Origin of the sequence: Cryobacterium sp. TMT4-10, from assembly GCF_004403275.1 — a bacterium.
GTDB lineage: Bacteria > Actinomycetota > Actinomycetes > Actinomycetales > Microbacteriaceae > Cryobacterium > Cryobacterium shii.
Map to the genome: position 1 here is coordinate 1 of NZ_SOGU01000038.1, position 45937 is coordinate 45937.

General features: G+C 69.4%; 44 protein-coding genes. 11 read left to right on the forward strand and 33 right to left on the reverse strand.

Features of this window, described 5'->3' with window-relative positions; all coding sequences use genetic code 11:
• Positions 1-42: 42 nt before the first annotated feature.
• From E3T42_RS06175 to sucC, 7 genes are all read right to left on the reverse strand, one after another.
• The gene (locus E3T42_RS06175; RefSeq protein ID WP_134402666.1) at positions 43-1122 is read right to left on the reverse strand and encodes a Glu/Leu/Phe/Val dehydrogenase dimerization domain-containing protein; all 1080 of its coding nucleotides are present in this window, start codon (positions 1120-1122) and stop codon (positions 43-45) included.
• A gap of 149 nt (positions 1123-1271) precedes the next feature.
• Positions 1272-2468 (reverse strand): mechanosensitive ion channel family protein, encoded by a 1197-nt coding sequence (locus E3T42_RS06180; protein WP_241975872.1) that lies wholly within the window; start codon positions 2466-2468, stop codon positions 1272-1274.
• Between the two features lie 220 nt (positions 2469-2688).
• On the reverse strand, positions 2689-4365 hold the full coding sequence (purH, locus tag E3T42_RS06185; protein WP_134402667.1) for a bifunctional phosphoribosylaminoimidazolecarboxamide formyltransferase/IMP cyclohydrolase: 1677 nt from the start codon (positions 4363-4365) through the stop codon (positions 2689-2691).
• On the reverse strand, positions 4362-4955 hold the full coding sequence (gene purN, locus E3T42_RS06190; RefSeq protein ID WP_134366224.1) for a phosphoribosylglycinamide formyltransferase: 594 nt from the start codon (positions 4953-4955) through the stop codon (positions 4362-4364). Before purN ends, purH begins: the two co-directional genes overlap by 4 nt.
• 92 nt (positions 4956-5047) lie before the next feature.
• Positions 5048-6397 (reverse strand): DUF6350 family protein, encoded by a 1350-nt coding sequence (locus E3T42_RS06195; RefSeq protein WP_241975873.1) that lies wholly within the window; start codon positions 6395-6397, stop codon positions 5048-5050.
• Positions 6398-6658: 261 nt separating this feature from the next.
• A complete protein-coding gene (gene sucD, locus E3T42_RS06200) occupies positions 6659-7546 on the reverse strand; it encodes a succinate--CoA ligase subunit alpha (RefSeq protein WP_134366223.1) in 888 nt (295 codons plus the stop codon).
• 13 nt (positions 7547-7559) lie between these two features.
• Positions 7560-8729 carry an ADP-forming succinate--CoA ligase subunit beta gene (gene sucC / locus E3T42_RS06205; protein WP_134366222.1) on the reverse strand — a complete coding sequence of 390 codons (1170 nt, stop codon included), beginning with the start codon at positions 8727-8729 and terminating at the stop codon, positions 7560-7562.
• 238 nt (positions 8730-8967) lie between these two features.
• Between sucC and E3T42_RS06210 the strand changes: the two genes are divergently transcribed.
• The 3 genes from E3T42_RS06210 to E3T42_RS06220 all read left to right on the forward strand — a co-directional run bounded on the left by E3T42_RS06210 (position 8968) and on the right by E3T42_RS06220 (position 10935).
• On the forward strand, positions 8968-9678 hold the full coding sequence (locus E3T42_RS06210) for a VIT family protein (RefSeq protein WP_134366221.1): 711 nt from the start codon (positions 8968-8970) through the stop codon (positions 9676-9678).
• 100 nt (positions 9679-9778) lie between these two features.
• The gene (locus E3T42_RS06215; protein WP_134366220.1) at positions 9779-10195 is read left to right on the forward strand and encodes a DUF3054 domain-containing protein; all 417 of its coding nucleotides are present in this window, start codon (positions 9779-9781) and stop codon (positions 10193-10195) included.
• 260 nt (positions 10196-10455) lie between these two features.
• Complete coding sequence (locus tag E3T42_RS06220; protein WP_134366219.1) at positions 10456-10935, forward strand: MarR family winged helix-turn-helix transcriptional regulator; 480 nt, start codon at positions 10456-10458, stop codon at positions 10933-10935.
• 4 nt (positions 10936-10939) lie between these two features.
• Here the strand turns inward: E3T42_RS06220 and E3T42_RS06225 are convergent, their stop codons facing one another.
• From E3T42_RS06225 to E3T42_RS06255, 7 genes are all read right to left on the reverse strand, one after another.
• Positions 10940-11215: a hypothetical protein gene (locus E3T42_RS06225; RefSeq protein WP_134402668.1), complete on the reverse strand. Its 276-nt coding sequence runs from the start codon at positions 11213-11215 to the stop codon at positions 10940-10942.
• A gap of 133 nt (positions 11216-11348) precedes the next feature.
• Positions 11349-12194: an FAD:protein FMN transferase gene (locus tag E3T42_RS06230; RefSeq protein WP_241975874.1), complete on the reverse strand. Its 846-nt coding sequence runs from the start codon at positions 12192-12194 to the stop codon at positions 11349-11351.
• Positions 12194-12736, reverse strand: a complete 543-nt coding sequence (locus E3T42_RS06235; RefSeq protein WP_198416004.1) for an FMN-binding protein — start codon at positions 12734-12736, stop codon at positions 12194-12196. Before E3T42_RS06235 ends, E3T42_RS06230 begins: the two co-directional genes overlap by 1 nt.
• Positions 12733-14148 (reverse strand): ferric reductase-like transmembrane domain-containing protein, encoded by a 1416-nt coding sequence (locus tag E3T42_RS06240; RefSeq protein WP_134402669.1) that lies wholly within the window; start codon positions 14146-14148, stop codon positions 12733-12735. The genes E3T42_RS06235 and E3T42_RS06240 overlap by 4 nt, the downstream gene beginning before the upstream one ends.
• 87 nt (positions 14149-14235) lie before the next feature.
• A complete protein-coding gene (locus tag E3T42_RS06245) occupies positions 14236-15333 on the reverse strand; it encodes an FUSC family protein (protein ID WP_241975875.1) in 1098 nt (365 codons plus the stop codon).
• On the reverse strand, positions 15333-17804 hold the full coding sequence (locus tag E3T42_RS06250; RefSeq protein ID WP_134402670.1) for an ATP-dependent helicase: 2472 nt from the start codon (positions 17802-17804) through the stop codon (positions 15333-15335). Before E3T42_RS06250 ends, E3T42_RS06245 begins: the two co-directional genes overlap by 1 nt.
• Before the next feature lie 66 nt (positions 17805-17870).
• Positions 17871-18890: a glycerophosphodiester phosphodiesterase family protein gene (locus E3T42_RS06255; RefSeq protein WP_134366216.1), complete on the reverse strand. Its 1020-nt coding sequence runs from the start codon at positions 18888-18890 to the stop codon at positions 17871-17873.
• Positions 18891-18928: 38 nt separating this feature from the next.
• Here E3T42_RS06255 and E3T42_RS06260 point away from each other — a divergent pair, with 38 nt between their 5' ends.
• Both E3T42_RS06260 and E3T42_RS06265 read left to right on the forward strand, forming a co-directional pair.
• Positions 18929-19513, forward strand: coding sequence for a hypothetical protein (locus E3T42_RS06260; protein ID WP_134366215.1), 585 nt, complete (start codon positions 18929-18931; stop codon positions 19511-19513).
• A 73-nt stretch (positions 19514-19586) separates the two neighbouring features.
• Positions 19587-20399 (forward strand): Bax inhibitor-1/YccA family protein, encoded by an 813-nt coding sequence (locus E3T42_RS06265; protein WP_134402671.1) that lies wholly within the window; start codon positions 19587-19589, stop codon positions 20397-20399.
• An 83-nt stretch (positions 20400-20482) separates the two neighbouring features.
• Here E3T42_RS06265 and E3T42_RS06270 read toward each other — a convergent pair whose 3' ends face one another.
• The 8 genes from E3T42_RS06270 to E3T42_RS06305 form a co-directional block, all read right to left on the reverse strand.
• Positions 20483-20791 carry a 2TM domain-containing protein gene (locus E3T42_RS06270; protein WP_134366213.1) on the reverse strand — a complete coding sequence of 103 codons (309 nt, stop codon included), beginning with the start codon at positions 20789-20791 and terminating at the stop codon, positions 20483-20485.
• 299 nt (positions 20792-21090) lie between these two features.
• Positions 21091-22680, reverse strand: a complete 1590-nt coding sequence (guaA, locus tag E3T42_RS06275; protein WP_134402672.1) for a glutamine-hydrolyzing GMP synthase — start codon at positions 22678-22680, stop codon at positions 21091-21093.
• Positions 22677-23141: a DUF3817 domain-containing protein gene (locus E3T42_RS06280; RefSeq protein ID WP_134366335.1), complete on the reverse strand. Its 465-nt coding sequence runs from the start codon at positions 23139-23141 to the stop codon at positions 22677-22679. Before E3T42_RS06280 ends, guaA begins: the two co-directional genes overlap by 4 nt.
• 9 nt (positions 23142-23150) lie before the next feature.
• Positions 23151-23924 (reverse strand): SURF1 family protein, encoded by a 774-nt coding sequence (locus E3T42_RS06285; protein ID WP_134366336.1) that lies wholly within the window; start codon positions 23922-23924, stop codon positions 23151-23153.
• The gene (locus tag E3T42_RS06290; protein WP_134366337.1) at positions 23921-25378 is read right to left on the reverse strand and encodes a cation:proton antiporter; all 1458 of its coding nucleotides are present in this window, start codon (positions 25376-25378) and stop codon (positions 23921-23923) included. The genes E3T42_RS06285 and E3T42_RS06290 overlap by 4 nt, the downstream gene beginning before the upstream one ends.
• Positions 25379-25381: 3 nt before the next feature.
• The gene (locus E3T42_RS06295) at positions 25382-25909 is read right to left on the reverse strand and encodes a cation:proton antiporter regulatory subunit (RefSeq protein ID WP_134366338.1); all 528 of its coding nucleotides are present in this window, start codon (positions 25907-25909) and stop codon (positions 25382-25384) included.
• A gap of 265 nt (positions 25910-26174) precedes the next feature.
• A complete protein-coding gene (locus E3T42_RS06300; RefSeq protein WP_166787183.1) occupies positions 26175-27905 on the reverse strand; it encodes a glycerol-3-phosphate dehydrogenase/oxidase in 1731 nt (576 codons plus the stop codon).
• A gap of 76 nt (positions 27906-27981) precedes the next feature.
• Positions 27982-29100 carry a GuaB3 family IMP dehydrogenase-related protein gene (locus E3T42_RS06305; protein ID WP_134366339.1) on the reverse strand — a complete coding sequence of 373 codons (1119 nt, stop codon included), beginning with the start codon at positions 29098-29100 and terminating at the stop codon, positions 27982-27984.
• A 98-nt stretch (positions 29101-29198) separates the two neighbouring features.
• Between E3T42_RS06305 and E3T42_RS06310 the strand changes: the two genes are divergently transcribed.
• Complete coding sequence (locus E3T42_RS06310; RefSeq protein ID WP_134366340.1) at positions 29199-30341, forward strand: MalY/PatB family protein; 1143 nt, start codon at positions 29199-29201, stop codon at positions 30339-30341.
• A gap of 116 nt (positions 30342-30457) precedes the next feature.
• Here the strand turns inward: E3T42_RS06310 and guaB are convergent, their stop codons facing one another.
• Positions 30458-31960 carry an IMP dehydrogenase gene (gene guaB, locus E3T42_RS06315; protein WP_134366341.1) on the reverse strand — a complete coding sequence of 501 codons (1503 nt, stop codon included), beginning with the start codon at positions 31958-31960 and terminating at the stop codon, positions 30458-30460.
• Positions 31961-32239: 279 nt separating this feature from the next.
• Between guaB and E3T42_RS06320 the strand changes: the two genes are divergently transcribed.
• The 4 genes from E3T42_RS06320 to E3T42_RS06335 are packed head-to-tail and all read left to right on the forward strand — an operon-like array spanning position 32240 to position 36183.
• The gene (locus E3T42_RS06320; RefSeq protein WP_134366342.1) at positions 32240-33517 is read left to right on the forward strand and encodes a branched-chain amino acid ABC transporter permease; all 1278 of its coding nucleotides are present in this window, start codon (positions 32240-32242) and stop codon (positions 33515-33517) included.
• Between the two features lie 14 nt (positions 33518-33531).
• On the forward strand, positions 33532-34512 hold the full coding sequence (locus E3T42_RS06325) for a branched-chain amino acid ABC transporter permease (RefSeq protein WP_134366354.1): 981 nt from the start codon (positions 33532-33534) through the stop codon (positions 34510-34512).
• Entirely contained in the window at positions 34502-35416 is a 915-nt protein-coding gene (locus E3T42_RS06330) for an ABC transporter ATP-binding protein (protein WP_134366343.1), read from the forward strand. Before E3T42_RS06325 ends, E3T42_RS06330 begins: the two co-directional genes overlap by 11 nt.
• On the forward strand, positions 35413-36183 hold the full coding sequence (locus E3T42_RS06335; RefSeq protein ID WP_134366344.1) for an ABC transporter ATP-binding protein: 771 nt from the start codon (positions 35413-35415) through the stop codon (positions 36181-36183). Before E3T42_RS06330 ends, E3T42_RS06335 begins: the two co-directional genes overlap by 4 nt.
• A gap of 829 nt (positions 36184-37012) precedes the next feature.
• Here E3T42_RS06335 and E3T42_RS06345 read toward each other — a convergent pair.
• From E3T42_RS06345 to groES, 3 genes are all read right to left on the reverse strand, one after another.
• Positions 37013-38308: an ABC transporter substrate-binding protein gene (locus tag E3T42_RS06345; RefSeq protein ID WP_134366345.1), complete on the reverse strand. Its 1296-nt coding sequence runs from the start codon at positions 38306-38308 to the stop codon at positions 37013-37015.
• Positions 38309-38505: 197 nt separating this feature from the next.
• Positions 38506-39462 (reverse strand): EamA family transporter RarD, encoded by a 957-nt coding sequence (rarD, locus tag E3T42_RS06350; RefSeq protein ID WP_241975876.1) that lies wholly within the window; start codon positions 39460-39462, stop codon positions 38506-38508.
• Between the two features lie 74 nt (positions 39463-39536).
• Positions 39537-39833, reverse strand: a complete 297-nt coding sequence (gene groES / locus E3T42_RS06355) for a co-chaperone GroES (protein WP_066597535.1) — start codon at positions 39831-39833, stop codon at positions 39537-39539.
• Between the two features lie 128 nt (positions 39834-39961).
• On the opposite strand from groES, the gene E3T42_RS06360 reads away from it, so the two are divergent.
• Positions 39962-41161, forward strand: a complete 1200-nt coding sequence (locus tag E3T42_RS06360) for a methyltransferase domain-containing protein (RefSeq protein WP_134366346.1) — start codon at positions 39962-39964, stop codon at positions 41159-41161.
• On the opposite strand, the gene E3T42_RS06365 is transcribed toward E3T42_RS06360, so the two are convergent.
• The 7 genes from E3T42_RS06365 to tsaE all read right to left on the reverse strand — a co-directional run bounded on the left by E3T42_RS06365 (position 41154) and on the right by tsaE (position 45849).
• Positions 41154-41567 (reverse strand): hypothetical protein, encoded by a 414-nt coding sequence (locus E3T42_RS06365; protein ID WP_134366347.1) that lies wholly within the window; start codon positions 41565-41567, stop codon positions 41154-41156. The genes E3T42_RS06360 and E3T42_RS06365 overlap by 8 nt on opposite strands.
• A gap of 85 nt (positions 41568-41652) precedes the next feature.
• Positions 41653-42291 carry a DUF4190 domain-containing protein gene (locus tag E3T42_RS06370; RefSeq protein WP_134366348.1) on the reverse strand — a complete coding sequence of 213 codons (639 nt, stop codon included), beginning with the start codon at positions 42289-42291 and terminating at the stop codon, positions 41653-41655.
• Between the two features lie 93 nt (positions 42292-42384).
• On the reverse strand, positions 42385-42780 hold the full coding sequence (locus tag E3T42_RS06375) for a DUF4190 domain-containing protein (protein ID WP_198417495.1): 396 nt from the start codon (positions 42778-42780) through the stop codon (positions 42385-42387).
• Between the two features lie 159 nt (positions 42781-42939).
• Positions 42940-44007 carry a tRNA (adenosine(37)-N6)-threonylcarbamoyltransferase complex transferase subunit TsaD gene (tsaD, locus tag E3T42_RS06380; RefSeq protein ID WP_134402674.1) on the reverse strand — a complete coding sequence of 356 codons (1068 nt, stop codon included), beginning with the start codon at positions 44005-44007 and terminating at the stop codon, positions 42940-42942.
• Positions 44004-44546 carry a ribosomal protein S18-alanine N-acetyltransferase gene (gene rimI / locus E3T42_RS06385; protein ID WP_134402675.1) on the reverse strand — a complete coding sequence of 181 codons (543 nt, stop codon included), beginning with the start codon at positions 44544-44546 and terminating at the stop codon, positions 44004-44006. The genes tsaD and rimI overlap by 4 nt, the downstream gene beginning before the upstream one ends.
• A 1-nt stretch (position 44547) precedes the next feature.
• Positions 44548-45180, reverse strand: a complete 633-nt coding sequence (gene tsaB / locus E3T42_RS06390; RefSeq protein WP_134366351.1) for a tRNA (adenosine(37)-N6)-threonylcarbamoyltransferase complex dimerization subunit type 1 TsaB — start codon at positions 45178-45180, stop codon at positions 44548-44550.
• 144 nt (positions 45181-45324) lie between these two features.
• Positions 45325-45849, reverse strand: coding sequence for a tRNA (adenosine(37)-N6)-threonylcarbamoyltransferase complex ATPase subunit type 1 TsaE (gene tsaE, locus E3T42_RS06395; protein WP_134366352.1), 525 nt, complete (start codon positions 45847-45849; stop codon positions 45325-45327).
• Between the last annotated feature and the right edge of the window lie 88 nt (positions 45850-45937).

Consider the following 45937-nt stretch of genomic DNA (forward strand, 5'->3'; position numbering starts at 1 on the left):
ACGCGGACGGCCGGCGACACGCGGGCCCGCGGCGGCTCCCAGCTACCGGGCGGCGTCGAGGCGCGCGGCCGCCAGGCGCTCGGCGGCGGCGAGGGTCGTGATGCCCAGGCCCCGGGCATCCGTGAAGATCTGCGTGACCACGTCGCCGATCGCCTCGACCCGGGCGGCGACCGCGTCGAGGTCGGCGTTCGGCTCGCTCGCCAGCGCGAGGTAGATGACCCCGCCGGCGTTGACGACGAAGTCGGGCGCCCAGAGGATGCCCCGGGCGTCGAGCTGGGCCGCCCCCTCAGGCTGGGCGAGCTGGTTGTTGGCGGCGCCGACGACCCCGAGCACGTTGAGTTCGCCGATCACGCGGGCGTTGAGCACGCCGCCCAGGCCGCAGGGCACGAACAGGTCGGCCGGAACGTGGTGTACCTCGTCCACGGGCACCCAGGTCGCGCCGAGTTCGGCGGCGAAGTCCTGCCGGGCGAGGTTGACGTCGCTGACCGTGAGCCGGGCGCCGGCGGCCGCGAGTCGGGTGGCGAGGCGTCCGCCCACCTGGCCCAGCCCGGCGATGACGAGGTGCCGGCCGGCGACCTCCCGGCTGCCAAACAGCGCCTCGAGGGTGGCGACAATGCTCGCGTACACGCCGGCCGCGGTCGCCTCGGCCGGCTCGCCGACGCCGCCGCTGGCGACCGGCAGGCCGCAGACGTGGTCGGTGCGCTCCTTGACGACGGCCATCAGCTCGGCGTTCGTGCCGACATCCTCGGCCGTCATGTAGGCGCCGTGCAGGCTCTCGATCGCGTCGCCGAGGTCGAGCATGGCGTCACGCCGCTCGGCGTCGGTGAGTTCCGTGTCCAGCGGCAGGTGGATGACGGACTTCCCGCCCCCGAGGTGCAGCCCGGCGGCCGCGTTCTTCAGCGTCATCGCGGCCGAGAGGCGCAGGGCGTCGGCGACGGCATCCGTCCAGTTCTCGTATTGCCACATGCGGGCGCCGCCAAGGGCCTGGCCCAGGCGGGTGGAGTGCACGGCCACGGTGATGACGAGGCCCGAGCGGATGCCGGTGGTGATCAGCACGCGCTCGTGCGTGAACGGGATGCCGATCAGCGCGTCCAGCGAGGGGTTGGGGTGCGTGAGAGTCATGGTGGTTCTCCTTGCTGGTCGGCCTTGTGGGCTGGCTGCGCCGGCGCGATCGTGGCGCGTCGACTGCACCAGAATAGCCGCGCCGCCCGCCCGGTGCACGCCTCCTGCGCCGCGAGCCCGGCTGCCTGCGGCCGCCCTCCGAAGCCGCCTCAGTGCTCCTCCGACGCACCCTTCTGCACGGGAATGGCCGCCGTGAACTCCGCCGCCCGCGCCTTGGCGCTCTCGTCGCCGGAGAACAGGCCGATCGGAGCGGTGACGGGGTGGGGCGATTTCGGCGCGCGGGCGACGGCCTGGTCACGCGCGGGCTCCCGCCGGAGCTCCATCCGGCCCACGGGCAGCGCCTCGGGGTTGTGCGTGTTGATCCAGTCGATCAGGTTCTCGCGCACGAGGCAGCGGAGGTCGAACAGGGTGGGGGCGTCGGCGGCGGAGACCAGCACGCGGACCCGCACGAAGCCGCCCACGGCATCCGTCACCTGGAGCACGACCACGCGGCCGTCCCAGAGTTCGGTCTGCGCGACGATGCGGTCGAGTTCCTCGCGCATCCCGGCGGGGTCCACGCGCCAGTCGAGGTCGAACTCGACCGCGCCGAGCAGCTCGCTGTTGTGGCGGGTCCAGTTCTGGAAGGGGTTCGTCGTGAAATAGGTCGACGGCAGCACCATCCGGCGGTCGTCCCAGATGTGCACGACCACGTAGGTGAGCGTGATCTCCTCGATCTTGCCCCACTCGGTCTCCACAATGACCACGTCGTCGACGCGCAGGGCGTTGTTGAAGGCCAGCTGGATGCCGGCGAACACGTTCGCGAGGGTGGACTGCGCCGCAAGGCCGGCGACGACGCTGAGCAGGCCCGCGGATGCGAACAGGCTCGCCCCCAGGGTGGCGGCGCCGGGGATGCTGAGCAGCACGGCCCCGATCGCGCAGATCACGATCACGACGACGCCGATACGGCGCAGCATCCGCAGCTGGGTGCGCACGCGCCGGGCGACGCGGTTGTCCCGCACGTCCACGCGGTACCGGGAAGCCGAGAGCTCCTCGAAGAAGTAGAGCAGCGCGCAGACCAGCCAGGCCGACGCGGCGATGAACAGGGCGCGGAAGATGAAGTCGACCAGCCGCTCGATGTCGGTCGTGGTCTGCAGGAACAGCGTGTTGACCGACCAGATCGCACCCACGAGCAGCGTCAGGCGGAACGGCACCCGCACGAGCCCGACCAACGTGCGGGCCCAGGTCTTGCGGCGGGCCGCGACCCGGAACGCGAGGGCCGTGATCCCCGTGACCACGACGGCCCCGACGATCGCGACCGCCAGGGCGATCAGGTAATCCGGTTGGATGAACCCCTCGAGATCTGACACGGCCGTCCTTCCTGCCGTGACGTCGGCTGCGGCCACGGACCCTTCAATGGTGCCAGAGTCCGCCGTGTGGCCAATTCAGGAACGAACGGATGCCGCGCGATCGACCGCCCGGGATTCCGGGCAGTCGACCGGCGGCATCCGCGGATCTCCTGAATCAGCCGCACCGGCACCAGATGAACCCGACACTCGGCGCCCACAGCCGGCGGGCAGCCCTCTCCGTTCAGTGGAAGAAGTGGCGCTCCCCGGTGAAGTACATCGAGACGCCGGCCGCCGTCGCCGCGGCGATGACTTCCTCGTCGCGCACCGAGCCGCCGGGCTGCACGACCGCGGTGACCCCGGCCTCGAGCAGCACCTGCAGGCCGTCGGCGAACGGGAAGAACGCGTCGGAGGCCGCGACCGAACCGGCCGCCCGGTCGCCGGCGCGCAGCACGGCGAGGTGGCAGGAGTCGACCCGGTTGACCTGCCCCATTCCGACGCCGACGGATGCCCCGCCGCGGGCCAGCAGGATGGCGTTCGACTTCACCGAGCGGCAGGCCTTCCAGGCGAACTCGAGGTCCGCGCGGGTGGCGGCGTCGGCCTCGTCGCCGGCGGCGAGGGTCCACGTCCCGGAGTCGAGGTTCTCGAAGGAGTCCGTCTCCTGCACGAGCAGGCCGCCGGAGATCTGGCGCAGCTCGAGCGAGGAACGCTGGTAGTCGGCGGGCAGTTCGAGCAGACGGATGTTCTTCTTGGCGCTGAGCAGTTCGAACGCGGCCGGCTCGAACCCGGGGGCCACGAGCACCTCGGTGAAGATCTGGCTGACCGTCTCGGCCATGGCGAGCGTGACCGTGCGGTTGGCGGCGATGACCCCGCCGAACGCGGAGATCGGGTCGCAGTCGTGGGCGCGCTTGTGGGCGGAGGCGATCGAGTCCGGCGTCTTCGGGCTGGCGACGGCGATGCCGCAGGGGTTGGCGTGCTTGATGATGGCCACGGCCGGTTCGGCGAAGTCGAAGGCGGCACGCACGGCGGCGTCCGCGTCGACGTAGTTGTTGTACGACATCTCCTTGCCGTGGCGCTGCACGGCCTGGGCGATGCCCTGGCCGCCGTCGCCGACGTAGAGGGCGGCGGCCTGGTGCGAGTTCTCGCCGTACCGCAGCACGGCGCTGCGGGTCGCCTCGATCAGGAGGGTGTCCGGGAACGGCATCTCCGCGTCGAGGGCGTCACCGATGACGGCGTCGAACTCCTCGAGGATCTCCTCGCCCTGGGCCGCGCTGTCGTCCTGCCACTGGTCGTAGACGTTTTCGGTGAACCAGGCGGAGACGCTGAGGTCGTAGCCCGCCGTGTGCTCGAACGCGAGCGAGGCCAGTTTCTGGCGCAGTTTCAGCGCGGTGCCGCCCGCAGCGACCGCGGCGATGATCTCGTCGTAGTTGTCGGGGTCCACCACGATGGCGACGTTCGCGTGGTTCTTCGCGGCGGCGCGCACGAGGGCCGGGCCGCCGATGTCGATCTGCTCGATCACGTCGGCCGGGGACGCCCCGGACTCCACCGTTTCCACGAACGGGTAAAGGTTCACCACGACGAGTTCGAACGCGGCGATGCCGAGGTCGGCGAGCTGCGCCTCATGCGATTCCAGGCGCAGGTCGGCGAGGATGCCGGCATGCACACCCGGGTGCAGGGTCTTCACCCGGCCGTCGAGGGATTCGGGGAATCCGGTGACGCTGGAGACATCCGTCACGTCGTGGCCGGCCGCGCGGATCGTCGCCGCGGTCGAACCGGTCGACACGATCTCGACGCCGGTCGCCGCGAGGGCGGCCGCCAGCTCCACCAGCCCGGTCTTGTCGCTCACCGAGATGAGGGCGCGCCGCACGGGCACGACATCCCGGTCGCGGTACAGGCTCTGGGCGTTGGTGGGACCGCTCATATGTGGGAATGCTCCTTGAGGTCGACGTGTCCGGTGGCGATATCGCGCACCGCCTGCACCAGCAGGCGACGCTCGACGATTTTGATTCGGTCGTGCAGGGATGCCTCGGTGTCGCCCGGCAGCACCGGCACCCGTTCCTGCGCGATGATCGGTCCGTCGTCGACTCCGGTGTCGACCACGATGAGACTGGCGCCGGTTTCGGCGACCCCGGCGGCGAGGGCGTCGCGCACGCCGTGGGCCCCGGGGAACTCGGGCAGGTACGCCGGATGCGTGTTGAGCAGGTTCGGGGACAGGGCCGCCACCACCCGAGGCGGCAGCAGGCGCATGAAGCCGCTGAGCACGACCACGTCCGGCGTCCACTGCCTGATCTGCGCGAGGAGCTCGTCGCCCCAGGCGTCCCGGGACGGATGCGAGGTGAACGGGACCGTGAAGGAGGAGATGCCGAACTCTTCACCGAGTTCCAGTCCGTCCGCGTCGCGGTCGGCGCCGATGGCCACCACCCGCGCGGGGAAGTCGGCGTCCTGGCACGCCTCGAGCAGGGAGCGAAGGTTGGATCCCCCGCCTGAGATCAACACGACCAATGACAGCACGGGACGAGCCTACCGTTTGACGGGGCCGGCCGGGGCGTGCCGGGGCGGGCCAGTTAGCGGCGGCGGCTGGGCCTGGGCCTGTGGCTGTGGAGCTAGCGGGGCGGGCGGAGGTCCCGGAGTCGACCGAGCAGACGGCCGGCGCTGGTCGCCTCGTTCACGCGGCTCGTCGAGGCACCCGTCGCGGCACCCGTCGACCGGCTGCGCACCAGCGCACGGGGCTCGGGGGTCAGCAGCCCGGCGCAGGCCGCGATCCCGACCTCCAGGGCGGCAAAAACGGCGACCAGGAGCGGATTAGGGCCGACCTCCACGAGCCGGCCGGGTCCGAGGGCGCCACCTGACCACCAGGCCAGCAGCCCGAGCAGGACGCCGGCGACGAGACCGGTGCCGAGGCCCGTGAGCAGCCGCTGGGCGAGGTGGGGCGCGGCGGCCCCGCGGTGAGGCGTGCGCTGGCGGATGATGACCGCGGCCAGGAAACCGAACACAACCGGCGCGAGCAGACCGAGGAACCCGAACGCCAGGCTGCCGTGCGGCAATGCGCCGAAGATCGGCAGCCCCGGTACGGCTCCGAGTGAGGTGCCGATCGGGGACACGCTGCTGCCCGCGCCCACGGCGATGCCGGGTCCGACCAGCCAGGAGGCCGCCCAGATCACCAGGTTCGGAATCAGGGCCAGCTGGGCCAGGGTGAGCACGATGCCGCCCAGGATGCCGGCCTGCACCGTCTCGTAGAGGCCGATGATGGTCGCGAAGTTTCCAAGGATCAACACGCACACGACGACGGATGCCACGCCGACGACCCCGGCGGCGGCGGCGGTCCCGCCCCGCAGCGCTGCCCCGGCGACCGTGCGCACCGTGTCCGGCAGGGTGGCCCGCTGGGCGGCCGGCACCCGGGTCGGCAGCAGTCCGGGCAGCGCGTCGACGAAGCGGCCGAGGACGCGGCCGGGGAGCCCAGGGTCTGCGCCGAGGAGCACCCCGGCAGCGTAGATCGCCGTGGGCAGGAGGATCCCCTGCAGCAGGGCGGGGCGGAGGGCATCCGTGCCGGCGGTGGCCGCGAGCAGGATCGTGAACAGCGCGTAGGTGAGCACGGCCGCCGTGGCACCGACCCACCGGAAGGGAGTCTCCGCGGCCCGCCGGCCGGTGCGGAGGCCGAACGACGCGGCCAGCAGCGCGAACCCGAGCAGGGCGATGGTGATCGGGAACGGGGCGTCCGCCCCGGGCAGGCCGAGGGCGGCCACGAGGGCCGGGTCGAGTTGCACGGCCAGGTCCACCCCGTTGCCGAGGAGCCAGACGTCGACGGCGGCGCGCCAGAACACGAGCCCGTCCACGGTGAGGCCGAACTGCGTGGCCCACAGCACGGTCAGCGGGACGGCCGAGATGCCCAACCCGATGGCTACGACAATGAGCGCCTCGAGTGCGGCAAGCAGGGCTGTCGTTAAGCGTTTCATCCGGTCGGAGCCTACCCTTTCCCCCGCACCGGCTTTCCAGCCCCCGCCGCGCACTCACCAATTCGACGGAGATTTTGCTCCCCACAGCCGCCTGGGCGCGGTTTCGGCCCGATTTCGGCAAAATCTCCGTCGAATTCGTCAGGGCACCGGGGCAGGAGCTGCAGCACGGGCAGGAGCAAGCGCACGAGCCGGGGAGACGAGAAAGGGCCCGCCTGGAAGGCGGGCCCGATCAACGGATTCCGGTGGGAACCGGCACCGGTGCTACAGCGCTGCGAGCACCTCTCGCAGCAGGGTGGCGGTCTCGCTCGGCGTCTTGCCGACCTTGACCCCGGCGGCCTCGAGGGCCTCCTTCTTGCCCTGGGCGGTTCCGGCTCCGTTGGAGACGATGGCGCCGGCGTGGCCCATGGTCTTGCCCTCGGGGGCGGTGAAGCCGGCGACGTAGCCGATCACCGGCTTGGTGACATGGGCCTTGATGTACTCGGCCGCCTTCTCCTCGGCGTCGCCGCCGATCTCGCCGATCATGACGATGGCGAGGGTCTCCGGGTCAGCCTCGAACGCTTCGAGCGCGTCGATGTGGGTGGTCCCGATGATCGGGTCCCCGCCGATGCCGATCGCGGTGGAGAAGCCCAGGTCGCGCAGTTCGTACATCATCTGGTAGGTCAGGGTGCCCGACTTGGAGACGAGGCCGACCGGGCCCTTGCCGGTGATGTTCGCCGGCGTGATGCCGACGAGCGCTTCGCCCGGGGTGATGATGCCGGGGCAGTTCGGACCGATGATGCGGGTCTTGTTGCCCTTGGCGACGTTGTACGCCCAGAACTCGGCGGAGTCCTGCACGGGGACGCCCTCGGTGATGATGACGAGCAGCGGGATGCCGGCGTCGATGGCTTCGATCACGGCGTCCTTGGTGAAGGCCGGCGGAACGAACGCGATGGAGACATCCGCGCCCGTCTTCTCCATGGCCTCGGCGACCGTGCCGAACACGGGCAGTTCGACGTCGCCGTGCACGACCGTGGTGCCGGCCTTGCGGGCGTTGACGCCGCCGACGACCTGGGTGCCGGCCTTGAGCATGAGGGCGGTGTGCTTGGTGCCCTCACCGCCCGTGATGCCCTGCACGATGACCTTGGAGTCCTTGTTGAGGAAGATTGACATGTTCGAAAATCCCTTACTTCGCGGCGTGGGCGAGTTCGGCGGCCTTGTCGGCGCCCTCGTCCATGGTTGCGGCCAGTGTGACGAGCGGGTGGTTGGCCTCGGCGAGGATGCGGCGGCCCTCCTCGACGTTGTTGCCGTCGAGGCGCACGACGAGCGGCTTGTTGGCGGCGCTGCCGAGTTCGGCGAGCGCGCCCACGATGCCCTTGGCGACGGCGTCACAGGCGGTGATGCCGCCGAAAACGTTGACGAAGACGGCCTTGACCTGCGGGTCGCCGAGGATGACGTCCAGTCCGGCCGCCATGACCTCAGCGGATGCTCCGCCTCCGATGTCGAGGAAGTTGGCCGGCTTGACGCCGCCGTGGTTTTCGCCCGCATAGGCGACGACGTCCAGGGTGCTCATGACGAGCCCGGCGCCGTTGCCGATGATGCCGACTTCGCCGTCGAGCTTGACGTAGTTGAGGTCGTTCTCTTTGGCCTTCGCTTCGAGCGGGTCCGCAGCGGCCGCGTCCTCGAGGAGGGCGTGCTTCGGGTGGCGGAAGCCGGCGTTCTCATCGATCGTGACCTTGCCGTCGAGCGCGATGATTTCGCCCTCTTCGGTCAGCACGAGCGGGTTGACCTCGACCAGGGTCGCGTCCTCACCCTTGAACACGGTGTAGAGCTGCACGAAGACCGGTGCGACCTTGTCGACCAGCTCGTCCGGGAACTTCGCCGCAATAGCGATCTCGCGGGCCGTGGCCAGGTCGATGCCGGCGATCGGGTCGATGGCGGTGTAGGCGAGCGCCTCGGGCTTCTCGACCGCGAGGACCTCGATCTCCACGCCACCCTCGTAGCTGGCGAGGGAGAGGTAGGAACGGTTGGTGCGGTCCAGCAGCACGGAGAAGTAGAACTCCTGTGCGATGCGCGCTCCGCCGGCAACCATGACCCGGTTGACGGTGTGGCCCTTGATGTCCAGGCCAAGGATCGCGCGACCGGCGGCCTCTGCGTCGTCGGGGGTCTTCGCGACCTTCACTCCGCCGGCTTTGCCGCGGCCGCCGACCTTCACCTGGGCCTTGACGACGACAACGCCGCCCAGCTTCTCGGCTGCAGCACGCACCTCCTCCGGAGTGTCCGCGATGATGCCCGGAAGAACCGGGACTCCATACTGTTCAAACAGGTCTCGTGCCTGATATTCGTAAAGATCCACGCTGCTCTTCCAATCCGCGTCGAAGCGTTCCTGCAAGGTCTTGAGGGGCAATGGGCACGGATGCCCGCGCCGCAAATAGCTCGACATCAAGACATACGTACCGTTTCAAACTCTAGCGTCCCACACGGGCATCGCGAACACCGCCCGGCTGGCCGCGCGGGCCGCAGACCGCGCGAAGGCTCAAAAAGCCCGCCGGTTCGTGCTGGCGCTCCGGGCATCCGACTGGTTGGATGCAGACATGACTGAACCGGAGCACGGCACCGAACCCCACTCCGCCGACCATGCCTCGCGCCTGAATTGGCTGCGGGCCGGGGTGCTCGGCGCCAACGACGGCATCGTGTCGGTGGCGGCCCTGGTGGTCGGCGTCGCGGCGGCGACCACGGATGCCGCGGCGATCCTGATCGCGGGCGTCGCCGCCCTGCTCGCCGGCGCGATCTCGATGGCCCTGGGCGAGTACGTCTCCGTGAGCAGCCAGCGCGACACCGAGCGGGCCCTGATCGCCAAGGAGACCTGGGAACTCGAGCACATGCCGGATCAGGAGCTCGCCGAGCTGGCGGGCCTGTACCAGGCGAAGGGTCTCAGCACGGATACGGCCCGGCTGGTGGCACTCGAGCTGACCTCGCACGACGCTCTGGCGGCGCACCTCGAGGTGGAACTGCACATCTCGGCCGAGGAGTTGTCCAACCCCTGGCACGCCGCGTACGCCTCCGCGATCGCGTTCACGGTCGGTGCGGTCCTGCCACTGCTGGCGGTGCTGCTGCCGCCGCCGGAATGGCGTCTGCCGGCCACCTTCCTCGCCGTCGCGGTCGCCCTGGTCATCACCGGCTGGCTGAGCGCGTACCTCGGCGGGAGCCCGAAGTCCCGCGCCATTTCCCGGGTGCTCGTCGGCGGCCTGCTCGCGCTCGGCGTCACCTGGGCGATCGGCTCCCTGATCGGCACCTCGGTCTGACCGGCACCTCGGTCTGTTCGACTCCCAGGCCGGCACCGCGGCCTGACCGACGCCCTGGCCGGCCCCGCGGCCCGATCCACGGCCGCCGTAGGCTGGAGGCATGGTAAACCAGCGAGTCCGCGCGTCCACCGTCCTTGTCTCGGCGGGCCTCGACGCCGCGCTGGTCCTGGTCTTCGTCCTGATCGGCCGGGCCAGTCACAGCGAGGGGCTGCTCGGCGCGCTCAGCACGTGGTGGCCGTTCCTCGGCGGGCTGGCCATCGGCTGGGTTGCCCTGCGCGCCTGGCGCAGCCCGCAGCGGATCGTCTGGACCGGCGTCGGTATCTGGCTGGCCGCCGTCGCCGGCGGAATGCTGCTGCGCCTGGTGAGCGGCCAGGGCGTGCAGCTGAGTTTCGTCATCGTCACGACGATCGTGCTCGGGGTGTTCCTGCTCGGCTGGCGCGGGCTCGCAGCCCTTCTGCGCCGGGCCCAGGCGCGGCGCGGCGCCCGCATCCACCCTCTCGCTCGCGCCGAACGGTGAGCAAGTCTCCTCTCCCGACGTGATCGAGGGGCCGAACTCACGGCTCGGCGAAAGGGGGCGGGCGTCCGCTCGGCGAGCAGCCCGGGGAAGGGGAGACTGACGGGTCGGGCATCCGTTCGGCGAGCAGCCCGACGACCCCTCGCCGAACCGTGAGAAGCGACCCTCTTCGAGCCCGGGAAGGGAGCGCAACTCACGGTTCGGCGAGGCCGGCAGAGCGGGCGGTTTTAGTTGAAACGTCAAGTTAGCGGTAGAATCGGGCCATGACCGAACCGCGCTGGCTGACCGACGACGAACGAGAAGCGTGGCTGCGGCTGATGGCCGTGACGATGCTGCTGCCGAACCGCCTCGAGCAGCAGTTGAAACGGGATGCCGGCCTGAGCCACTTCGAGTACTACGTGCTCGCGATGATCTCGGAGTGCGCCGACCGGTCGCTGGCACTGACCGAGCTGGCCTCCCGCACCAATTCCTCGCTGTCCCGACTCTCCCATGTGATCGCCCGGCTGGAAGCACAAGGCCTCCTGACCCGCGCCGCCTCGCCGAGGGACGGGCGCGCCTCGATCGCGACGCTGACGGATGCCGGCTGGGCCAAGGTGCTCGCCAGCGCCCCCGGCCACGTCGAAGAGGTGCGATCGGTCGTCTTCGACGCGCTCAGCGCCCGGCAGGTGTCCCAACTCAGCGACATCTGCGGCCGCATGCTGGCCACGCTCGACCCGCACCACCGGCTGCTCGGGCTCGGCTGAGCGGCTAGCGCTGGAGTTCGTCCTCGCCGGCCTCGAACGTGCGGTCCTCGATGCGGTCCTCGTCGACCGCGCGGTCCTCCGCGCGGTCCTCCTCATCGTCGAGGCCGACCGGGCGCTGGTCGGCGTCGGCCATCCACTCCGCCTCGCCTTCCTCTTCCTCCTCGGGGAGAAGGTCCTCTTCGAGGGTGCGGTCGATGTCGTCGATTTCGCGCTCCTCGTCGACTCCCTCGCTCGCGGCATCCGCTCGCCGCGGCCAGAGCCCGTCCGGGTCAGTTGCCATGGTCACCACCTCCTGGTTCGACGGCGGCCACCCCGAAGGCGCCCCCGCCCGGGCAACGGTACGCTCCCGGAACCGAAGCGACAAGGCTGCCGGCGGGGGCAGCCCGCGGGGTGCCCGGCCACCTCGGCCCGGCTCAGGCGGGGCCCGCCCGCAGCCCCGGTGTGGCGAGCAGCGAACCGTCCCTCAGCACGGCGAGCACCTCGATCTCGAAGTTCTCGGTGCTGCGGTTCAGTGCGTCCTCGCCGCCGGCGATGATGGTCGTGGCCAGCACGTCCGCGGTCACGATGTCTCGGCCGAACACGCTGACCTGGCGGTACGGGGACACCCCGCCGTCGACCGTCGTCCAAATGTGCTCCCCCCGCTCCGCACTGCCCGAGCTGGCCACGGCGCGCAGCGGCCTGGCCAGAGGCACGGAGGCGAGCAGGGCCTGCCGGTCCGCCGGGTCGACGATCGCGGCCAGCCAGTCCTGCCCCGGCGCCTGGTGACCGCTGACGAGGATGTCCCCGCCCGCGTTCAGGGACCAGTCGCCGGCACCCCGGGCGGCGAGCAGGTCGCCCGCCTCCTGGATGGCCAGGCTCTTGACCACTCCGGACAGGTCGATGGCGCCGTCCGCCCGGTGCGGGGTGAAGACCCCGTCGGTGCGGTCGCGCCAGTCCAGGGCGAGGGCGTAACAGACCCGGAGGGTGTCGCTGGCCTGGGTGAGGCGAACCTGCCCGCGGTTGACCCGGCTCAGTTCCGAGTCCGGCCGGTACAGGCTGAACTGCTCGTCCCAGCGCCGGAACACGCCCTCGACCGTGGCCCGGGTCTCCAGCGCGGGGACGCGGGGTTGCGCGCCGCCGTCGAGTGCTGCGGCGTCACCGGCGGTCGCACCCAGACGGATGCTGACGACGGTCCCCATGGTCTCGACCAGCAGCGCCGCCACACCGGAGCCGCCCGGCAGCACGGGCGACGGCGGCGTCAGAGGACTGTTCTGCCGCATCAGAACTGGGCGGCGTCGAGGGCCGCCTGCATCGATTGCAGGTAACCGGCGGTCGTGTAGGTCGCGCCGCTGACGTTCTGCACCTGGGCTGACTGCGCGGTGAGCACCTCGGACCGCAGGATCGGCGCGGCCTGGTTGCTGATTGCCACCGATCTCGGGTCGTGGTCGGTCAGGTGCAGGGCGCTCACCTCGGTGATCGTGCCGTTGTCGATGGTCACCGACACCTGCACGTTGCCGAAGCGGGTCTGCACGACCGACCCGTCGAAGGTCCCGGTGACCCCGGCGGGGGTGGCCGCGACCGGCGCGGTCGCTGCCGCCGGCGCCTGGGCCGCCTCCCCCGTTCCCGCGGTCGGCGTGGTTGCTGACGGTGTCGTTGCGGACGTCGCGGCTGGCGTCGTCGACGCGGCCGGGGTGGTCGTTGCCGTGGTCGCACTGGCCAGGGTGGCCTGCAGGGATTCCGCGGCCGGCGCGCCGACCATCCAGCCGATCGCCAACACCGAAACGGAGGCCAGGGCGGCCGAGGCCGCTGCTCGTATTCTCACCAGTCGAACCTTTCAAAATGGATTTGTCGTGTGGGCAGGCCGGCCGAGCGGGCGTCCCGCACGACCTCGTCGGTCCAGCGGCGCGGGCCGCAGATGTAGACGTCCGACTCGCGGAGCTGCGGCACCAGGGTCTTCAGGCTGACCCGGGCCGACACCGCTTTGGCAGGGAGCCACGTGTTCAGCCCGGCGGGGCGCTTGCCGGCGATGATGCGCAGTTCGGCGCCACGGGCCTGGCAGAGGGCGGCCAGTTCGTCGGCCAGGTAGCTGTCTTCGGCCGTGTGGGCGCGCAGGATGACCGTGGCGTGCCCCGGCAGGAACGTCGCCGTTTCCAGCAGCGAGCGGATCGGGGCGACGCCGATGCCGGCGGCCACGAGCACGAGCCGCGGGGAGGTCCTGGCCCGGTCGGTGAAGAGGCCGTAGGGCCCCTCGAAGCTCACCCGGGTGCCGCGGCGCAGGCCGGGCAGGGCCGCGGAGGCGTCGCCGAGGGCACGCACGGTGATCCGCAGCGAGTTGCCGGTGGGGGCGGCGGAGAGGGAGAACGGGTGCGCCTGCCACCAGAGTCCCGGCGTCCAGAAGCGCCAGATGAAGAACTGGCCGGAGCTGGCCTTGAGCCGGCGCAGCCGGCGCCCGGACAGACGGATCGAGACGACTCCGTCGCCGACCTCGTCGACGCCCTCCACCACGAGCCGGGCCCGCAGTGAACGCACGACCGGCAGGATGAACCGGAAGACCAGGATCGACCCGGCCACCCCGGTGTACAGGGCCAGCCAGTAGTACCACTGGGCCGATCCCGCGATCAACAGGCTGCCGGAGGTCAGCTGGTGCGGGAGCGCGGCCAGGACCGCGGCGTAGGAGAGCAGGTGCACGATGTGCCACACCTCGTAGGGCAGGCGGTGCCGCACGATCACGAGGGAGGTGACGACGACGAGGATCAGGAGACCGAGGCCGGCCAGGGCCAGGAGCATGTCCGGCAGCTGGGTGATCATGCTCCACGCCTCGGCGAAGATGGTGACCTTGCCGGCGAGCGAGTAGCCGGTGATCAGGAGCACGACGTGCGCGAGGATCAGGTACAGGGCGGGCTTGCCCAGCGACTGGTGCAGCGCCATGGCGCTGTCGTGGCCGAAGGCCCGGTCGATCGCGGGCAGCCGGGCGGCCAGGAGCATCATCACGAGCAGCAGGTCGGTGCCGACGAGCCCGGTCAGCACGCCGAGGGAGGTGATCGCGTCAGCGGGAGTGGAGAACCGGGCGGCCCCGCCGTCGCCGAGGAACAGTGCGATCGAGACGGCCACGGAGACGAAGCAGAGCACCTGCAAGGTGTCGGCCAGCCGCATCCGTCGCTTGTATTCGGGCCGGACGCGCGGGGTCGGGGCCACCCTGAGGGGCCGTTGGGTGACGCGGGTGTCGAAGCTCATGAGTGAAGCTTCTCGAGACAACCAATCGGGACGCTATCGACGACCTGTGAACAACCTGTGCGCTTCCGATGCGCGGGGGCGGACTGCTCAGGCGGCCGGGTGCCGCGGGCCGTGCCGGGCCACGGCCCGCGCCGCAAGCACGATCAGGATCGCGACCGCGCCGCCGAGCGCGGTCTCGACCACGCGGTCGACCAGCAGCGCCGGGACCGCGGTGGGGCCGGCCAGGTGGGCGACGGTCAGCGCCAGGGGGGTGACGAAGAGCAGGGCTGCGCCGTAGTGGCGGCCGATCAGAATCTCCGCGCCGAACTGGCCGACCGCGATCACCGCGATCAGCACCCAGACGGATGGCCCCGGCAGCAACACGAGTCCGGTCACCGCGACGCCGAGCACGGTGCCGACGATGCGGTGCACGGCGCGGGAGATCGAGTGCGCGGCCCGCGGCGGCGGAAGCACCGCCACCACGCTGACGACGGCCCAGTAGGGGTGCCCGATGCCGGCCAGCATCGCGAGGGCGCCGGCCAGGAGCACCCCGGCCGCGTTCTGGGCGATGGTGAACCACACCTGCGGGTCGCGGACGGCGGCCGGGCGCAGGAGCGGCTCGCGGGGCAGGAGCTTGAACAGGTCGGTGGAACGGTCGCCGGCCAGGCGCCGGAACCACCAGCCCGACATGGTCAGCAGCCAGGCGAAGGCCGCCGCTGCGACGCCCACGAGCAGCCGGGGAACGACCTCCGCCGCCGGCGTCAGGATCTGGGCGCAGACCAGGTAGGCGAAAACGAAGAAGATGGGCGTTCCGGGGAACAATCCGTACGTCGACGCCACCAGGATCCCCGCCGTGATCACGCCCAGCAGGCCGAGCACCAGCACGGGCAGGGCCGCCCCGGTCACGGCCATCGAGAGCCCGAGCGCGAGGCTGACGAGCATGCAGGCCGCCGCGACGCTGACCGTGCGCGCCCGGAGCCGGTACGGTTCGCTCCGACCGTACAGCGAGGTCATCGCCCCGAACGACGCATAGGCCGCCCAGTCGATCCGACCGATGGCCACCAGCACGATCAGGGGCGCCACGACGGCCATGCTGGCCCGGGAGGCCACCTCGAGGTCGAGGGCGGGGAGGGATTTCACCCGCTCGAGCAGGGACTCGGGCTTACCTTCCGGTGCGCCGGGCTCCGCGGCGCGCGGCCCCGCCACTAGATCTTCTCGATCGGCGCGATCTTGATCAGGAGCTTCTTTGCGCCCGCCGTGTCGAACTGAACGTGCGCGATCCGTTTGGTGCCCTCGCCGGTGACCTGGTTGACGCGGCCCTCGCCGAAATCGACGTGACGGATGCGGTCGCCCGCTGCCAGGGTGAGGTCACCGTTGTCGCGCACCTGGCTCGGCACCCGGTTGGCCCACTCGGTCTTCGGTTTCGGTGCTGGCGGCAGGGCCTGCGGCTCGCCGCGCTTGGCGAAGCCGCCGCCGAATCCGTCCCGCCTCGCGTTCAGCGCCCGGGGCTGGGTGCCCCCGCGGGAATTGGCCATGCCCGGGGACTGCTTCCAGTCGATCAGGGCGACCGGGATCTCCTGCAGGTAGCGACTGGGCATCGCCACGTTGATATCGCCGAACTGGGCCCGGGTCATCGCCAGGGACAGGTAGAGGCGCTGGCGGGCCCGGGTGATGCCCACGTAGAAGAGGCGCCGTTCCTCGGCGGGCCCGCCGGGCTCGTTGGCCGACATCTGGTGCGGCAGCAGCCCCTCCTCGACGCCGGTGAGGAACACGGCCTCGTATTCGAGCCCCTTGGCCGTGTGCAGGGTCATCAGCGACACCGTGCCGGAGGCGTCGTCGAGGTCGTCGGCGGCGGCCACCAGGGAGACCTGGGTGAGGAAGTCGACCAGCCCCGAGTCGGGGTTCTCTTTGTTGAAGTCCTTGGTCTGGGCGACGAGTTCCTCGATGTTCTCGGCGCGCGCCTCGTCTTGTGGGTCGCGGCTGTTCCGGAGCAGGGTGAGCAGTCCGCTGCCGTCGAGCAGGAAGGTGAGCAGCTCGGACACGTTGGCCGTGCCGGCCGGGTTCTCCGGGTCGAGCTTGCCCGCCGCTTCGTCGAGCAGGGTGGCGAGCTTCAGGATGGCCCCGGTCACCTTGGGGCCGAGGCCCAGCGACGAGGAGTCGCGCATGGCCTGCCGGAAGCTGATCTGGTTCGCCTCGGCGAAACTGGCCAGCGCCGTCTCGGTGGCCGGCCCGATCCCGCGCTTGGGGGTGTTCAGGATGCGGCGCAGGGCCAGCTCGTCGGTCGGGTTGGCGACCGCGATCAGGTACGCCAGAGCATCCTTGATCTCGGCGCGCTCATAGAACTTGGTGCCGCCGACGACGCGGTAGGGCACCGCGGAGCGCACCAGGATCTCTTCCAGCGCACGGGTCTGCGCGTTGGTGCGGTAGAACACGGCCATGTCGCGGTAGGCCATGCCGGCCTGGTGCAGCACCTCGATCTCGTCGGACACGAACTGGGCCTCGTCGTGGCCGGAGTACGCCGTGTAGCCGACGATCTTCTCGCCGTCGCCGCCCGCGCTCCACAGCCTCTTGTCTTTGCGGTCGAAGTTGTGGCCGATCACGGCGTTCGCGGCCGAGAGGATGTTCTGGGTCGAGCGGTAGTTCTGCTCCAGCAGGATCACCTTCGTGCCCGGGAAGTCGCGCTCGAACTCGCTGATGTTGCGGGTGTCCGCGCCACGGAACGCGTAAATGGACTGGTCGGAGTCGCCGACCACGGTGAGCGAGGCCCCGGGGATGCCGCCGGTGGCGTCGCGCAGGTTGCGCACGTGCACGCCCTGCGCCTCCATCTCCTCGGCCAGAGCGGGCTCGACCGGGCGTGTCAGCTCCCGCACGAGCGAGTACTGGGCGTGGTTGGTGTCCTGGTATTCGTCGACCAGGATGTGGCGAAACCGGCGCCGGTAGAGGGCCGCGATCTTCGGGAAGGCCCGGAACAGGTAGACCGTCTCCCCGATCAGGTCGTCGAAGTCGAGGGCGTTCGCGGCGCGCAGCCGGCTGGTGTACTGCCGGAAGATCTCGACGAACATGACCTCCTGCGGGTCGCTCATGTTCGCATTGCGGGCGTAGGAGTCGGCGTCGGCGAGCTCGTTCTTGAGCTTGGAGATCTTCGCGGAGGCATTGCCGGGGGTGAACCCGAGGGTGTCGGCGTCGAGGGCCTTGATGATGCGCTTGAGGGTGACCTTGCTGTCGGCCGAGTCGTAGATGCTGAAGGTGGGCGATAGGCCCGCGTTCTCGGCCTCGCGGCGCAGGATGCGCACGCAGGAGGAGTGGAAGGTGGAGATCCACATTCCGTCGGCACCCTGGCCGAGGATGACCTTGACCCGCTCGCGCATCTCGGCGGCGGCCTTGTTCGTGAAGGTGATGGCGAGGATCTGGCTCGGCCAGGCCTCGCGGGTCTCCAGCAGGCTGGCGATGCGGCGGGTGAGCACGCTGGTCTTGCCGGAGCCGGCTCCGGCGATGATCAGCAGGGCCGGGCCGCGGTACAGGACGGCTTCTCTCTGCTGACGGTTGAGCCCCTCCAGCAGGGGGCTCTCGTAGCCGCTGTCGTCGGAGCGGCCGTGACCGGCCCCGTCGAGAATGATGGGCGCCGCGGAAGGGACCTCGCGGGTGGGCGTGTGATCCGGGTCGAAGAGCGTCGTCATATCGATCACAATTCTAGGTGGTGCGTCTGACAGGGCCCCGTTCAGCCGGGGGTTCGGCCCGCGAGGTCAGTCCTCGGCCGCCAGTTCGTCGCGCACGGTGACGGCCAGGTCGGGATGGTCGGCGAAGACCCCGTCGATGCCGGTGCCCAGGATAGTGCGGAACTCGGACTGCCAGTCCCCGTAGTCGGCCCGCAGGCGTCCGCGGCGGAACGTCTTCGCGAGAAAACGGTTCTCGGGGCGCAGGGTCCAGCAGTAGATCTCCAGCCGGGCGGCGTGTGCGGCGTCGACCAGGTCGGTGGCCCCGGTGACCTGCCCGTCGGCATCCGTCTCGAGGATCAGCGATTTGGGCACGCTGATGCCGTCGATCCGCCCGCTCAGCCCGTAGAGCCCGGCGTCGGTGAGGTAGTCGGCGTACCGGGGCGCGTTCTTCAGGCCGAGCCGGGCCACCTCGTCGAACGGCTTGCCGCGCGCCTCGAGCAGGAAGATCCGCTTGCCGTAGATGCCGCGCGCGTAGATCTTGCCGAGGAGGCTGCGTTCGAAGCTCTCGATCGTGAGGCGGCCGTCGCCGGCGTTCCAGCCGGCGGTGTTCACCTCGGCCGCGAACAGCTCGTCGAGCGGGAGCCCGATCGAGTCGAAGTAGGTGGCGTGCTTGATCTCGGCGACGATCCCGATCGGCCGCCTCGCCCGCCCGGCGACCCGGTCGATGAGCTTGAACGCGTCCCGCAGGCGCAGCAGCGGGAAGCGGTCGTCGAACGTGGCACTGGCCTTGCGCACCTCGGGCAGTCGCTCCCGTGCGCGCAGGGTGCGCAGCTCGGCCCAGGTGAAGTCCTCGGTGAACCAGCCGGTGAGCTCGATGCCGTCGATTTCCTTGGTCACCCGGCGAGAATGGAATTTGGGGTGGGAGGCGACATCCGTCGTGCCGGAGATCTCGTTCTCGTGGCGCACCACGAGAACGCCATCGCGGGTGGCCACGATGTCGGGTTCGACCGCGTCCGCCCCGAGGGCAACGGCCAGTTCGTAGGCGGACCGGGTGTGCTCGGGTCGGTAACCGCTCGCCCCGCGGTGGCCGATCACAATCGGTTGCATCTTCCAACCCTACGCGGGGAACTGCCAGAATCGAGGCGATGACACCCTGGACCGTCCCCCCGACCCGCCTGTACCGGTGGGGCTCCTCGCGCGCGCGCTATTTTGCGGGCCTGACCCTGGTCGCGCTCGGGGTGGCCGCCACGAATTTCACCAGCACCTACAGCCTTCTCTTCGTCCTGATCGGCCCCTCCCTGCACGTGATCGGCTGGCTCGTGCTGCCGGGGGCGCTGTGGCGTCGGCTCCTCGTGCTGATCCCCGCGCTGCTGGCCGGGCTGATTCTGCTCGGCGGCGCCGACTTCACCGGCGCCTTTGCCGTGCTCCTGGCCTGCTGGCTGTTCGTGCGGCACCGCCCCCTCCTCAGCTACCCGGCCCTGCTCGCGCCGATCGCGGTCAGCTTCATCCTCAAGGACGCGCTGAGCAGCTACGACCAGAACTGGATCGGCTACCTCGCGGGCACGGTCACCGCGGTGGCCTCGGCCTGGCTCGCCTGGTGGCTGCACGGCTGGGCGGCCGGTCGCCGGCCCCGCCGGGCGCCCAGGCCTCGTGCCGGCCAGCCGGATGCCGCGGACCAGACGGATACCGCTGAGGCCGCAGATATCTCGGCGGATCCTCAGCAGATCTGAATAGACTTCGGGGTAACCTCCAGTGCCGTCCGGCCCTGGTCCCTGAACCCACTCGATTGTGAGCCCGGAAACCATGGCATCCTCCAACCCCGCATTCTCCCGAAACGCCGCTTTCGGCGCTCCTGGCGCCGTTGCAGCGGGCAAGGTGCTCTCCGACAGCGACCTCCAGGGCCTGTTCAACGCCCCCTCCGCCGGCTCGCAGGAGACCGACCGGATGACCTACGACGACACCATCCGCAAGACGGTGCTCAGCTTCGTGATCCTGCTCGCGGCCGCGGCCCTCGGCTGGGTCATCACCCCGGTCACGATGATCCCGCTGATCCTCGGCGCGGTCGTCGGCCTGGTCCTCGGCTTCGTCAACGCCTTCAAGAAAGAGCCGTCGCCCGCCCTGATCCTGGCCTACGCGGCCGCCGAGGGCCTGTTCGTCGGTGGCATCTCGGTCGTCTTCGAGCAGATGTACGGCGGCGTCGTCACGCAGGCCGTGCTCGCCACCCTCGTGGTCGTCGGCGTCACCCTCGCCCTCTTCGCCAGCGGCAAGGTGCGCGCCTCCAAGCGGGCCACCAAGGTCTTCATGATCGCCATGATCGGCTACGGGGTCTTCTCCCTGATCAACTTCGGCCTGATGGCCTTCGGCGCGAACACGAGCGCGTTCGGCCTGCGCAGCGCCGACTTCATGGGCACCGGAATCCCGTTCGGCGTCATCATCGGCCTCCTCGCCGTCGTGATGGCCGCCTACTCGCTGGTGCTCGACTTCGACTACATCCAGCGCGGCGTCAACAACCGTGCTCCCCGCAAGTACGGCTGGACCGGCGCCTTCGGCATCATGGTGACCGTCGTCTGGCTCTACGTGGAACTGCTGCGCCTCTTCGCCATCTCGCGCAACTAGCACCGCACCGCTTCACCCGGAAGGGCCGCCCCGAGGGGCGGCCCTTCCGTCGTTCCGGCCACCTGCCGCGTCATCAACTTCCCTCAACTCCCGCTGCGCATCTCCCGGTCGATGTCCGCCTCGGTGATCGGCCGCCGGTAGAGGGTGTTCCACGCGTCCAGCAGGAGCGCCACACCCCAGCCGGCCAGCACCCAGCCGGGCCAGAAATAACCTCCACCCACGAAGAACCAGACTCCGACCAGGAACGCGTTGACCACCACATAGGCGACCAGGTCCCCCGTCAGCTTGCGCTTCCTCTCCAACCGCCGGCGCGCGAGGTCGCGATCCGTCACCGCCCGACCGTAATAGTCAGGGCCGAACTGCCCTCCGGACTCATCAGGTTTTTCTGCCATGACGCCACCTCCCGCGCTTTCCGTTGGTCGTTCTCCACCACCCGGAAAGATACCCGCCCCCGCCCCGCCCCGCTCTCCCACGCCGTCCCCCGCCCGCCGTCCCCCGCTCTGCTCTCCCCCGCTCTGCTCTCCCCCGCTCTGCTCTCCCCCGCTCTGACAGTTCCCGCTCCGGTCGAGAGTGCCCGCTGCGCCGGTCACTCTCGACCGGAACGGGAACACTCGCGCGCGAGGCAAAAAAACACCCTCGTTCACAAGCACGAGGGTGTTTTCTTGACGGCGGGAAGTTCAGGCAGCCGCCCCTACTCCCATTCGATGGTCCCCGGCGGCTTGGACGTGACGTCGAGCACGACGCGGTTGACTCCCGACACCTCGTTCGTGATCCGGTTGGAGATCCGCGCCAGCAGGTCGTACGGCAGGCGGGTCCAGTCGGCCGTCATCGCGTCCTCCGACGACACTGGGCGCAGCACGATCGGGTGACCGTAGGTGCGTCCGTCGCCCTGCACCCCGACGGAGCGCACGTCGGCGAGCAGCACCACCGGGCACTGCCAGATCTCACGGTCGAGGCCCGCGGCCGTCAGCTCGGCGCGCACGATCGCATCCGCGTGGCGCAGCAGGTCGAGCCGGTCCTGGGTGATCGCACCCACGATCCGGATGCCCAGGCCGGGTCCGGGGAACGGCTGGCGCTGCACGATCTCGGCCGGCAGTCCCAGCTCGGCGCCGATCGCTCGCACCTCGTCCTTGAACAGCGTGCGCAGCGGTTCGATCAGCTCGAACTGCAGGTCCTCCGGCAGGCCGCCCACGTTGTGGTGGCTCTTGATGTTGGCCGTGCCACTGCCGCCGCCGGACTCGACGACGTCCGGGTAGAGGGTGCCCTGAACGAGGAAGCGGATCGGGTCGCCATCCGTTTCGGCCGCTTCCCGGATCAGCTCGGCCTGGGCCTGCTCGAAGGTGCGGATGAACTCGCGGCCGATGATCTTGCGCTTGGTCTCCGGGTCGCTGACGCCCTCGAGCGCGGTCAGGAACTGGTCCCGCACGTCGACGGTGACCAGGCGCACGCCGGTGGCCTTGACGTAGTCTTCCTCGACCTGGCGGCGTTCGTCCTGCCGCAGCAGGCCGTGGTCCACGAACACGCAGACGAGCTGGTCACCGATGGCCTTGTGCACGAGGGCGGCGGCCACGGCGGAGTCCACGCCGCCGGAGAGCCCGCAGATGACCTTGCCGGTGCCGACCTGGGCCTGGATGCGGGCCACCTGTTCGGCGATCACGTTGCCGCTGTTCCAGTCGCCGGGGATGCCGGCGGCGCGGTGCAGGAAGTTCTCGAGCACGTTCTGGCCGAACTCGGAGTGCTTGACCTCGGGGTGCCACTGCACGCCGTAGAGCCGGCGCTCGTCATTCGCGAAGGCGGCGACCGGGGTCGACGCGGTGGAGGCGAGCACCGAGAAGCCGGCGGGGGCCTTCGACACGGAGTCGCCGTGGCTCATCCACGCGGTCTGCTCGGCCGGCTGCCCGGCCAGCAGCGCGTTGCTGCTGTCGGTGACTCTGACCGGGGTCGCGCCGTACTCGCTCTGTCCGGTGCGGGCGACCTCGCCGCCGAGGGTCGTCGCCATCACCTGGAAGCCGTAGCAGATGCCCAGGATCGGGATGCCCAGGTCGAAGATGGCGGGGTCGAAGGTGGGGGCACCCTCGGCGTAGACGCTCGAGGGTCCGCCGCTGAGCACGATGCCGAGCGGGTTCTTCTCGGCGACCTCGGCCACGGTGATCGAGTGCGCGACGATCTCTGAATACACGGATGCCTCCCGCACCCGGCGGGCGATCAGCTGCGCGTACTGGGCGCCGAAGTCCACCACCAGGACGGGGCGGGCTCCGGTCTGGGCGGCCACGGCGCTCATGAACGGGCCTGCTCGGTCGCGGCGGCGGCACCGGTGCCGGTGCCGGTGCCGGCGGCCTCACGGCTCGCCAGGAAGGCGGTGACCTCACGGTCGACGCGCACCTCGAGGAAGAACGACAGGGTCGGGATGATGCCGCCGAGCGCGATCAGCAGGAAGCGCGGGAACGACCAGCGCATCAGGCTCCACAGCTGGAAGTCGCTGAACAGGTACAGCACGTACAGCCAGCCGTGCACGATCAGGATGCCCGTGCTCAGGTTGAACGCGGTCACCGTACCCCGGTCCACGAGGGCGAGGAATCCGTTCGGACCATTCACCTCGAGCTCCAGCTGAAGGACGAACTTCAGGAAGACTTCGACGCAGAGCAACAGCAGGAAAACACCGGTGATGATCGAGGACACCCGGTAGAGCCGGAGCGCACCGGAGATTTTCGGGATGTCGGCGGGCTTTGGTTCAAGAGGCATGCGCCAATTCTAGACGGCCTCCGCCGCGGCGATGGCGGCCTGCTCCTGCTCGCGCTCCCAGGCATCGCGCGCGAGCCGGTACCAGAGGAACACGGCGAAACCGGCGAAGACGGCCCACTCGAGGGCGTAGAAGATGTTGAGCCAGTTGATGGAGGCATCGCTCACCGGCGCGGGCGAGTCGATCCTGGCCAGGCCGGCGGCGGCATCCGTGTCGACGATGTACCCGGCGTAGACGGACTGGTCGGTGAAATCCCTCCACTCGTTGATCAGGGCGGCGGTCGAGACGGTGGTCTGGGTGTGCGGGTCGCGCGTCTCGTCAGGCACGACGGGGGCCTCGGAGGGCACGAACCGCCCGGTCAACGTCTGCGCCTGACCGGCCGGCGCGGCGGCGAACTCGTCGATGGCCGCGGCGGCCGCCCGCTCGGTCGGCGCCCAGCCGCGCGCCACGGCGATGTTCGCGGCGTCGTCCGCCGTGATGAATCGGCTGACCACCCAGAATCCGCTGGCGCCGCCGTTGAAGCGGTCGCTGATCAGTTGCTCGTCGCCGGGCAGGAACGACCCGTCCACGGTGACCAGCTGGCCCGTGGCCGCCTCGCGCGGCGGGCCGTCCGGCGGCACGGCCTCGGCGAGAGGCTGCACGGTCTCGGTGGTGCGCTCCACGACCTCGCCGGAGGCGATGGCGCGCTCGAGCTGCCACCGGCCGAGGAGAGCGAAGGCCGCCGCGACCAGCAGAGCCAGGAGCAGGGCGAGGATCCAGCGTGGGCGGAGCATGGTCTTGGTCATGAGTAGTCCCCTGTTCCGGCGCCGCGACCGGAGTCGCGCGGCGGCTTCTCGGCCGGGCCGGCGTCGCTGGTGAAACGGTCGGTGACGAAATCGAGCATGGAGTCGGAGGCGCTCGGTTCGTCTTGCGCGCCGGGCTCCGAGCCCGGACGGGCGCGGGCGGCGACCCGCTCGGCGGCCCGCTGGGTCTCTGGGCCGGGCGTGGCGCCGGTGTCGGCGGTGACGGCTTCGACCAGCGCGATTTCCTCGGCCAGCATCGCGTCGACGGGGCGCCTGGGCACCGGAACCGCGTTCCTGCGGCGCCGGAGGGCGGCCCCGATCTTCTCCGAGTTCGCGGCGAACAGCGGCCCGAGGATGGCCATGGTGAGCACGTACAGACCGGCGAACGGCTGCAGGCGCTGGTCGAGGCCAGCGCTGACCGAGAGGGTCGCGAGGATCAGCGTGAATTCGCCGCGATTCACGAAGATCGCCGCGGTATTCAGGCCCTCCCGGGCACCCATGCCGTGCAGCCTGGCCATCAGCATCCCGGATACCAGGCTCAACACGAAGGTCATCGCGACGGCGAGCAGCACGATGGTGATGACCGATCCGAATTCGGCCACGTTGAGGGCGAGGCCGAAGTTGAGGAAGAAGAAGGCCCCGAACACGTCACGCAGCGGAACCGCCACGCGCTCGATCCGGCCGCGGTAGGTGCTCGCGCCGAGCACCACCCCGATCAGGAAGGCGCCGATCGCATCCGTCACCCCGATGATTTCCCCGATCCCGGCGAAGAGCACGGCGAGCCCGAAGAAAAGGATGGTGAACAGCTCGTCGTCCTTGGTACGCATCAGCCGGGACACCACCTTCGCCCCCCAGCGGGCGACGGAGAACATGACGACGAGGAAGAGGAACGCGATGCTCAGCTGCAGCACGATCGGCCAGATCTCGGTCTTGCCGCTGAGCACGACGGAGACGATCGCCAGGTAGATCGCGATGAAGATATCCCCGACGACGGTGACGCCGAGGATCATCGGCGTTTCCTTGTTCGCCAGCCGGCGCAGTTCGATCAGCAGCTTGGTGATGATGGCGCTCGAGCTGGTGCCGGTCATCCCCGCGATGACGAGGGCCTCCCGGGTGCCCCAGCCGACCATGAGGCCGAACCCGAAGCCGACGCCCATGTTGATCAGCACGTAGGATCCGCCGGAGATCAGGAGTTTTCCGGCGTCGCCGAAGAATGCCTCCTGGTCGAATTCGAGTCCCAGGCTGAACAGGAGCAGGATCAGGCCGAAAATGGCGATCAGTTCGATATCCGCCGAGTGGAAGTTGAGCGGGAACCAGCCGCTGTTCGGGCTCGCCAGGAGCCCCACGATCATGTAGATCGGGATGGACGGCAGCCCGATCAGTTTTCCGGCGCGGCCCAGAACGTACGCGACGACGAGCAGGATGCCAAGAGTGATGAGGTCTTCGCCGAGGTTCATCGGTTAGCCCCCGGGCGGCGCATCGACGGTCTTGGCCCTGACCTCGCCGGTGCGGAAGAACGCGAAAGCCTTCGCGACCTTCTCCGGCGAGCCGGCGACGACGAGCGTGTCGCCGGGGAACACCCGGAAGTCGTGGGCGGGCGCCGGGTTGGCGGACTCCCCCCGCACGACGGCGACCACGGTGAGGCCCGCGATGCCGCGGTCGGCCGGGTTCCCCAGCGTCTGGCCGGCGATGTGGTCTTCGTAGTCGACGGTGAACCAGTCGATGCTGAGGCCGGGGATCTGGTCGAGCGCGGTGAGCGACTCGGTGATCTGGGTGCCGCCGAGCAACTCGGCCAGGGTGTGCGCCTCGTCCTCGTTCAGGCGCAGGGACACCTTGGCGGCGTCGGGCCCGCCCTCGTCGTCCGCGAACGTGATGAGGTCGCTGTGCCCCGAGCGGTGGGCGATCACGCCGACCTTGCCGCCGTCATCCGTGATGAAGGTGTGGAGCACTCCCACGCCGGGAAGTTTGACCCGCCTAACGTCAACCATGGTTACGACTCCTGAGACTTGAGGGCAGTCGGGCCAGTCTACCGGAGTGCACTCCCACGCTCGCCGGACGCCGGCCGCCCCGCCCCGCACCGCTCTGCCCTAACCAATTCGACGGAGCTCTTGCTCTAAAAAGCGCCGTGGGGCGCATTCCGGCCCGAAATCGGCAAAATCTCCGTCGAATTGGTTCAGGCGCGGGCGGGCTGGCGGGAACGACGCGGGAACGACCAGCGGATGCGGCGAGCGCGCCGCATCCGCTGGCCCTGGCCTACTTCGTGGCGACGATGTCGGGGGCCTCGAGGCGCACCCGGTCGGCGGACTCGTCGTCCGGCTGCTTCTGCGACGCCCGTTCGGCCGCGACCCGCTTGAGGTAGTGGCCCACTTCGCGCTGTTCCCGGGCCTCGTCCCAGCCGAGCACCCCGGCGAGCAGGCGGGCCGCCACGGGAGCCGCGGACACGCCGCGATCCCAGGCCTCGATCGAGATGCGGGTGCGCCGGGCGAGCACGTCCTCGAGGTGCAGGGCGCCCAGGTGCGAGGCCGCATAGACGACCTCCGCCTCGATGTAGTCGTCGGCCCCCGGCAGCGGGTCGGCCAGCGACGGTGTCTCGCGGATGAGGTCGAGCAGTTCGTCGGTCAGGGTGCCGTAGCGGTTCAGCAGGTGCTCGATCCGCACCGTGTGCAGGCCGAAGGCCCTGGCGATCCGGCTGCGCTTGTTCCACGCAGCCTGGTAACCCTCGGCCCCGAGCAGCGGGATGTCGTGCGTGGTCGATGCCGGAATCCGGCCGTCGAGGGCAGCGACGGCCGCGTCGATCGCATCCTTCGCCATCACCCGGTAGGTGGTCCACTTGCCGCCCGCGATCACGACCAGTCCCGGCACGGAATGGCCGACGAGGTGCTCCCTGGACAGCTTCGACGTGCTCTCCGATTCCCCGGCCAGCAGGGGCCGGAGTCCCGCGTAGACCCCCTCGACGTCTTCCCTGGTCAGCGGCACCCGCATCACCGTGTTGACGGTTTCGAGCAGGTAGTCGATGTCCGCGGCCGTGGCCGCCGGGTGCGCCTTGTCCAGGTGCCAGTCGGTGTCGGTCGTGCCGATCAGCCAGTGCCGGCCCCAGGGGATCACGAACAGCACGCTCTTCTCGGTGCGCAGCAGCATGCCCATCGCCGATTGGAACCGGTCCCGGGGCACGACCAGGTGGATGCCCTTCGAGGCCCGAACCTTGAACGTGCCGCGTTCGCCGACCATGCGCTGGGTGTCGTCGGTCCAGACCCCGGTCGCGTTCACGACCTGCTTGGCCCGCACCTCGAACCGCTCGCCGGTCTGCAGGTCGTGCGCGTGCACGCCCACCACCCGCTCGCCGACCTTGATGAACCCCTCGACGCGCACCCGGCTGGCCGCGTGCGCGCCGTAGAACGATGCCGTGCGCACGAGCGAGGCCACGTAGAGCGCGTCGTCGACCTGGGCGTCGTAGTACGCGATGCCGCCGTGCATCGCGTCGTCCCGGAGGCTGGGCACGAGTCCCCGCACCTGCCGCTTGGACAGGTGGCGGTGATGCGGCACCCCGGGCGGACGCCCGCCGGTGTAGGAGAACAGGTCGTAGAGCAGCATGCCGGCGCCCACGTAGAAGCGTTCCTTGAACCGGGTCGTGAGCGGGTAGAGGAAGCGCACCGGCTTCACCAGGTGCGGCGCGATGCGCTGCAGCAGAAGGCCGCGCTCGATCAGGGCCTCCCGCACCAGCCTGAAGTCCAGCTGTTCCAGGTAACGGATGCCGCCGTGCACCAGCTTCGACGACCGGCTCGACGTGCCCGACGCCCAGTCCCTGGCCTCAAGGATGCCGACGCTCAGGCCCCGGGTCACGGCGTCCAGGGCCGCACCGGAACCGACGATGCCACCGCCGACGACGAGGATGTCGAGCTCTTTCCCCTTCAGCCGCTCCAGTGCCGCCGCGCGCTCGTCCGGGCCCAGTTTCCTGGACCGGGACACCGAGTTGCCTGTTGCCATGTGCTCACTCCCATCGAATGGTGTGGTGCTTACCCTGACGCTAGTTCACTCGGTACGGCGCGACAACTACCGGTGCCTAGTTCCCGCGGTACGGCGCGACGACGACCTCGACCCGCTGGAATTCCTTCAGGTCGGAGTAGCCGGTCGTGGCCATCGAACGGCGCAGCGCGCCGACGAGGTTCGCGGTGCCGTCGGCGATCGGGGTGGGGCCGTAGAGGATGGTCTCGAGCGGGGCGAGGGCGCCCACCTCGACGCGCTTGCCGCGGGGCAGCTGCGAGTGGTGCACCTCGGCGCCCCAGTGGAAACCGCCGCCGGGGGCATCCGTCGCCCGGGCCAGTGCGGTGCCGAGCATGACGGCGTCCGCGCCGCAGGCGATGGCCTTGACGATGTCGCCGGAGGTGTTGAGGCCTCCGTCTGCGATGACGTGCACGTAGCGTCCGCCGGACTCGTCCATGTAGTCCCGGCGGGCGCCGGCCACGTCGGCGACGGCCGTGGCCATCGGGGCGTGGATGCCGAGAGAGGCGCGGGTGGTCGAGGCCGCACCGCCGCCGAAGCCGACGAGCACCCCGGCCGCGCCGGTGCGCATGAGGTGCAGGGCAGCGGTGTAGGTGGCCGCGCCGCCCACGATCACGGGCACGTCGAGCTCGTAGATGAACTTCTTGAGGTTGAGGGGTTCCTGGTTCTGCGACACGTGCTCGGCGGAAACCGTGGTGCCGCGGATCACGAACAGGTCGACGCCGGCTGCGACGACGGTCTCGTACAGCTCCTGGGTGCGCTGCGGCGACAGGGCGCCGGCCACGGTCACGCCGGCCGCGCGGATCTCGGCGAGACGCTCGGTGACCAGGCTCGGCTTGATCGGCTCGGAGTACATCTGCTGCATGCGCGCGGTGGCCAGGTCGGCGGGCAGTTCTCGGATCTCGGCGAGGAGGGGTTCCGGGTCGTCGTAGCGGGTCCAGAGGCCCTCGAGGTCGAGCACGCCGACGCCGCCGAGCTGGCCCATCATGATGGCCGTCTTCGGCGACACCACGGAGTCCATCGGCGCCGCGAGGAACGGGATCGCGAACTGGTACGCGTCGATGGTCCAGCTGACCGACACGTCCTCCGGGTCGCGGGTGCGCCGACTGGGCACAATCGCGATGTCGTCGAAGGCATACACGCGGCGAGCGCGCTTGGAACGGCCGATCTCGATTTCCATGTTCCCAGTTTAGGTGCCGCCGACTGCCTCGGGGCGAACGCCGGGCAGGCGGGGCACGCGACCTCGACGCCGAACGGGAGTTGGGGCATCCTGACGTCATGGATGTCGCCGCCGATCCGTTGTCCTTTCTCCGCGAACGCACGAGCATGAAATGGCGCAGTTACCCCCCGGACGTGCTGCCGCTGTTCGTCGCTGAAATGGACTTCCCTCTCGCCGAGCCGATCCAGGACGCCCTGGTGGCGGCGGTGCGGCGCAGCGACACCGGCTACATCGCCCCGGCCAACGGACTCGGTGCGGCCTTCTCCGGGTTCGCCGGCCGCCGCTGGGGCTGGCGGGTGGACCCGGAGCAGGTGACCAGCACCACGGATGTCAGCGTCGCGATCGTCGAGACCCTGCGGCTCCGGATCCGGCCGGGCGACGCGGTCGTGATCACTCCCCCGGTCTACCCGCCGTTCTTCGACCTGGTCCCCGAGGCCGGCGGGCGGGTGGTCGCCGTGCCGCTCCTCTCGGGGCAGGCCGGCTGGAACCTCGACCTGGACGGGCTGGAACGGGCGTTCATCGACGGGGCGCGGTGCGTCCTGCTCTGCAACCCGCACAACCCGGTCGGGCATCCGCACACGGTGGAGGACCTCGTGGCGCTGGCCGAACTGGCCGCGCGCTACGGCGTCACGGTGATCAGCGACGAGGTGCACGCCCCCCTCACCTACGGCGACGCCGTCTTCACCCCCTACCTGTGCGTGTCGGCGGAGGCGGCGGAGCACGGCATCTGCGTGACCAGCGCGAGCAAGGCCTGGAATCTGGCCGGGCTCAAGTGCGCGGTGATCGTGACCGGCTCAGAACGGATGCGCGGACTCGTCTCCGCCCTGCCGGTGGAAGTCGGCTGGCGCACGAGCCAGTTCGGGCTGATCGCGGGCATCGCCGCCTGGCAGCACGGTGAGCCGTGGCTGGGCGGGGTGATCACCGCGCTGCAGGCCAACCGGCTGCTGCTGGCCGGTCTGCTCGACGCGCAACTTCCGGGCGTGGGCTACCGGCAGCCGGGAGCGGGCTACCTGGCCTGGCTGGACCTGCGGAGCCTGGGCTGGGGCGACGACCCCGCCCTGGTGGCGCTCGAGCGGGGCCGGGTGGCGCTGAGCCCCGGCCCGAAGTTCGGCCTGCCGGGCCTGGGCTACGCGCGCCTCAATTTCGGTTGTTCTCCCGAGGTTCTCGGCGAAGCGGTCTCCCGCCTCGCCGCATCCGTCTGACCGATCCCGAGCCCCAGGCGCGCCGGTGCTCGAGCCCGCCGAGACCCGCCGAACAGTGAGCAACGCCCCCAAAAATTCAAGAAACGGGGGCGAAACTCACGGCTCGGCGAGGAAGGTCAGCGGCGGTAGTTGGGTGCCTCGACCACGATCTGCACGTCGTGCGGGTGCGACTCCTTCAGCCCGGCGGCGGTGATCCGCACGAACTTGCCCTTCTGCTTGAGCTCGTCGATCGTGCGAGCGCCCACGTAGAACATGGACTGGCGCAGGCCGCCGATGAGCTGGTAGGCCACGGCGGACACGGGGCCGCGGTACGGCACCTGGCCCTCGATGCCTTCCGGGATGAGCTTGTCGTCGGAGGGGACATCCGACTGGAAGTAGCGGTCCTTGGAGTAGGAGGTCTTCGTGCCGCGGCTCTGCAGCGCGCCCAGCGAACCCATGCCGCGGTACGTCTTGAACTGCTTGCCGTTGACGAAGACGAGCTCGCCGGGGCTCTCGTCACAGCCGGCGAGGAGGGAACCGAGCATGACGGTGTCCGCTCCGGCCACGAGGGCCTTCGCGATGTCGCCGGAGTACTGCAACCCGCCGTCGGCGATGACCGGGATGCCGGTCTCCCGGGCCGCGAGCGACGCCTGGTAGACGGCGGTGATCTGCGGAACGCCGACGCCGGCGACGATGCGGGTGGTGCAGATGGAGCCGGGGCCGACCCCGACCTTGATCGCGTCCGCACCGGCGTCGATGAGCGCCTGGGCGCCGGAGCGGGTCGCCACGTTGCCGCCGATGACGTCGACCGCGGCGAAGGCCGGGTCGGTCTTCAAACGGCGGATGATGTCGAGCACGCCGGCGCTGTCGCCGTTGGCGGTGTCGACGACGAGCACGTCCACGCCCGCGTCGAGCAGCGCGGTGGCTCGCTGCCAGGCGTCACCGAAGAAGCCGATGGCTGCGCCGACGCGCAGGCGACCCGCGTCGTCCTTCGTCGCGAAGGGGTATTCCTCGCTCTTGTCGAAGTCCTTGACGGTGATCAGGCCCGTGAGCCGGCCGGCGTCGTCGACGAGGGGAAGCTTCTCGATCTTGTGGGTGGCGAAGATGGCGACGGCGTCCATCGGCGCCATGCCGACCTTGCCGGTGATCAGCGGCGCCTTCGTCATCACCTCGCGCACGAGCGTGGTGTGCTTCTTCGTGCTGGAGACGAAGCGCATGTCCCGGTTGGTGATGATTCCGACGAGCACGCCGTCGGAGTCGACGACCGGGAGGCCGCTGATGCGGTACTGCCCGCACAGGGCGTCGACCTCGGCCACGGTGGCGTCGGGCGAAGTTGTTACCGGATTGGTAATCATGCCGGATTCGCTGCGTTTGACGAGGTCCACCTGCTCGGCCTGGTCCGAAATGGACAGGTTGCGGTGCAGCACGCCGAGGCCGCCTTCGCGGGCCATGGCGATGGCCATCCGGGTCTCCGTGACGGTGTCCATCGCGCTGGAAAGCAGCGGTGTGGCCACGCTGATCCGACGCGTCAGCCGAGACATAGTCTCGGCTTCACTGGGAATGACGTCGGTGTGCCCCGGCAGAAGCAGCACGTCGTCGTAGGTGAGCCCGGTGAAACCGAACGGATCTGGCTGATCCATGTAACCCCTTTTTCATACGCGGAAAGATAGGAAAAAATCCGGGAATCCGAGGGACCCAACCGGTTCATCAATGTTAAGCGACATTGCGCTCCCCGCATTCCGCGTACGAAGATCTAGGGAGTGTTGACCCACGTCGTAACATCGGCGACATATTCTTCATTTACTGTCAACAAAGATGTTGGCAGGTGAGACCCGGGGCACGCTCGGTCACAAACCCAACGGTGCCGCCATGGAGGTGCAGTGAATTCCACTGAAGCTGTTCGCAGATTCTCACCCAGAATGCTGGTGATCTTTCTCGGTCTGCTCTTCGCAGCCTTGACGATGTCCACGTTCGCCACGCTCTCCGCCGCGCCGGCTCACGCCGACGAGGTCGGAACGGACAAGTACGACTACGTGCTCGCCGGCAACGTCCAGTTCAACCAGAAACCGCTCGACGGCGTGCTGATCACCGTCAAGGGCTCCGGCTACGAGGCATCCGTGAAGACGGGCGTCGACGGCAAATGGAAGGTGGGCGTGCCCGAGAAGGCCACCTACTCCGTGGCGCTGGACGAGGACACCCTGCCCAAGGGCGTCATCGTCGCCAAGGGCGGCAGCGTCATCAAGGCGGAGTTCGGCCTGACCAAGGTCAAATCGGTCAACTTCTTCCTCGGCGAGGGCAAGCGCTCCACGGTGAGCTTCTTCGACCAGTTCGTGAACCGATTCGTGAACGGGCTCAACTTCGGCCTTCTCCTCGCCCTGGCGGCGATCGGGCTGTCGTTGATCTTCGGCACCACGGGCCTGAGCAACTTCGCCCACGCCGAGATGATCACCTTCGGCGCCCTGATGACGCTGCTCTTCTCCGTCACCCTGCACGTGCCGGTCTGGGCGGCGATCATCATCGCCATCCTGCTCAGCGCCGGGCTCGGCTGGAGTCTCGACGCGGTGATCTGGAAACCGCTGCGGCGCAAGGGCGTCGGCCTGATCCCGCTCATGATCGTGAGCATCGGCCTCTCCCTCGCCCTGCGCTACGTCTTCCAGTTCTTCGTCGGCGGCGGCACGAGCCAGCTGCCGGGCTCCGGACTGGCCGACATGAAGCTCGGTCCGATCCGGCTCTCCGTGATCGACCTCGCCAGCATGGGCATCAGCATCGTGGTGCTGCTGGCGGTCTCCTTCTTCCTGCTGCGCACCCGCATCGGCAAGGCGACCCGCGCCGTCTCCGACAACCCCAGCCTGGCCTCGGCCAGCGGGATCGACGTCGACGGCGTCATCCGGATCGTCTGGGTGGTCGGCGGCGGTCTCGCCGGGCTCAGCGGCATCCTGTGGGCCTACTTCCGGCCGGGCGTCAGCTGGGACATGGGCTTCCAGATCCTGCTGCTCGTCTTCGCGGCGACCACCCTCGGCGGTCTCGGCACCGCCTTCGGTGCCCTGATCGGTTCGATCATCGTCGGCCTGTTCGTCGAACTGTCGACGCTGTGGCTTCCCTCCGACCTTAAATACGTCGGCGCACTTGTCGTGTTGATCCTGGTGCTGCTGCTTCGGCCGCAAGGCATCCTGGGTCGCAAAGAGAGAATTGGCTAGAAGGGCATCCGATGATCGACTGGGGAGCAATCTTTAGCAACGCAGCCGTCGAGCTGATCAGCCCGACCACCGCCGCCTACGCCCTCGCGGCGCTCGGGCTGGCGATCCACTTCGGCTACACCGGCCTCCTGAACTTCGGCCAGGCCGGCTTCATGGCCCTCGGCGCCTACGGCTTCGCCATCTCCACCCTCAGCTTTGGCTTCCCTGTCTGGGGTGCCGTGCTGGTGGGGGTCGGCGCATCCGTGGTCTTCGCCCTGATCCTGGGCATTCCGACCCTCCGTCTGCGGGCGGACTACCTGGCGATCGTGACGATCGCCGCGGCCGAGATCGTGCGGCTTCTGTTCACGACGAACACCTTCGAGCCGCTCACCGGCTCGGCGAACGGGCTGAGCGGGTACAAGGGCGGCTTCAGCTCACTCAACCCGATCCCGGAGGGCACGTACGGCTTCGGGCCGTTCGAGTACAACGCCTACGACTGGTGGCTGCGCATCGTGGCCTGGACGATCGTGGTCCTCGCCTGCCTGTTAACCTGGCAGATCATGCGCAGCCCGTGGGGTCGCGTGATCAAGGGCATCCGTGAAGACGAGGATGCCGTGCGCGCCCTCGGCAAGAACGTCTACTCCTACAAGATGCAGTCCCTGATTCTCGGTGGCGTGTTCGGCACGATCGCGGGCATGATCTTCGTGCTCCCCCGAGCCGTGGTGCCCTCGAACTACCAGACCTCGCTGACGTTCTTCATCTACGCGATCCTCCTGCTCGGCGGCGCGTCGACGATTCTCGGCCCGGTCATCGGCTCGATGATCTTCTGGGTGTTGCTCTCTTTCTTCTCCGGCTTCATCGCCCGAGCGGTGGAGGCGGGCTGGCTGCCGTTCATGACCAGCATCCAGGCCGGCCAGCTGCGGTTCATCCTCGTCGGCGTCGCAATCATGCTCATCGTCATATTCAGACCGCAGGGCATCTTCGGAAACAAGAAGGAGTTGGCCTTTGTCAAATAACACCGTTCCGAGCAACAAGCCGATCAAGTCCACGGATCTGCACATCGGCGAGGCCGCACCCGGCTGCAAGAAGAGAGACCCGATCCTGGTGGCGGATGGCGTGAGCCGCACCTTCGGCGGCCTCAAAGCCGTCGACGTCGACCATGTGGAGATCCCCCGCGGTGCCATCACGGCGCTCATCGGGCCCAACGGCGCCGGCAAGACCACCCTCTTCAACCTGCTCACCGGCTTCGACAAGCCCGACACCGGTTCCTGGACCTTCGAGGGTCGGTCCCTCTCCGGCATGCCGGCGTTCAAGGTGGCCAGGATGGGCCAGGTGCGCACGTTCCAGCTCACGAAGGCGCTGGGCCTGCTGACCGTGATGGACAACATGCTGCTGGGCGCGAAGGGCCAGACCGGGGAGAACCTGTTCCGGGCGATCTTCCCCTTCTTCTGGCGCAAGCAGGAAGAAGACAACCGGGCGCGCGCCATCGACATCCTCGAGCGCTTCAAACTGGACACCAAGAAGGACGACTACGCCGCGAGCCTGTCCGGCGGGCAGCGCAAGCTACTCGAAATGGCGCGGGCCCTGATGAGCGAACCGACCCTGGTGATGCTCGACGAGCCGATGGCCGGGGTGAACCCGGCGCTGACCCAGTCGCTGCTGGACCACATCCTGAACCTGAAGACGCAGGGCATGACCGTTCTGTTCGTCGAACACGACATGCACATGGTGCGCCACATCGCGGACTGGGTCATCGTCATGGCCGAGGGTAAGGTCGTCGCAGAGGGCGACCCGCACGAGGTCATGCGCAACCCCGCCGTGATCGACGCCTACCTGGGCCAGCACCACGACGAAGACCTCGGCGAGGATCCTGCGGCCGAAACCGAACATGTCGAAGCCATTAAGGAGCTGCTCGATTGACGAACTCCAGCCCGACCGCCCCGCCGGTCTACGTCCCCACCGGGGAACCCGTCGTCGAGGTCAAAACGGTCACGGCCGGCTACCTGCCGGGCGTGAACATCCTGAACGCGTGTTCGCTGACCGCCTACGACGGTGAACTGATCGGCATCATCGGCCCGAACGGCGCCGGCAAGTCGACGCTGCTCAAGTCGATCTTCGGCCAGGTCAAGGTGCGCGAGGGCGAGATCCTGCTGCGCGGTGAGAACATCACCAACCTGAAGGCGAACAAGCTCGTGGCCAAGGGCGTCGGCTTCGTCCCGCAGACGAACAACGTCTTCCCGACCCTCAGCATCCAGGAGAACCTGGAGATGGGGATGTTCCTGAAGCCGAAGGGCCTGCACGAGCGGCTCGAGTTCGTCACCGAGATCTTCCCGGAGCTGAAGAAGCGGCTGCAGCAGCGGGCGGGTTCGCTCTCGGGCGGCGAACGCCAGATGGTGGCGATGTCGCGGGCCCTGATGATGGGCCCGCACGTGCTGCTGCTCGACGAGCCCAGCGCCGGCCTGTCCCCCGTGCGCCAGGACGAGGCGTTCCTGCGGGTCAAGGAGATCAACAAGGCCGGCGTGACCACGATCATGGTGGAGCAGAACGCGCGCCGCTGCCTGCAGATCTGCGACCGCGGCTACGTGCTCGACCAGGGCCGCGACGCGTACACAGGCACCGGCCGCGAGCTGCTGAACGACCCCAAGGTGATCGGCCTGTACCTGGGCACCCTGGGCCAGGACGACTGACCCGGCACACCCGCACCACCCGCACACAGAAGCGGCGCCCGAGAGATCCTCGGGCGCCGCTTCTGTGTGCCCGGTGCGCGGCTCCTGCGTGCCCGTGGGCGGCTCCTGGGTGCCCGTGCGTTACCCGTCGTTGTACCGGTGCGCCGTCGCGGCTCGCGGCGCACGGCGCACGGCGCACGGCGCACGGCGCACGGCGCACGGCGCACGGCGCACGGCGCACGGCGCACGATGTGGCCCGGGGCGCAGGTTCTAACCTGCGCCGGCGTGCACAGCGTGCGCCGCGACATCCGTGGCCGGATACGGCCTCACCGGGACGGGGCCGGCCGACACCGTGGCCGGGGTCCGGGTGCACAGAAGCGGACTCGCGGCCGTCGGGTCCGGGGGCGCGTCATCGCCGCTCGAGCTCGACACTTCCGGTCGACTTCGTCACGTGCGCGAGTCGAACTCGATCGGAAGTGGCGAACTCGCCGGAGGTGCCCAAACAACGGATGCGCGCCGTGGCTGTCGGGCTCGTGAGCCGGTGGCTCGTGGCTCGTGGCTCGTGGCTCGTGGCTCGTGGCTCGTGGCTCGTGGCTCGTGGCTCGTGGCGCACGATGTGGCCCGGGGCGCAGGTTCTAACCTGCGCCGGCGTGCAGAGCGTGCGCCGCGACATCCGTGGCCGGAGACGGCGTCACCGGGGGCCGGACCGTGCCGCCACGCACCGCCGGGCGCCCCGCCCCGCACGAGCATGGCGCCCGGAGTCCCGGGCACGACGACCGGGCACGAAGAAGGGCCCCGACCGGAGTCGGGGCCCCTCCTGATCACTAATCAGTCGGTGACTGGTTCGTGACTAGTTGATGCGTGCGTAGGTGTTGTCCGCTGCGTACTCGTAGACACCGATGGTGGCCTCGGTCGGGTCGCCGTACTCGTCGAACGTGACCGGCCCGGAGAAGCCGTCGTAGTTGACCTGGTCGCCGGCGGCGAGGGCCTTGGCCGCCGCCTTGAAGTCGGTGACCTTGGTGCCGTCGCCGGTTCCGCCGGAAACCTGGCGCAGGTACTTGGAGATGGTCGTACCCTTGACGTCGTTGGCCGCGTACGCCGCGAGGGCGACGAGCATGACGGCGTCGTAGGACTCGGCCGCGTAGCTGAAGTCGGTCAGGGTCGGGTCGACCGCCTTCAGACGGTCGGTGAAGTCACCGAGCGTTCCGACGTCCAGGCCGGGCAGGGTTCCCTTCGAGCCGGCGACGAGCCCCGGAGCGAAGTCCTTGCTGTAGTCGGCCAGGTTGCCGTCCACGAAGTAGAGCTTGTCGCCCGGGAAGCCCGATCCGACTAGCGCGGGGGTGATGACCTTGGCCTGGTCGAACGTGACCAGGGCGATCGCATCCGGGTTGGCCGCGGTCACTTCGGAGATCTGAGCGGCGAAGTTGGAGTCACCCTCGTTGAACAGCGACTTGGCGACGACCTTGCCGCCGGCGGCTTCGAACGCCGCGGTGGTGGAGTCGGCCAGGCCGGTGCCGTAGGAGTCGTTCAGCACGATCAGGCCCAGGGTGCTGTTGCCGTCCTCGGCGATCTGGTTGCCCAGGACTTCGCCCTGCAGCAGGTCGGAGGGGGCGGTGCGCCAGTAGAGGTCCTTGTCGGCGTACTTCGTGAAGTCGGCCGAGGTGTTGGCCGGCGAGAACTGCACGACGCCGGCACCGGTGATCTGGTCGATCACGGTCTTGGAGACGCCCGAGGATGCCGCACCGATGATGGCGGAGACGTCCTGGGAAAGAAGGTCGGTCACCGACACGGTCGCGGTGTCCGTGGTGGTGTCACCCGAGTCCCGGTAGACGGGCTCGATCTTCATGCCTAGGTCGGCGTCGTTGATGTCCTTGACGGCCAGCGCGACACCGGCCTCTTCGGGCGGGCCCAGGAAGGCGAGGGCGCCACTCTGAGGAAGGACGGTGCCGATCTTCAGGGTGAGATTGCGGTCACCGGCTTTGATGGTCTGGGCGTCACCGCTCGCCGCGGGCGACTCCGACGCAGCGGGTTCAGCAGCATTGCTGCTGCAGCCGGTGAGCAGAAGTGCACTGACGCCGACCATGGCGACTCCAGTGACGACGGCCCGGACTGAGCGGGAGGCCGAGGCCTTCGCGAATACGCTCATGTTGCTCCTTGGGACTAGGAATGAGAAATGCCGGCGGTCGAATGACTGCCGTTCTGTCACATTATTGACAGGGAACGCACGAAACAAGGCAACCGTGTTACATCCGTGTAACGCGGACCAAATCGTTATCGGCGGCCGATGACGCTCGCACCGGCGATCTGTTGCGCGTGAGGTGTCGCCGCCGCACGGATCCGGCCTCAGGCCGGCTCGAGCGACGAACGGCGGGGCGCCCGCCCGGTCAGGACCATGTCGGCGGTAAGCACGACCAGGGCCAGCCAGACCAGGCCGAATCCGGCCCACCGCTCGGGCGGCATGGGCTCGTGCAGCACGAAGACGCCGACGAGGAACTGCAGGATCGGTGCGAAATACTGGATCAGGCCGAGGTAGGTCAGCGGCAGGCGACGGGCCGCGGCGGCGAAGAACAGCAACGGAACGGCCGTGATGACGCCGGCCAGGAGCAGCAGCACGGTGTGCCACGGCGAGACCGTGCCGATGGTCAGGCCGGAGACGGCGCCCACCACGATCAGCTGGACCACGGCCAGGGGCGCGAGCCAGACGGTTTCGAGCGTGAGACCGGCGACGGCATCGACGTCCCGGCCGACCCGCTTCTTGATCAGACCGTAGAAGCCGAAAGAGAAGGCGAGAACGAGCGACACCCACGGAAGCGCCCCGTACCCGACGGTGAGCACGACGACCGCCCCGAGGCTGATGCCTACGGCCACCCACTGCAGCAGACGGAGCTTCTCCCGCAGCAGCAGCACGCCCAGGAACACGGTCACGATCGGGTTGATGAAGTAGCCCAGCGCCGCCTCGACCACATGGCCGCTCAGCGCCGCGAACACGTAGGTCTGCCAGTTGATGAAGATCAGGAGCCCGGCCAGCCCCATGGTGAAGACGATCCGGCGTTTGCGCAGCAGGCCCAGGAACGACCGCCACTTGCGGGTGACCGTGATCAACAGGGCGCAGAAGACCAGGGAGAACAGCACCCGCCAGGGCACGATCTCGAAGGCCCCGGTCGGTGCGAGCAACAGGAAGTAGAGGGGCAGCATGCCCCAGAGCGTGTACGCCAGAACCGCATAGATCAGGCCCGTGCTCTGCTCCGAGCGCGCCGGGCGCGCGGCACCCCGGGAAGGCGGAAGGGGCGTGTCCTGCACGTTCGTGCCTCTCTCAAAACGAAGAATCCCGGATGGCCAGGGCCATCCGGGATTCTATCGATCAGTGTGTGTGACTAGCGAACGACGACTGCGAGCACGTCGCGAGCCGACAGGACGAGGAGGTCCTCACCACCGAACTTGACCTCGGTTCCGCCGTACTTGGAGTAGATCACCTTGTCGCCGACGGCGACGTCGAGCGGGATGCGGTTTCCGTTGTCGTCGATCCGGCCGGGACCGACGGCGACAACTTCACCCTCCTGGGGCTTTTCCTTGGCGGTGTCAGGAATGACCAGACCTGAAGCGGTGGTCTGCTCTGCGTCGACCTGCTTGATGACGATGCGATCCTCGAGCGGCTTGATGGAGACCGACACGGTTGACCTCTTTCTTAGCTAAGACTTAGTTAGCAGACTCACAGCGAGAGTGCTAAGTCGAGTTTAGGGCGCTTCTGGCACTCACGCAACGTGAGTGCCAGACCCGGCCGAGTTGATAGGTTTGCGGGATGGAACGCTCTGAGCTCGTTGAGCTGTTATCTCCGGAGGGTTTGCGCCTGCTGGACTCGCTGCCGCCGTACGAATCGGCCGCCAACGTGGTGCGGGTGGTGAGTGATCTGCGCAAGGCCGGCCACGCCCCCGGGCTGGTGGCCGCGGTTCTGGGCCAGTCCCGGCTGCGCGCCAGGGCCGTGCCCAAGTTCGGCGAGTTCGCCGGCCGCATGCTGTTCACCGAGACCGGCCTCGAACAGGCCACCCGGCTGCGCGTCGCGGCCCTCCACGCGGGCCGCTTCGCGGGCGCCTCGCTGAACCGCGTCGTCGACCTCGGCTGCGGGATCGGCGGTGACGCAATGGCCTTGGCGGCGATGGACCTCGAGGTGACCGCGGTCGACGCCGACGAGGTGACGGCCACCGTCGCCAGCTTCAACCTGGCCCCGTTCGAGAACGCGACCGTGCTGAACGCCGACGCCGAGAGCGTCGACCTCACCGGTTTCGACGCCGCCTGGCTGGACCCCGCCCGCCGCACGGCCGGGCACACCAACACCTCCCGCCTGACCCGGCCGGAGGACTACTCCCCCAGCCTCGACTTCGTCTTCGGCCTCCGCGAACGGATGCCCATCGGCGTCAAGCTCGGCCCCGGGCACGACCGGGAGCAGATCCCGGTCGACGCTGAAGCGCAGTGGGTGTCCGTGGACGGCAAGCTCGTCGAGATGGCGCTCTGGTTCGGCAGCCTGGCCCGCACCGGGATCCGCCGGTCCGCCCTGCTGCTGGGTCGGGACGGGAGCCATGAGCTGAACGCCCCGGCCGACAGCGAGGACGCCCCGGTGGGGGTGCTGGGCGACTACCTCTATGAGCCGGACGGTGCGATCATCCGTGCCCGCCTGATCGGCGACCTGGCCCGCTCGCTGGACGCGCTGATGCTGAGCGAGTCCATCGCCTACCTGACCTCCGCCAGCCTGGTGCGCACGCCGTTCGCCACCGCGTTCCGGGTGCTCGAGACCCTGCCGGTCGACGAGAAGAAGCTGCGCCTCGCGCTGCAGGAACGCCGGATCGGCACCCTGGAGATCAAGAAGCGCGGCGTGGACGTGGACCCGGCCACCCTGCGCACCCGGCTGCGGCTGAAGGGGCCGGAGTCAGGAACGCTCGTCCTGACGCGGGCCGCCGGACACCGGGTGGCCCTGCTGGTCGAGCGGGTGTCGGCGCTCAGCTGACGGCGGACATCAGCACGAGGGTGATGACCAGCACCCACCCGGCGGCGATGAGCAGGCCCGCGAGACCGGTGACCAGGCCGTAGACCCAGAGCGCGCCCGACCGGTGCTCCGTGGCGCGGGCCATGATCGCCAGGACGATCGCGGCCAGCGACAGGGCGGCACCCCAGACGCCGAAGATGGCGACCAGCAGTCCCAGCAGGCCGAAGACGAGCGCGGCGACGGACAGGCCGTGACGCTCGGCGTGGGCACGCAGCTCGGTGTCCGTGTAGACATACGGCACCCACTCGGTGGGAGCCGTCACCGTCGACTCATAGTCCAGTTCGCCCTCGACCGAAGCCGGCGGTCGGGTGAGGTCGAGCCGGAAGTCGTCGACGTCGTCCGACGGGTCCCGGTACTCCCCAACCATTCCTGCTGCCTCCGACATGCTGTAAACGGGCGCCGCCGCATCCGTGCGCCCGAACGGTGCGCCGGTCAGGCACCCGCGGTGAAACTCAGTACGAGTAGCTGTTGGGCATGCTGGCGAAGATAACGGCCCAGATCAGGATACTCGCCAACGCCAGGGCGACGCCGACGAACCCGGTGATGATGCCGGTCAGCCAGAAGCCCCGGGCCTGCGGTTCCTTCGACCGGCCGAGGAACCCCAGCACGACGGCCGCGGCCGGAACGAACAGCCCGAGGATGCCGCCCGCGATCGGGATGAAGACGATCGGGAACCCGAGGATTCCGATCACGCCGGCCACGAGCGAGAGGATGCTGAAAATCGGCTGCTTGGCCGCCGGCGCGCCCCCGTAGGGATCCGAGGACGGGGCGCCGTAGGCGGGAGGCGGGGTCGTCGGAGCGCCGTAGTAGGCGGGTGGCTGGGTCGGTCCGGCCGACGGCGGGGTCGGAGCCGGGGTCGGCCCGGCCGGGGGCGGCGTCGGGGGTCCGTACCCGGGTGGGGGCGTCTGGCCGCCGGAGAACGGCGGCACGGGCTGGGCGGTGGACGGCACGGGCTGGGCCGGCCGCACGGGCTGGGCGGCGGGCGGCACATCCGCGGACTGGGGAATGTCGGGGACCTGGGGCACGTCCGGCACCTGGGGGACGTCGGGGACCTGCGGGACGCCGGGGCCGGGGGTATTCGAATCACTCATCTGAGTTGCTTCCTTTCCGCACGGCGTCTGCCGTGATCGGGTTCCAGTGCGTCAGCTGTGCCGGAATCCTGGTGTCGAGATTCCGGTTTTCGTTCACATGTTGTTGAGGATGGTCGGGTCGCTGGCGATCGCGAGGACGAGCAGCCCCCCGATGATGACCGAGAGAACCAGGCTCGCGTAACCGATGATCAGGCCGGCAATCGCGAGGCCGCGGCCCTTCTCGCCGGTCTTGCCGATCTGGCTCAGGGCGATGTGGCCGGTGATGATGGCGGCCAGAGAAATCGAGAGCACCGCGGTCACCAGCGAGATGATCGCCAGCACGTTGTACTTCTCGGACGAGCCCTGCGCAGCGTACGGCTGCGGGTACGCCGCGTTCTGCCCGTAGGCCGGTGCAGCCTGAACCTGGGGCGTGCCGGGCGCCGGGTTCGCGGGGGCCGCGGGCGGCTGGAACATCGGCGGGGTACCCGGCGTCAGGTTGGGGTCGGTCATGGCGAAGCTCCTTCTGGACAGAACTGAACATCTGGGCAAGTGAACATCTGGCGGTGCCATAGTGGCACCCCGCCAGATGGGGTGTCAACGGACCAGACGAACGGCGCCCGTGCAAGCCAGAATACCCGGTCGGAGCGTAAACACCGCTCTGGCCGGGACTTAGACCTGGATCTCCGAGACCGGAAGGGTCGAATCCGCGCCGAACTCCATTGACGAGGGCTCGTGCCCGGCCATGATCAGTTGGGCGCCGAGCGCGGCGATCATGGCGCCGTTGTCGGTGCAGAGCGACAACGGCGGGATGCGCAGGGCGATTCCGGCGGCATCCGTGCGTTGCTCGGCCATCAGACGCAGCCGGGCGTTCGCGATCACCCCGCCGCCGAGCAGGAGCCGCGGCACCTCGAGGTCGACGCAGGCCGCGACGGCTTTGGTGAGCAGGATGTCCACGACCGCCTCCCGGAAACTGGCCGCGACGTCTGCGACGGGCACGGTTTCGCCCGCGTCGCGCTTCTGTTCGACCCAGCGGGCGACCGAGGTCTTGAGCCCGGAGAAGGAGAAATCGTAGCGGTGTTTGGCCATGTCCTTGGTCTGGCTCAGACCACGGGGGAAACGGATGGCGGAAGGGTCGCCCTCCAGCGCCGCCCGGTCGATCTGGGGCCCGCCGGGGTAGGGCAGGCCGAGCACCCGCGCCACCTTGTCGAACGCCTCGCCGGCGGCATCGTCGATGGTCTCGCCGAGGAGTTCGACGTCGGAGACCAGGTCGCGCACCAGCAGCAGAGAGGTGTGCCCGCCGGAGACGAGGAGCGCGATGGTCGGGTATTCGAGGGGTTCGGCGGTGTCGGTGGCCCCCATCCGGAGCACGTCCGCCCCGACGTGGCCGACAAGGTGGTTGACCGCGTAGATCGGCTTGCCGAGCGACAGGGCGAGGGCCTTGGCGGCGGCGACCCCGACCATGAGCGCTCCGGCCAGCCCGGGGCCGCTGGTGACGGCCACGGCGTCGATCTCGTCCAGGCGGATGCCGGCCTCCAGCGTTGCCGCCCGGATCGCGGGCACGAGCTCCTCGAGGTGCGCGCGCGCGGCCACCTCCGGCACGACTCCGCCGTAGCGGGCGTGCTCGTCCATCGATGACGCGATCGTGTTCGAGAGCAGGGTGGTGCCGCGCACGATCCCGATCCCGGTCTCGTCGCACGAGGTCTCGATGCCGAGGACGAGCGGATTGGAGCGGTTCATTCGGCGGCCTCCGGCGCGAGGGTTTCCGACGTCAGGGGCTCCGGTGTCAGGGGCTCCGGTGTCAGGGACGAGACGGGCAGAGGCACGTCGAGTCGCATTACGATCGCGTCGACGTTGTCTGGCTGGTAGTAGCCGCGGCGCACTCCGATTTCCTCGAAACCGAGCCGCCGGTACAGCTCCTGGGCGGAGGGGTTGTCGGCGCGCACCTCGAGGAAGACCTCGCGGACGCCCCGCTTCCGTGCCTCCGCGATCAGGCTGAGCATCAGGGTGCGGCCGAGCCCGTGGCCGCGGGCGTGCTCGGTGACCGCGATGGTCTGGACGTCGCCTTCCCGGGCGCCGCGAGGGGCCAGCAGGCCGGCGTAGGCCTCGATCCGGTCGGGCGAGTCGGGTGGGAAGGCGACCAGGTAGTAGCAGTTCGGGTCGGCGACGTCGCGCGCCATCGCCTCGGCGGACCAGGCGTCGGTCGCGAAAATCCGGCTCTCGAGCGCCATGATCGCGTCCACATCGGCGGCGCCGGGCCGGCGCAGCTGCCAGGTCATCTCAGCTCACCCGTTTCGGGCCGTTGGACAAGGTGACGTCGGGAGAGCGCAGGTAGATCGCTTCGTCACCGGCGAACGGATGCCCGTGCGCCCACATCAGTTCGGCCACCAGGCCCAGGTCCGCCGCGGAGACGGTGGCCGCGTCGTGGCGGGGCACCCCGGCGTGGTCCCAGTCGTCCTCCAGCAGCACGGCGGGTTTGGCCACACCCGGCCCGGCGACGCGGATCGGCAGGCCCGCGGCATCCGCCCCGCTGTACACCGACCAGTTGACCTCGCGGCGGCGCGCATCCGTGACGACGACGAGCCCGCCGATATGGCCGTCGCGGTACCGACCGAAGGCGACGGCGTCGTGGCTGACGACGGGTACGAACGGCACCCCCGCCCCCAGGGCGAATACGCGGGCGGCGGCGATGCCGACGCGCAGCCCGGTAAACGGGCCCGGGCCCATTCCGCCGACCACTCCGGAGAGGGCGGCGACCGGCAGATCGGCCTCGGACAGGCAGGCGGCGATGAGCCGGCCGATCACCTCGGCGTGGCGCATGGTGTCGCCGGTTTCGTGGTGGGCGATGACGCCGCGGTCGAGGTCGACGAGGGCGACGCTCGTGCCGGCGGAGGTATCGATGGCGAGAAGCACCTCCCCAGCCTATTCGCTGCGCCTCCCCGCCATCTCACCGCCCGCCCCCGCGCCCGCCCTGCCCTGCTCTGCCTGCCCTGCCTGCTCACGCCCGCCCGAGCGAATTCGACGGAGATTTTGGGGTTTTGGGCCGAGTTGTGCCGCTTAGAGGCTTTTTAGAGCAGAATCTCCGTCGAATTCGTTGGGAGCCCAGCGGGGGCCGTGGGGCGTGAGGGTGACCGTGCGGGGCTCGTCGAGGTCGAGCACCTCGGCGGGGTCGCCGGTGACGGATGCCGGGGCCTGCGAGGCGCCGACCGGCCGTTCGATCTCGATGTCCAGCCAGGACTCGGTGATGCCGTCGAGCATGCCGCGGCCCCACTCGACCACCACGATGGAATGCGCGAAGTCGATGTCGAGGTCGTCGAGTTCGACGGCGCTGGACAGCCGGTAGGCGTCGACGTGCACCAACGGCGGCCCGCCGACCGTGCTCGGATGGGTGCGGGCCAGCACGAAGGTGGGGCTGGTGACCGAGCCGCGCACGTGCAGTCCCTCGCCGAGGCCGCGGGTGAACGTGGTCTTGCCTGCCCCGAGCGGCCCGGTCAGCACGACCAGGTCGCCGGCGCGGAGCAGCGCGGCGACCTCGGCACCGAAATCGTGCATGCTGTCGGCGTCCGGGATTGTTCTGCGCATGTCGGGACCCTCAGCGTGCGGCACGGTCGGCGGCGCGCGGCGTGGCGGCCGGCGGCGTGGCGGGCTGCGTGGCGGCCGGCGGCGTGGC

Excerpts from the sequence above, each read along its gene's own strand:
- E3T42_RS06260 (WP_134366215.1), top strand. The coding sequence starts at position 18,929 with ATGACACCCTGGACCGTCCCCCCGACCCGCCTGTACCGGTGGGGCTCC.
- E3T42_RS06295 (WP_134366338.1), bottom strand. The coding sequence starts at position 25,909 with ATGGTTGACGTTAGGCGGGTCAAACTTCCCGGCGTGGGAGTGCTCCAC.
- E3T42_RS06365 (WP_134366347.1), bottom strand. The coding sequence starts at position 41,567 with ATGGTTGGGGAGTACCGGGACCCGTCGGACGACGTCGACGACTTCCGG.
- guaB (WP_134366341.1), bottom strand. The coding sequence starts at position 31,960 with ATGGATCAGCCAGATCCGTTCGGTTTCACCGGGCTCACCTACGACGAC.
- E3T42_RS06230 (WP_241975874.1), bottom strand. The coding sequence starts at position 12,194 with ATGCGGCAGAACAGTCCTCTGACGCCGCCGTCGCCCGTGCTGCCGGGC.
- E3T42_RS06310 (WP_134366340.1), top strand. The coding sequence starts at position 29,199 with ATGGATGTCGCCGCCGATCCGTTGTCCTTTCTCCGCGAACGCACGAGC.
- purH (WP_134402667.1), bottom strand. The coding sequence starts at position 4,365 with ATGAGCGGTCCCACCAACGCCCAGAGCCTGTACCGCGACCGGGATGTC.
- E3T42_RS06175 (WP_134402666.1), bottom strand. The coding sequence starts at position 1,122 with ATGACTCTCACGCACCCCAACCCCTCGCTGGACGCGCTGATCGGCATC.
- E3T42_RS06255 (WP_134366216.1), bottom strand. The coding sequence starts at position 18,890 with ATGCAACCGATTGTGATCGGCCACCGCGGGGCGAGCGGTTACCGACCC.
- E3T42_RS06225 (WP_134402668.1), bottom strand. The coding sequence starts at position 11,215 with ATGGCAACTGACCCGGACGGGCTCTGGCCGCGGCGAGCGGATGCCGCG.
- E3T42_RS06240 (WP_134402669.1), bottom strand. The coding sequence starts at position 14,148 with ATGAGCTTCGACACCCGCGTCACCCAACGGCCCCTCAGGGTGGCCCCG.
- E3T42_RS06345 (WP_134366345.1), bottom strand. The coding sequence starts at position 38,308 with ATGAGCGTATTCGCGAAGGCCTCGGCCTCCCGCTCAGTCCGGGCCGTC.
- E3T42_RS06290 (WP_134366337.1), bottom strand. The coding sequence starts at position 25,378 with ATGAACCTCGGCGAAGACCTCATCACTCTTGGCATCCTGCTCGTCGTC.
- E3T42_RS06220 (WP_134366219.1), top strand. The coding sequence starts at position 10,456 with ATGACCGAACCGCGCTGGCTGACCGACGACGAACGAGAAGCGTGGCTG.
- E3T42_RS06305 (WP_134366339.1), bottom strand. The coding sequence starts at position 29,100 with ATGGAAATCGAGATCGGCCGTTCCAAGCGCGCTCGCCGCGTGTATGCC.
- E3T42_RS06375 (WP_198417495.1), bottom strand. The coding sequence starts at position 42,780 with ATGACCGACCCCAACCTGACGCCGGGTACCCCGCCGATGTTCCAGCCG.
- E3T42_RS06320 (WP_134366342.1), top strand. The coding sequence starts at position 32,240 with ATGCTGGTGATCTTTCTCGGTCTGCTCTTCGCAGCCTTGACGATGTCC.
- E3T42_RS06210 (WP_134366221.1), top strand. The coding sequence starts at position 8,968 with ATGACTGAACCGGAGCACGGCACCGAACCCCACTCCGCCGACCATGCC.
- E3T42_RS06370 (WP_134366348.1), bottom strand. The coding sequence starts at position 42,291 with ATGAGTGATTCGAATACCCCCGGCCCCGGCGTCCCGCAGGTCCCCGAC.
- E3T42_RS06250 (WP_134402670.1), bottom strand. The coding sequence starts at position 17,804 with ATGACGACGCTCTTCGACCCGGATCACACGCCCACCCGCGAGGTCCCT.
- tsaD (WP_134402674.1), bottom strand. The coding sequence starts at position 44,007 with ATGAACCGCTCCAATCCGCTCGTCCTCGGCATCGAGACCTCGTGCGAC.
- E3T42_RS06265 (WP_134402671.1), top strand. The coding sequence starts at position 19,587 with ATGGCATCCTCCAACCCCGCATTCTCCCGAAACGCCGCTTTCGGCGCT.
- E3T42_RS06270 (WP_134366213.1), bottom strand. The coding sequence starts at position 20,791 with ATGGCAGAAAAACCTGATGAGTCCGGAGGGCAGTTCGGCCCTGACTAT.
- E3T42_RS06300 (WP_166787183.1), bottom strand. The coding sequence starts at position 27,905 with ATGGCAACAGGCAACTCGGTGTCCCGGTCCAGGAAACTGGGCCCGGAC.
- E3T42_RS06280 (WP_134366335.1), bottom strand. The coding sequence starts at position 23,141 with ATGCCTCTTGAACCAAAGCCCGCCGACATCCCGAAAATCTCCGGTGCG.
- guaA (WP_134402672.1), bottom strand. The coding sequence starts at position 22,680 with ATGAGCGCCGTGGCCGCCCAGACCGGAGCCCGCCCCGTCCTGGTGGTG.
- tsaE (WP_134366352.1), bottom strand. The coding sequence starts at position 45,849 with ATGCGCAGAACAATCCCGGACGCCGACAGCATGCACGATTTCGGTGCC.
- rimI (WP_134402675.1), bottom strand. The coding sequence starts at position 44,546 with ATGACCTGGCAGCTGCGCCGGCCCGGCGCCGCCGATGTGGACGCGATC.
- E3T42_RS06215 (WP_134366220.1), top strand. The coding sequence starts at position 9,779 with ATGGTAAACCAGCGAGTCCGCGCGTCCACCGTCCTTGTCTCGGCGGGC.
- E3T42_RS06195 (WP_241975873.1), bottom strand. The coding sequence starts at position 6,397 with ATGAAACGCTTAACGACAGCCCTGCTTGCCGCACTCGAGGCGCTCATT.
- sucD (WP_134366223.1), bottom strand. The coding sequence starts at position 7,546 with ATGTCAATCTTCCTCAACAAGGACTCCAAGGTCATCGTGCAGGGCATC.
- E3T42_RS06360 (WP_134366346.1), top strand. The coding sequence starts at position 39,962 with ATGGAACGCTCTGAGCTCGTTGAGCTGTTATCTCCGGAGGGTTTGCGC.
- E3T42_RS06285 (WP_134366336.1), bottom strand. The coding sequence starts at position 23,924 with ATGACCAAGACCATGCTCCGCCCACGCTGGATCCTCGCCCTGCTCCTG.